At 70.1% G+C, this 56,959-nt stretch carries 52 protein-coding genes and 2 tRNA genes (2 of these 54 only partly in view); 18 read left to right on the top strand and 36 right to left on the bottom strand.

Features of this window, described 5'->3' with window-relative positions; all coding sequences use genetic code 11:
- Positions 1–2,469: the 5' portion of an aminopeptidase N gene (gene pepN, locus F6J84_RS06450; protein WP_150972330.1), read on the bottom strand. Its footprint begins 24 nt before the window's first position; 2,469 of the gene's 2,493 nt are visible here — the first part of the coding sequence; the start codon lies at positions 2,467–2,469; its stop codon lies beyond the left edge, outside the window.
- Positions 2,470–2,542: 73 nt separating this feature from the next.
- On the opposite strand from pepN, the gene F6J84_RS06445 reads away from it, so the two are divergent.
- Positions 2,543–5,044 carry a helix-turn-helix transcriptional regulator gene (locus F6J84_RS06445; protein WP_150972328.1) on the top strand — a complete coding sequence of 834 codons (2,502 nt, stop codon included), beginning with the start codon at positions 2,543–2,545 and terminating at the stop codon, positions 5,042–5,044.
- Between the two features lie 15 nt (positions 5,045–5,059).
- Here F6J84_RS06445 and F6J84_RS06440 read toward each other — a convergent pair whose 3' ends face one another.
- Entirely contained in the window at positions 5,060–5,947 is an 888-nt protein-coding gene (locus F6J84_RS06440) for an oxygenase MpaB family protein (protein WP_150972326.1), read from the bottom strand.
- Positions 5,944–6,396: a hypothetical protein gene (locus tag F6J84_RS06435; RefSeq protein ID WP_150972324.1), complete on the bottom strand. Its 453-nt coding sequence runs from the start codon at positions 6,394–6,396 to the stop codon at positions 5,944–5,946. Before F6J84_RS06435 ends, F6J84_RS06440 begins: the two co-directional genes overlap by 4 nt.
- A gap of 540 nt (positions 6,397–6,936) precedes the next feature.
- Between F6J84_RS06435 and F6J84_RS06430 the strand changes: the two genes are divergently transcribed.
- A complete protein-coding gene (locus F6J84_RS06430; protein ID WP_150972322.1) occupies positions 6,937–7,809 on the top strand; it encodes an alpha/beta hydrolase in 873 nt (290 codons plus the stop codon).
- A 127-nt stretch (positions 7,810–7,936) separates the two neighbouring features.
- Here the strand turns inward: F6J84_RS06430 and F6J84_RS06425 are convergent, their stop codons facing one another.
- Both F6J84_RS06425 and F6J84_RS06415 read right to left on the bottom strand, forming a co-directional pair.
- On the bottom strand, positions 7,937–8,224 hold the full coding sequence (locus F6J84_RS06425; protein WP_150974723.1) for a zinc-binding dehydrogenase: 288 nt from the start codon (positions 8,222–8,224) through the stop codon (positions 7,937–7,939).
- A 485-nt stretch (positions 8,225–8,709) separates the two neighbouring features.
- Positions 8,710–9,435 (bottom strand): tyrosine-protein phosphatase, encoded by a 726-nt coding sequence (locus tag F6J84_RS06415; RefSeq protein ID WP_150972320.1) that lies wholly within the window; start codon positions 9,433–9,435, stop codon positions 8,710–8,712.
- A 259-nt stretch (positions 9,436–9,694) separates the two neighbouring features.
- Between F6J84_RS06415 and F6J84_RS06410 the strand changes: the two genes are divergently transcribed.
- Positions 9,695–10,906, top strand: a complete 1,212-nt coding sequence (locus tag F6J84_RS06410) for an MFS transporter (RefSeq protein WP_150972318.1) — start codon at positions 9,695–9,697, stop codon at positions 10,904–10,906.
- 154 nt (positions 10,907–11,060) lie between these two features.
- On the opposite strand, the gene F6J84_RS06405 is transcribed toward F6J84_RS06410, so the two are convergent.
- From F6J84_RS06405 to F6J84_RS06390, 4 genes are all read right to left on the bottom strand, one after another.
- Entirely contained in the window at positions 11,061–11,708 is a 648-nt protein-coding gene (locus tag F6J84_RS06405) for a LysE family translocator (RefSeq protein ID WP_150972316.1), read from the bottom strand.
- 363 nt (positions 11,709–12,071) lie between these two features.
- The gene (locus F6J84_RS06400; RefSeq protein ID WP_150972315.1) at positions 12,072–15,437 is read right to left on the bottom strand and encodes an ATP-binding protein; all 3,366 of its coding nucleotides are present in this window, start codon (positions 15,435–15,437) and stop codon (positions 12,072–12,074) included.
- Positions 15,434–16,096: a DUF4194 domain-containing protein gene (locus tag F6J84_RS06395; protein WP_150972313.1), complete on the bottom strand. Its 663-nt coding sequence runs from the start codon at positions 16,094–16,096 to the stop codon at positions 15,434–15,436. Before F6J84_RS06395 ends, F6J84_RS06400 begins: the two co-directional genes overlap by 4 nt.
- The gene (locus F6J84_RS06390; RefSeq protein WP_150972311.1) at positions 16,089–17,552 is read right to left on the bottom strand and encodes a DUF3375 domain-containing protein; all 1,464 of its coding nucleotides are present in this window, start codon (positions 17,550–17,552) and stop codon (positions 16,089–16,091) included. Before F6J84_RS06390 ends, F6J84_RS06395 begins: the two co-directional genes overlap by 8 nt.
- A 79-nt stretch (positions 17,553–17,631) precedes the next feature.
- On the opposite strand from F6J84_RS06390, the gene F6J84_RS06385 reads away from it, so the two are divergent.
- A complete protein-coding gene (locus tag F6J84_RS06385) occupies positions 17,632–19,044 on the top strand; it encodes an HNH endonuclease signature motif containing protein (RefSeq protein WP_191905772.1) in 1,413 nt (470 codons plus the stop codon).
- 97 nt (positions 19,045–19,141) lie between these two features.
- Here the strand turns inward: F6J84_RS06385 and F6J84_RS06380 are convergent.
- From F6J84_RS06380 to F6J84_RS06350, 7 genes are all read right to left on the bottom strand, one after another.
- Positions 19,142–19,213: transfer RNA gene (locus tag F6J84_RS06380), tRNA-Gln, on the bottom strand.
- Between the two features lie 86 nt (positions 19,214–19,299).
- Positions 19,300–20,814, bottom strand: coding sequence for a glutamate--tRNA ligase (gene gltX, locus F6J84_RS06375; protein ID WP_150972309.1), 1,515 nt, complete (start codon positions 20,812–20,814; stop codon positions 19,300–19,302).
- 116 nt (positions 20,815–20,930) lie between these two features.
- Entirely contained in the window at positions 20,931–22,160 is a 1,230-nt protein-coding gene (locus tag F6J84_RS06370; RefSeq protein ID WP_150972307.1) for an MFS transporter, read from the bottom strand.
- A 20-nt stretch (positions 22,161–22,180) separates the two neighbouring features.
- Complete coding sequence (locus tag F6J84_RS06365) at positions 22,181–22,948, bottom strand: fumarylacetoacetate hydrolase family protein (protein ID WP_150972305.1); 768 nt, start codon at positions 22,946–22,948, stop codon at positions 22,181–22,183.
- A 74-nt stretch (positions 22,949–23,022) separates the two neighbouring features.
- Positions 23,023–24,129: a branched-chain amino acid aminotransferase gene (locus F6J84_RS06360; protein WP_150972303.1), complete on the bottom strand. Its 1,107-nt coding sequence runs from the start codon at positions 24,127–24,129 to the stop codon at positions 23,023–23,025.
- A 70-nt stretch (positions 24,130–24,199) separates the two neighbouring features.
- On the bottom strand, positions 24,200–25,252 hold the full coding sequence (locus F6J84_RS06355; RefSeq protein ID WP_150972301.1) for a 3-isopropylmalate dehydrogenase: 1,053 nt from the start codon (positions 25,250–25,252) through the stop codon (positions 24,200–24,202).
- A 32-nt stretch (positions 25,253–25,284) separates the two neighbouring features.
- A complete protein-coding gene (locus tag F6J84_RS06350) occupies positions 25,285–26,832 on the bottom strand; it encodes an MFS transporter (protein WP_150972299.1) in 1,548 nt (515 codons plus the stop codon).
- Positions 26,833–26,899: 67 nt separating this feature from the next.
- Here F6J84_RS06350 and F6J84_RS06345 point away from each other — a divergent pair, with 67 nt between their 5' ends.
- Positions 26,900–27,445 carry a TetR/AcrR family transcriptional regulator gene (locus F6J84_RS06345; protein ID WP_150892270.1) on the top strand — a complete coding sequence of 182 codons (546 nt, stop codon included), beginning with the start codon at positions 26,900–26,902 and terminating at the stop codon, positions 27,443–27,445.
- Between the two features lie 9 nt (positions 27,446–27,454).
- On the opposite strand, the gene serA is transcribed toward F6J84_RS06345, so the two are convergent.
- The 9 genes from serA to F6J84_RS06300 all read right to left on the bottom strand — a co-directional run bounded on the left by serA (position 27,455) and on the right by F6J84_RS06300 (position 37,678).
- Positions 27,455–29,059, bottom strand: coding sequence for a phosphoglycerate dehydrogenase (gene serA, locus F6J84_RS06340; RefSeq protein ID WP_150972297.1), 1,605 nt, complete (start codon positions 29,057–29,059; stop codon positions 27,455–27,457).
- A 152-nt stretch (positions 29,060–29,211) separates the two neighbouring features.
- Entirely contained in the window at positions 29,212–29,565 is a 354-nt protein-coding gene (locus F6J84_RS06335; RefSeq protein ID WP_191905771.1) for a bacitracin resistance protein, read from the bottom strand.
- Positions 29,562–30,122: a DNA polymerase III subunit gamma/tau gene (locus tag F6J84_RS06330; RefSeq protein WP_150972295.1), complete on the bottom strand. Its 561-nt coding sequence runs from the start codon at positions 30,120–30,122 to the stop codon at positions 29,562–29,564. Before F6J84_RS06330 ends, F6J84_RS06335 begins: the two co-directional genes overlap by 4 nt.
- Before the next feature lie 138 nt (positions 30,123–30,260).
- On the bottom strand, positions 30,261–31,286 hold the full coding sequence (gene ilvC, locus F6J84_RS06325; protein WP_150892267.1) for a ketol-acid reductoisomerase: 1,026 nt from the start codon (positions 31,284–31,286) through the stop codon (positions 30,261–30,263).
- A gap of 100 nt (positions 31,287–31,386) precedes the next feature.
- Positions 31,387–31,896 carry an acetolactate synthase small subunit gene (ilvN, locus tag F6J84_RS06320; protein ID WP_150892266.1) on the bottom strand — a complete coding sequence of 170 codons (510 nt, stop codon included), beginning with the start codon at positions 31,894–31,896 and terminating at the stop codon, positions 31,387–31,389.
- Between the two features lies 1 nt (position 31,897).
- A complete protein-coding gene (locus F6J84_RS06315; RefSeq protein ID WP_150972293.1) occupies positions 31,898–33,700 on the bottom strand; it encodes an acetolactate synthase large subunit in 1,803 nt (600 codons plus the stop codon).
- A 48-nt stretch (positions 33,701–33,748) separates the two neighbouring features.
- A complete protein-coding gene (gene ilvD / locus F6J84_RS06310; protein WP_150972291.1) occupies positions 33,749–35,455 on the bottom strand; it encodes a dihydroxy-acid dehydratase in 1,707 nt (568 codons plus the stop codon).
- Entirely contained in the window at positions 35,452–36,276 is an 825-nt protein-coding gene (otsB, locus tag F6J84_RS06305) for a trehalose-phosphatase (protein ID WP_150972289.1), read from the bottom strand. The genes ilvD and otsB overlap by 4 nt, the downstream gene beginning before the upstream one ends.
- Positions 36,277–36,280: 4 nt before the next feature.
- Positions 36,281–37,678, bottom strand: coding sequence for an alpha,alpha-trehalose-phosphate synthase (UDP-forming) (locus F6J84_RS06300; protein WP_150972287.1), 1,398 nt, complete (start codon positions 37,676–37,678; stop codon positions 36,281–36,283).
- A gap of 113 nt (positions 37,679–37,791) precedes the next feature.
- Between F6J84_RS06300 and F6J84_RS06295 the strand changes: the two genes are divergently transcribed.
- Positions 37,792–38,049: a hypothetical protein gene (locus tag F6J84_RS06295; protein ID WP_150972285.1), complete on the top strand. Its 258-nt coding sequence runs from the start codon at positions 37,792–37,794 to the stop codon at positions 38,047–38,049.
- A 29-nt stretch (positions 38,050–38,078) separates the two neighbouring features.
- On the opposite strand, the gene F6J84_RS06290 is transcribed toward F6J84_RS06295, so the two are convergent.
- From F6J84_RS06290 to F6J84_RS06280, 3 genes are read right to left on the bottom strand one after another with little or no spacing between them, the layout of a single operon-like run.
- The gene (locus F6J84_RS06290) at positions 38,079–39,263 is read right to left on the bottom strand and encodes an acetyl-CoA C-acetyltransferase (RefSeq protein WP_150972283.1); all 1,185 of its coding nucleotides are present in this window, start codon (positions 39,261–39,263) and stop codon (positions 38,079–38,081) included.
- Positions 39,260–39,913 carry a CoA transferase subunit B gene (locus F6J84_RS06285; RefSeq protein ID WP_191905770.1) on the bottom strand — a complete coding sequence of 218 codons (654 nt, stop codon included), beginning with the start codon at positions 39,911–39,913 and terminating at the stop codon, positions 39,260–39,262. Before F6J84_RS06285 ends, F6J84_RS06290 begins: the two co-directional genes overlap by 4 nt.
- 2 nt (positions 39,914–39,915) lie before the next feature.
- Positions 39,916–40,695, bottom strand: a complete 780-nt coding sequence (locus F6J84_RS06280; RefSeq protein WP_150972281.1) for a CoA transferase subunit A — start codon at positions 40,693–40,695, stop codon at positions 39,916–39,918.
- A 107-nt stretch (positions 40,696–40,802) separates the two neighbouring features.
- Here F6J84_RS06280 and F6J84_RS06275 point away from each other — a divergent pair, with 107 nt between their 5' ends.
- The 4 genes from F6J84_RS06275 to F6J84_RS06260 all read left to right on the top strand — a co-directional run bounded on the left by F6J84_RS06275 (position 40,803) and on the right by F6J84_RS06260 (position 43,392).
- Entirely contained in the window at positions 40,803–41,585 is a 783-nt protein-coding gene (locus F6J84_RS06275; protein WP_238702621.1) for an IclR family transcriptional regulator, read from the top strand.
- 195 nt (positions 41,586–41,780) lie between these two features.
- Positions 41,781–42,374, top strand: coding sequence for a sulfite oxidase-like oxidoreductase (locus tag F6J84_RS06270; protein WP_150972280.1), 594 nt, complete (start codon positions 41,781–41,783; stop codon positions 42,372–42,374).
- Positions 42,371–43,096 (top strand): FAD-binding oxidoreductase, encoded by a 726-nt coding sequence (locus tag F6J84_RS06265; protein WP_150972278.1) that lies wholly within the window; start codon positions 42,371–42,373, stop codon positions 43,094–43,096. Before F6J84_RS06270 ends, F6J84_RS06265 begins: the two co-directional genes overlap by 4 nt.
- The gene (locus F6J84_RS06260) at positions 43,093–43,392 is read left to right on the top strand and encodes a DUF6510 family protein (protein WP_150972276.1); all 300 of its coding nucleotides are present in this window, start codon (positions 43,093–43,095) and stop codon (positions 43,390–43,392) included. The genes F6J84_RS06265 and F6J84_RS06260 overlap by 4 nt, the downstream gene beginning before the upstream one ends.
- Before the next feature lie 31 nt (positions 43,393–43,423).
- Here F6J84_RS06260 and F6J84_RS06255 read toward each other — a convergent pair whose 3' ends face one another.
- Complete coding sequence (locus F6J84_RS06255) at positions 43,424–45,901, bottom strand: MMPL family transporter (protein ID WP_150972274.1); 2,478 nt, start codon at positions 45,899–45,901, stop codon at positions 43,424–43,426.
- A gap of 133 nt (positions 45,902–46,034) precedes the next feature.
- On the opposite strand from F6J84_RS06255, the gene F6J84_RS06250 reads away from it, so the two are divergent.
- Positions 46,035–46,604, top strand: coding sequence for a TetR/AcrR family transcriptional regulator (locus F6J84_RS06250; RefSeq protein WP_150972272.1), 570 nt, complete (start codon positions 46,035–46,037; stop codon positions 46,602–46,604).
- 66 nt (positions 46,605–46,670) lie between these two features.
- Here F6J84_RS06250 and F6J84_RS06245 read toward each other — a convergent pair whose 3' ends face one another.
- Positions 46,671–48,347, bottom strand: coding sequence for a CocE/NonD family hydrolase (locus F6J84_RS06245; protein WP_191905769.1), 1,677 nt, complete (start codon positions 48,345–48,347; stop codon positions 46,671–46,673).
- A 174-nt stretch (positions 48,348–48,521) separates the two neighbouring features.
- Between F6J84_RS06245 and F6J84_RS06240 the strand changes: the two genes are divergently transcribed.
- Together F6J84_RS06240 and F6J84_RS06235 are read left to right on the top strand one after the other, a co-directional pair.
- Entirely contained in the window at positions 48,522–49,385 is an 864-nt protein-coding gene (locus F6J84_RS06240) for an SDR family NAD(P)-dependent oxidoreductase (RefSeq protein ID WP_150972268.1), read from the top strand.
- A gap of 23 nt (positions 49,386–49,408) precedes the next feature.
- The gene (locus F6J84_RS06235) at positions 49,409–49,789 is read left to right on the top strand and encodes an SseB family protein (RefSeq protein WP_150972266.1); all 381 of its coding nucleotides are present in this window, start codon (positions 49,409–49,411) and stop codon (positions 49,787–49,789) included.
- Between the two features lie 10 nt (positions 49,790–49,799).
- On the opposite strand, the gene F6J84_RS15780 is transcribed toward F6J84_RS06235, so the two are convergent.
- Together F6J84_RS15780 and F6J84_RS06230 are read right to left on the bottom strand one after the other, a co-directional pair.
- Positions 49,800–49,925, bottom strand: coding sequence for a hypothetical protein (locus tag F6J84_RS15780; protein ID WP_263595991.1), 126 nt, complete (start codon positions 49,923–49,925; stop codon positions 49,800–49,802).
- 160 nt (positions 49,926–50,085) lie between these two features.
- Positions 50,086–50,158, bottom strand: a tRNA-Lys gene (locus F6J84_RS06230).
- Between the two features lie 103 nt (positions 50,159–50,261).
- Here F6J84_RS06230 and F6J84_RS06225 point away from each other — a divergent pair.
- Positions 50,262–51,104 (top strand): inositol monophosphatase family protein, encoded by an 843-nt coding sequence (locus F6J84_RS06225; RefSeq protein ID WP_150972264.1) that lies wholly within the window; start codon positions 50,262–50,264, stop codon positions 51,102–51,104.
- Complete coding sequence (locus F6J84_RS06220; RefSeq protein ID WP_150972262.1) at positions 51,101–51,673, top strand: hypothetical protein; 573 nt, start codon at positions 51,101–51,103, stop codon at positions 51,671–51,673. The genes F6J84_RS06225 and F6J84_RS06220 overlap by 4 nt, the downstream gene beginning before the upstream one ends.
- 18 nt (positions 51,674–51,691) lie before the next feature.
- On the opposite strand, the gene F6J84_RS06215 is transcribed toward F6J84_RS06220, so the two are convergent.
- Positions 51,692–51,868, bottom strand: coding sequence for a multidrug transporter (locus F6J84_RS06215; RefSeq protein WP_150892249.1), 177 nt, complete (start codon positions 51,866–51,868; stop codon positions 51,692–51,694).
- Between the two features lie 68 nt (positions 51,869–51,936).
- Entirely contained in the window at positions 51,937–52,200 is a 264-nt protein-coding gene (locus tag F6J84_RS06210; protein ID WP_150972260.1) for a hypothetical protein, read from the bottom strand.
- Between the two features lie 69 nt (positions 52,201–52,269).
- Here F6J84_RS06210 and F6J84_RS06205 point away from each other — a divergent pair, with 69 nt between their 5' ends.
- Positions 52,270–52,581 (top strand): hypothetical protein, encoded by a 312-nt coding sequence (locus tag F6J84_RS06205; protein ID WP_150972258.1) that lies wholly within the window; start codon positions 52,270–52,272, stop codon positions 52,579–52,581.
- A gap of 5 nt (positions 52,582–52,586) precedes the next feature.
- On the opposite strand, the gene F6J84_RS06200 is transcribed toward F6J84_RS06205, so the two are convergent.
- Positions 52,587–53,291, bottom strand: coding sequence for an HNH endonuclease family protein (locus F6J84_RS06200; RefSeq protein WP_238702620.1), 705 nt, complete (start codon positions 53,289–53,291; stop codon positions 52,587–52,589).
- 262 nt (positions 53,292–53,553) lie between these two features.
- On the opposite strand from F6J84_RS06200, the gene F6J84_RS06195 reads away from it, so the two are divergent.
- A complete protein-coding gene (locus tag F6J84_RS06195) occupies positions 53,554–54,990 on the top strand; it encodes an FAD-dependent monooxygenase (protein ID WP_150972254.1) in 1,437 nt (478 codons plus the stop codon).
- 20 nt (positions 54,991–55,010) lie between these two features.
- Here F6J84_RS06195 and F6J84_RS15775 read toward each other — a convergent pair whose 3' ends face one another.
- Entirely contained in the window at positions 55,011–56,273 is a 1,263-nt protein-coding gene (locus tag F6J84_RS15775) for a helix-turn-helix transcriptional regulator (RefSeq protein WP_150892245.1), read from the bottom strand.
- A gap of 139 nt (positions 56,274–56,412) precedes the next feature.
- On the opposite strand from F6J84_RS15775, the gene fdhA reads away from it, so the two are divergent.
- Positions 56,413–56,959: the 5' portion of a formaldehyde dehydrogenase, glutathione-independent gene (gene fdhA / locus F6J84_RS06185; RefSeq protein ID WP_150974718.1), read on the top strand. Its footprint extends 671 nt past the window's final position; the window shows 547 of its 1,218 coding nt (coding positions 1–547); the start codon lies at positions 56,413–56,415; its stop codon lies off the right edge, out of view.

The following is a 56,959-nucleotide window of genomic DNA, read 5'->3' as shown; positions in this document are numbered from 1 at the left end:
ACGCACACGCAGATCCCGCGCCAGGTGGTCCCGCTGTTCGCGCACGAGCCTGCGAAGGGCAGCCGGCGCGTCCGCGTGCTCCGTGAGCCAGGCGTCCACGGCATCCAGCGATTCGGCGGAGGGGAAGAGCCCGAGCACGAGCCGCCGGGCGAGCTCGATGCTCCGAGATCGCCACGCCGGTTCGATGCGCGCGAAGTACTCGGCGTCGAACCCGCAGACGAGGTCCCGCCGACCGCCGGCGCGGAAGCCGGAGATGACGGCATCCAGGTGGTCGTTGCTCAGCGCGTCGTCCTCCCAGGCGGCGCGCCAGGCTTCCTGGCGCACCCGCGCATCCGGACGCGACGCCAGGGCGCGGATGGCGGCCGTTCGTCCGCTGGCGGTGTCGTCCCGGGCGAGTTCGGCGGAGATGCCCTCCGCCGTCAGGTGACCGGTCGTCGCGAGCGCCGTGATCAGCTGCCAGCGCAGATCGGGATCGATCGGCAGCCCGGCGGGGCCGTGCCCCGCCAGCAACGCCCGCACGTCCTCCAGCCGCGCGTCGTCCACGGCCGACGCCGCTGCGAAGGAACGCGCCCACACCAGCTGGGCATCGCTCCCCGGCTCGGCGGCGGTCAGCGCCTCCCAGGTGACCTGGAGCCAGGCCGCCTGCTGCGCGGTGCGCTCACCATCCGGCAGGTAGTGCGCCATGGCGAAGGCGGCGTTCGCGGTCACGCCGGTGAGGAGCCCGATGTGGGACTCGGCCGGGCCGTGTGCGCGCACGATCGCCAGGAATCGTGCGGCGGACAGTTCGCCGTCCCGGGTCGCGTTCCACAGGGCCGACCACACCAGCCCGCGGGCGAGTGCGTCATCCAGCGAGGACAGGGACGCGGCCACCGTATCCAGCGAGCGGTCGTCGAGGCGGATCTTCGCGTACGTGAGGTCGTCATCGTTGAGCAGCACGAGATCGGCATCCGGGAGCGGGACGGGAGTCCGGGCCGTGGTGACGTCCAGCTCGAGCTGGTCACGGCGCACGAGCCGGTCCGCCTCGCGCGCGTACAGCCCGACGCGGAGCCGGTGCGGGCGGGGCTCCGTCTGCACGAGCGTCCGCGTCCCGTCCGCGTCGGTCTCCAGCCAGAGGGTCGAGACTCCGCTGGTCTCCAACCAGGCCCGGGACCAGGATCGGACGTCCCGGCCGGATGCCGCCTCCAGCTCGACGAGCAGATCATCCAGCTCCGTGTTGCCGAACGCGTGCGCGGCGAAGTAGCGACGCGCGCCCTCGAAGAACGCCTCCTCCCCGACGAACGCCACGAGTTGCTTGAGGACCGACGCTCCCTTCGCATAGGTGATGCCGTCGAAGTTGAGCTTGGCGGCCTCGAGGTCGGTGATGTCCGCGACGATCGGATGCGTGGTCGGCAACTGATCCTGCTGGTACGCCCATGCCTTCCGCCGGTTCGCGAAGGTGACCCAGGCATCGGTGAACCGGGTCGCCGCAGCCGAGGCGTGCGCCCCCATGTAGTCGGCGAACGACTCCTTCAGCCACAGGTCGTCCCACCACCGCATCGTGACGAGATCGCCGAACCACATGTGCGCCATCTCGTGCAGGATCGTGTTCGCCCGCGCGGCCCGCTGCGCATCCGTGGCCGCGCCCCGCGACAGGTAGTGCTCGGTGAAGGTCACCAGTCCCGGATTCTCCATGGCTCCGAGGTTGTACTCGGGCACGAAGATCTGGTCGTACTTTCCCCACGGGTACGGGAAGGCGAACGCGTCGGTGAAGAAATCGAGTCCCTGCCGCGTGACCTCGAGGATCTTGTCGGCCTCCAGATACGGCGCCAGTGACGCACGGCACAGCACGCCGAGGTCGATCCGTTGCCCGTCCCGAGCCCAGGAGCCGGTGACACGCGTGTAGGGTCCCGCGGCGACCGCCGTGATGTAGCTCGACAGCGGCGCGGTCGGGGCGAACTCCACGGTCTGCACGCCGTCGTGCTCGCGCACCGCGACGGCGCGCTGGTTGGACAGCACCTCCCATCCGGCCGGCGCGTGCACGACGAAGGTGTACTCCGCCTTCATATCGGGCTGCTCGAAGCACGCCATCACCCGGCGCGCGTCGGCCGGCTCGTATTGCGTGTACAGGTAGGTCTGTCCGTCGACCGGATCGACGAACCGGTGCAGCCCTTCGCCGGACCGGCTGTATGCGCCGGTGGCGTGGATCTCCGCGACGTTGGCGGGGGCGAGCGAGTCCAGCAGGACCCGCGCACCGTCGTACCGGACGGGCACCTCGCGACCGTTCAGCACGATCCGCTGGACGTCCTCGCCGATGAAGTCCACCCACGTCTGCGCCGTCGTCGCGTCGAACTCCAGCGTGGTCGTCGTGGGGAATCCGGTGCGTTCCGTGTCCGGCGCCCCGCTCAGGTCGAGTTCGACGCGGATGCGGCGTACGGAGACGGCGGCGGATCGCGCGGCCGTTTCCTCCCGGGTCAGGTTCGCAGAGGTCATGCTCCATGGTTTCACGCGGCGGAGCGGCGGACGCGCCTGCCGTAGCATCGATCTGTTCGAGGGAGTGGATGCGATGCGTGGGGCGAACTGGGCTGCTTCCGGGCGGACGGGGGAGAAGGATGCGGCGCTCGCAGCCCTCACCTCGGCGGAAAGTTCCGGCATCCTGATCACCGGTCCGCCGGGCGTGGGAAAGAGTCGCCTGGCCGACGATGTCGCGCGTGCCGCCGAGTCGGCAGGCGTGGCGGTTCTGCGCACGTCCCCGGCGACGGCCCCGTCGGCTGTCCCGGCCGGACGACGGCTGATCCTGACGGCGCGTCACGGCGCGACGCTCCCTCCCGGCATCGCCCGGGCGGTGGCGGAGGGACGCCTGTCCGTGATCGCACTGGCGCCACTGGACCGCGCACACCTCGTCAGCGCTCTGACCGCCGCACTCGGCGATCCTCCCAGCGCCCGCCTGACGGGGACCCTCTGGCGTGCCACCCGGGGGGTCTTCGCGGTGCTGGTGGCGCTCGTGGACGCGGGGCTGCAGACCGGAGCGATCATCCGCAGCGGCGGCACCTGGGACCTCCAGACCGATCTCGACCCGGTGACCCTCTCCACCCGCATCGATGCCGAGCTCGCCGCGTTCGGACCGGAGGTGCGCCTCCTGCTGGAGAGGATCGCCGCGACGGAGCCGATGCCCGCCGGCGATCTCCTCTCGGACGACGGCGGCACGCCGGCCTCCGCGACCCCGCCGGTGCAGCATCTGCTCACCCTCGGTCTCATCGCCGCCGATGAGGAGGGCTTCCTGCGAACCACGCCGCCCGCGGTGGGCGACTGCGTCCGCCGCACCACCTCCCCGGATCGGCGCGAAGCCTTCCACCGGGAGGTGTTCGGCAGGCTCGTCCGCGGAGACACGGCCGTCGCCCCGGGCGACATCCCGGCTCTGCTCTGGGCCCTGCGCACCGGCCGCGCGATCCCGGCCTCCCTCGCCCTCACCGCCGCGACGGTGGCGAACGGCGTGCACCGGTACGCGGCGGCGCTCACGATCGCGACGGCGCGCGTCGCGGCAGAGGAATCGTCGGACGCAGCGGTCCCCCTGCTCGTCCAGGCCGCGATCGCCGCCCGTCTGCTCGCCCGTCTCGAGGACGCGACGCTCCACCTCGACGTCGCCGAACGGGAGCTGCGCGCCCGCACGCCCCCGAGCGGACCGCTTCCCGCGGACGTGGAGGAACTCTGGGTCGACGTCACGGCGGCTCGAGCAGATGTCGTGCACGCGCGCACGCGCGATGTGGATGCCGCGTTCGAGGTGCTCGACCAGGCGATCGTCCTGCTCCGTGCCCGCGACGAGGACTCCCCCGGCGCCCGCGCGCTGCGGGGACACCGCGTCCTGCATGCGGCCTACGGCGGGCGCTTCGCCCAGGCGCACGATGACCACGCCCGGGTGCGACCGCTCGCTTCCCCCCTGCGGCAGCGCGTGGACGCGATCCATGCGCTCGTCCTCGTCCAGCTCGGGCGGCCGGCACAGGCGGCTGACGCGCTCCGCGCCGCCGCTCGCGAGTCGCGGCATCTGGACGGGTCCGCCTGGGTCACCGAGGAGGTCTCCGGGGCGCGTTTCCTCGCCGTGCTGCGCTCCTCCGGGGTCTCGGCGGCGGTGCGGGATGCCGCCGGCTCCCTCGCCCGCCACCATGCCGACACCGTCCGGCTCGACGACGCCATGCACCGCATCGCGGAGGCGGAGGTGGCTCTCGCCTCCGGCCACGCGGCGACCGCCCTGAATGCCGCTCGCGACGCGGTGCTGACGCTACGCACGGAAGGACCAGCGGACTTCCTCCCACGCGGACTCGCGCAGCTCGCCGAGGCGTTCGCGCTACGCGGCGATCTCGTTCAGGCGCGGGCCGCTGCGCAGGAGTACGCCGCCCACCCCCGCACCGACAACTTCGTTCTGCATCCGGACGACGAGGTCTCCCTGCTGACCGTGGAACTCGCCGGTTCCGGCGGTGCGCCCGCGTCCGCCCTCGCGCTCGCCGCGCGGCTCGAGCAGCGGTCACTGTTCGGTGCCGCCGCGCGCGCCCTGCATCTGGCCGTGCGGGCGGGAGACGCGGAGGCCGCCGCACGCCTCGCCGCCCTCTCCCCGCACCTGGACGGCGACGTGCACGCCGCGCAGGTCGGGCACGCCGAACTGTTCCTCGCCGACGACGACGCCGGCCTCCTGCAGATGAGCGGTCGGATGCACGAGCTGGGCCTGGTCGCCGTGGCGGCCGACGTGGCCGCGCAGAGCGAGACCGCCGCGCGGCGGCGGCGGCACGAGGACCTCGCGGCGGAGGCGGCGCACCGCCGGACGATGCTGCGCGCACTGCTGGGCGAACCGGCGGGCCCGGCGCAGCCGAGCGCCGTGCCGCTGACGAAGCGGGAGCGCGAGATCGCGGCGATGATCGCCGCCGGGCTGTCGAACCGCGACATCGCCGCCGCGCTCGTACTCTCGGTGCGCACGGTCGAAGGTCACCTGGGCCGGATGTACACGAAGCTGGGTGTGAGCGGCCGTTCGGCGCTCAGCGGCGCTGCCGGGACCGGGGTGGGCACCGCCGCGCGGTGACCACCCCGGTGCCCGTCATGCGGTGGGCTGCCGTCGCGCGCCGAACGCCGCGACGTCGACCTGGTGCCGGAGATCAGGGATCACCCGTTCCACCGGGGCCTTGGAGTCCATCAGGGCGAACAGCGCCTTCGTGGCACGCTCCGCCATCCGGTCCCGGCGCCGGGAGAACTGCAGCCCGAACAGGGCGCGGTGCTCGGGCAGCATGAGCCCGATCGCCGCGTCCTTCACGAACTTCTCCGCGAGACCGCCGACGCCCTTCCCGTGCGCGGTCATCATGTCCCGGAACCAGAGCGCTTCGGGGATCATCGCGAGCGACGAGCGCACCTGCACCATGTACTCCTCGAGCTCGGAGACCGTCTCCGGTGCGAGCATGGGGTCGATGCCGACGAGTTCGGCGGCGACGATCTGCTCCCGCACGTAGGCGTCGGCCTCCGCATCCGTGAGCCCGGGTCCGTAGCGCTGGAACGCACGGACCGCGGTCAGGGTGAGCGTATTGTGCACCCAGAGCAGCAGTTCCGCCACCTCGGCGTTGTACGACTCCCCCGTGTTCGGGTCGGTCGCGAGAACCGCCTGGTGCATGCGCCGCAGCCTCTCGCCCGCGCGCTTCGCCGTGGCCGTGTCGCCGTAGGTGATCGTGATGATGTACTGGAACGTCCCCTTCGCCCGCGCCTCCGGGTTCTGCCGGAAGTGCGAGGCCTGGTCGATCATCCGCATGACGCGCGGGTTGAGCATCTGCGTCGTCGCCGCGCCGCTGCCGACCAGCATCATGGCGCGCTGGGCGTGCAGGCGCCAGGTGAGGCTCGCCGGTCCGAACAGTCCGTCGTCCGTCGTGTGCGCGCCACGCTCCACCACCGACGGGCGGCCCGTCGGCGCGTACGCGGGCGAGCGGTTGCCCTCGGTCACGCTGCGACCGGCTGGGCCGTCGAGCGCCGGCGGCGCGAACCCGCGAAGTACCCGTTCGAGGCGGGGACGAACGAGCAGGCCACCGCGATCGCGTTGGCGACGACGTAGACCCAGCTGAACACCTCGCCCGGCGCGCTGAAGACGAGCGTGAGGGACAGCACCGCGATGACGGTCAGCACGATGCGTGCCCAGTTCGCGCCGTCGCGGAAGAAGACCGACAGGATCACCTGGACGACGACGGCGCCGACCGCGACCCAGCCGATGATCAAGCCGAACCCGGTCAGCAGGAAGTAGGGTTCCAGGTCCTCGGTGGCCGTCGAGGCCATCGTGGCGAGGAGGTTCACGGCCACGAGCATGTTGACGACCGAGACCATGCCGACGATGGCGGACAGCAGCCAGATCCAGAAGGCGACGCTGACGGTGGTGGGGCGTGGTGCGAGCGTGTGCACGAGAGTCCTTTCGGGTGGATGCTCCCGCCCGTTCCGGGCGGGAGGCGACCCCTCGCCGAGGGCGTGGGAGTCGGCATCCCACTGTCTCGCTCGGCGCCCACGCGTCATAGCGTGTGCACCACCCTATTCACGTGACATCCCGCTGGAGGCGGCGCATCCGCGCCGTTTCAGAACTCCACAGATCGGTGCTCGCGCTGCGCCGATCCGCTGAGCCGATGAGCGGCGGCTTCCCCTCGTTGTCCGTCTGTCTGGCTGCCGAATCGCGGGCTTTCGCGGCTTCTCTGTTCGTCGAGTGCTGCCGGATGGGTGATCGTTGGGGCCTTTCTTGCCTGCCCTCCGGGGCGAGAGTGTAGAGCTGCAATGAGCTCGTCTATGGGGACGCTATGGTGACCTTATGGTGCTTCAGTACATTCGCCTGCGCTCGGCCTGAGCCGGCGCTCCCCGCCACCCTGCCGGTGGCATCGATCGGTGTGCCCTCCCGGGTGGCCGACGACGAGTTGCCGATGAAAGAGATCTCTTTCTCAGCGACAGGAACCAACCATGAATGCACGAACCACCTCTCCCGTCGATCCGTCGACCACCTTTCTGCTGGTCCACGGGGCCGGCACGAGCTCGTCCATGTGGGCGCCACTGCAGCGGCAGCTGGCGGTCGATGGTTACCGCTCATACGCCATCGACCTGCCCGGTCATGGACTTCAGGCCCAGTATCCGGTGTCCTACCAGGCACCTCAGGATCTCGAAGCCTTCGGTTCCGAAGTCTCCACTCTGGCGACGGTCACTTTGGACGACAACGTCGACGCGGTCCTCTCCGTCGCGCGTGCCCTTGCGAAGACCGGCCCGGTGCGGCTCGTCGGTGCGAGCCTCGGCGGGATCACGATCGGCGCTGCGGCGAGCCGTGCGCCGGAACTCTTCGCACACATCGTCTACGTTTCGGCCTGGGTGTGCGTCGATCGTGCGAACCCCATCGAGTGGATGGCCGAACCCGAGTTCGCCACCAGCATGTTGACGGAGCTGGGCGGCGTGGCCGTCGGCGACCCTGCAGTGATCGGCACGGGACGGGCGAACTATCGCACTGCTGACCGGACGCAGCTCGGCTTGCTGCACGAGGCGACGATGGCGGAAGCAACCGAGGCGGAGTTCTTGGCTTTCCTGAACATCATGCAACCGGATGAGTCCGTGCTTGTGATGATGGGCGACGGATCGGTCGACCCGAACACCTGGGGAACGATTCCGAGGACGTTCGTCCGGCTCAGCCACGACCGCTCCATCCCGCCTGCTCTGCAGGACCGGATGATCGCGGACGCTGACCGGGCCGTGCCGCACAACGAGTTCGCCGTGCACACGATCGACAGTTCCCACGCCGGGTTCATCCGTCGCAGCAAGACGGTCGCGTCCATACTCACCGGGATCTGAGTGCTGTCCGAGGGCGCTGTCGGCGGTGGGCGTGATCTGCCGACAGCCCCCTCGGTGCCGTCAGTGAAGGATCGCCGCCTGCTGGTATGAGGCGATCCTTCACTGACGGCACGTCAAATCGACGTGCTCAGGTGGCAAGAGTGACGGGGATCGCACCGCGGGAGCTCGACCGTCGGCTGCACCCCATAGGGCTCACGGGCAGGGTGTCCTTGGTCGGTGGCGGTTGACGGTGAGGAGCGGGCGGCTGCGTCAGGGGATGGTGATGACGGATTTGCCGGGGGGCGCCTCCCCGGGAGAGGGACGCGAGTGCTTGCGGGGTCTGGTCGAAGGGGAATGTCGCGCCGACGACGGTGCGGATCGTGCCGGCGTCGACGAGCTCGGCGATCTGCCGCAGCTGGTCGCCGCTGGCGCGCATCAGCAGGAACTCACACGACACCCCGGCACGGCTTCGTGGACAGCGATGCGTTCGGCGAACGTGCCGATCCGGTGATCCCGCGGGCGAGCGTAGAGCTCGTCACCGGGCTGGAAGCCCTGCACGCGCGCCGGTACGGATGACGGTGCCAGCAAGGTCGTGCCCGGGGGTGAGCGGGGTCTTGTCACCGCCCACGGGTGGGTGATCAAAGCCGGGCGAAAGCGACGTCCGTCGAAGCCGACCTCCGGGACGTCTCAGATCGGGTTCTCGCTACCGCAACGAGCACCACTCTTATCGTGCGCCTCGATGGGTCGGAAAGTTGAGCGACCCGCGAAGCCGGACGGCGTGAGAAGCGAAAACGACACCCGAAGCGGATCCGGCAGCTCAGATGGCCGCCCCGCCTCACCTCTCGGGGCTGGCCGACGCCGCCGAAAACGACCGTTTCTGGCGGCCACCGGTTTTGCGCTCGATGAGAAGCTGTTGGGTGCTCAGATTCTGACCGGTGGGGCAGCGGCCCCACGCCACGTCTCGACGGCCACTCGCGTCGCAGGTTCGACATTCGATTCAGCGAACCAAAGATCAAGGTCCAAGTTCGCGTACATCTCGCGGAACGCTGACTCCGCGGTGTGCCCAGAGCGATCGAGGATCTGCTGTCGTGCTTCGACCTCAGAGGATCGTTCGTGCAGCGCGGCCATGGCGTCGGCATTCGCGAACGTGTCAAGGTAGTCGGCTACTGCGGCGTCTTCGGTGACATCAATCGCCCGCAACAGGACCGCGGCAACGAGGCCGGTACGGTCCCAGCCCGCTGAACAGTGAAAGAGAATCGCCCCTTCATCGGCGGCGGCGATCGCGCTCAGCACGAGCGCGAGTCGGTGCGGAAGCGCCTGAAGGTGGGCGAGATAGTAGAGCGGCGTACCCCACCGTCCGTCTGCTTCATACTCTGCCCAGAAATCCGTCTCGTCGCCGCCGTCGAGGTCAACGTGAACGTGCTTGATCGTGGCGGGGATCTGTCCTGTGCGCTCTTCTGGCCTACGAAGGTCGATCACCGTGCGTACTCCGTGTGCGCGGAGCGCCTCCCACCCATCGTCATCGACACGTTCCAGCCGTTCCGAGCGAACAAACACGCCTGCGGGCGAGAAGGTTCCGTCGTTGCGGTCTAGACCCCCGAGATCGCGGACGTTCGCGAGACCATCGATGTGGAGCGTGCGTCTCATGTGTACCCGTCCTGTCGAAAGGCCCTGACCCTTAGGGTTGCGGGGCACGTTAGCGGCAGCCGCTCCTGCGATACAAGCCGGATCGCACCGGAGACGATCGCTTTCGACTGGGCGATCTAGTCCGAATCGGACTTCTGTAGAGTGAGCGGGTGCTTCCTTCCAGTGATTGAGCGGTGACTGCGGCCTTCGGGCGCCGTCTGCTCACCGATCGTTTTCTCAGCGCCCTGTCAGCGCGCTGTCTGGCTTGGAGTCACCCATCATGCAGTCCACCCGGACGGCACGTTATATCGACGTGCTCAGATTGCCCGGAGTTCTTCCGACCTTCGGGGTCGCACTCATCGGCCGGGGCGCTTACGCCCTGGTCTTCCTCCCTCTGCTTTACGCCGTCACCGACGCGACCGGCTCCATCGGGCTGGCGGGTATCGCCGTCGGCTTGTACGGCGCGGGAGCCAGCTTCCTCGCCCCGCTCCGCGCCTGGTTCATCGACCGCTTCGGGGCCCGACGGATCCTTGCCCTGCTGGTCGTGATGTTCAGCACCACGGTCGCTGTCATCGGTCTCTCGGCTCTCTACGCACCGAACGGCGCGACGCTCGTCATTCTCGCGGCCGTCGCCGGCGCGTTCGCGCCACCCCTCGGGCCAACGATGCGCGTCGCATGGGGGCGGCTCACACCCACACGTGAGCTGCTGAAAAAGGGACTCAGCTTCGATGCGGTCGTCGAAGAGTTGCTCTATCTCGGCGGCCCAGCCGCCACGGGTCTCGCCCTCGCGTTCATCGCCCCCGGAACGGTGCTTCTCATCCCGGCCGGCCTGGTCCTCGTCGGTGGCCTGTTCTTCGTCGCGAGCCGAGCAGTCGGCGATATGGGGCCACGACCCCCTGCGGATGAAGAAGCACCCCGCGAACGCCCCCTGATTCTCGATGCTCGATTCGTCGCGGTCTTGATACCCGTTCTCGTTGCCGGGGCGATCTCGGGCAGTATCAGCATCAGCGTCCCGGTCATCGTTTCCGACGCAGGAGGGCCGGCGGCCGCAGGCATAGCCCTCGGGCTGTTCGCCGGAGGCAGCGCCGTCGGGGGGCTCGTCTTCGGCGCTCTCCGCGTTCCCGGCTCTCCTATCCGACAGCTACTCATCCTGACCACTGCGCTCGTCGCCATCAGCTCGACCATCGCCGTGCTGACCGGAGCCGTCGCCGTTTCCCTTGTGCTCGCCGCAGCTGGTTTGTTCTTCTCACCGGTGATGATCGTCGCGTACTTCGCTGCCCATCAAGCCGGTGGTGAGCACCGCCAGAACTCGGCGACGACCTGGGCCAACACCAGTCACAACGTGGGTGCCACACTCGGCAGTGCTCTTGCCGGCGTCATCATCCAAGCGGTGACCGTGCCCGCAGCCACGTTCGGAATCGCTGCAGGCGCTGCAGCCCTCCTCATCGCCGGCGCGCTGCTGAGTAGAGCGGGCGGGCGGGCGAAGCGATAGCCGAGTGCGGGGGCGGATGAATCGCGTCCGCCCCCATTCCAGATCACTCGGCCCCTAGGCCGGGACGATGCTTGAGGGAGCGATAAGCAGACGGACGCGTGGGCGATCGTCACGCCCCCAGACGCCTCTGGTACGCGAAGCGGTCGCTCCGATGCTACGGGGCGACTGCAGGGGCGGGAGCGTCGATCGCGAGCTTTACGCCGATCGCGCCGAGGAGTGTGCCGGTGACCCACTTCTGCCACCGCATCCACGTCGGCTTACGCTGCAGGAAGGTGGCGACGGAACCTGCGGCGACAATGATTGCACCGTTGACTGCGACGCCGACGAGGATTTGGATCGCGCCGAGCTGGAAACCTTGCGCGACGATGCTGCCGGCTGCTGGGTCGATGAACTGGGGAATGAGTGCCAGATAGAGGATCGCCACCTTCGGGTTGAGCAGGTTCGTCAGGAGTCCCATGCGGAAGAGTTCGCCGAACGAATCCCGAGGAAGGTCACTTGTCTCGAACAGCGATTTCCCTCCCGGGCGAAGCGTCTTGTAGGCGAGCCAGAGGAGGTAGATGGCACCCGCGACCTTCAGTGCGATAAACAGCCATGGGACAACTAGGAATACCGCTGCTAGCCCGAGGTTGGCCATCACCATGTACACGACGAAGCCAACTGCCGTGCCGGAAAGCGACATCATCCCGGCACGCCACCCCTGGCTGATGCTGCGCGAGACCAGGTAGATCATGTTCGGCCCGGGGGTGAGGGCGAGTCCAAGCTCGATGAGAGCAATGCCGACGGCGGCGGACAACGAGATCATGCACGCTTCTTTCATCACGGGGGTCGGAAAGAGCATCACCCTCGATGTCGAGCTGCACCCAGTCTCCCATTCCGCATAAATCATCCAACCCGAACCGATGTAGGCGCCCGCTGCCATTGTGGGGTTCATTCCGCTGTGTGTCCGAAATGAGCATCTAGGGGTGCCGTGGACGCGTCCCGCGGAGCACTCCGGAGTTGCGGTGCGGACTCTGCAACGCTGGGCAGCTCGGATGGAGACGGGGCAGCTCCGCTGTCGCGCCCACCACAAACGCGGTCCCTATCAGAACACGTTTCGGGAGAAGCGGTTTCGGTCCTTAGATGCTCTCGCGATGATGCCTGGATCGACGTTCAAGCGATCCGATCGTCATTCCCCGCCCACCTCATCCGGAAGCCCCACTTTGGGCTTCGCCCACGAGCGGCCCCGGGTGTCCTTGAGGATGGTGTACTCGACGTCCACATGCGGCTCGATCGCGCTGTACTTGTCGTTCGGGGCGCCGATGACCAGCTGGAACCCCAGCCCGCGCCAGGCCCCGATCGCGCGCTTGGTGAAGTGCGCGTCCGCCTTGATCAGCGCCTCGTCCATGAACACCGGGGCATAGCGGGGGCGCGCCGCCCCGGCATCGCCGAGCTGGTAGCGCAGCGCCGCACCGACGATGAAGGCGACGAGCTCCTGCGACTCACCACCGGACTTCTCACCGATGTGGTCGTAGAGGGCGACGTGCTCCCCCGATGCCGCGTCGATCCGCTCGGCACTCACGCGCACATGGTTGCGCACGTCGATGAGCTCGGCGTATTCCGGTGCGGTACGCCGCATCCGTCCGATGAGGCGACTCATCCGGCGGTAGACGTGCTCGCGCTGAGCATCCGTGGATGCGGCATCGATCAGTCCGCGGACCTCGCGGAGCTCCCGGCGGAACCGCCTGCGCGCCTCGGACTGGTTCTCGCGCGGTGTGATCTGCAGGCGATGATCGTCGTCGTAGAACGGCAGCGCCGCCATGATCCGGTTGATCGGCTCGATCCGGTCCTTGATCTCCCGCAGCGAGCGACTGAGGGTGGAATCCAGGCTCGTGAGGTCGTTTCCGGAGAGCTTGAGCAGGCTGTCCCGCCACTCGATCTCCAGTTCGTGCAGGCCGTTGGTCTGCAGCGCCTCGAGGATGCTCTCGAACTCCGCGACCGATTCGTCGGGATCGGGCAGGATCGTGAGGCTGTCCCAGCGCTCGAGGAATCCGGTCATGAGACGGCGCATGGCCTCCCGCTGCTCCGCATGGGACTCGGCCGCCGCACGTCGATCCTCGAGGAGACGCTGCGCGGCGGTCCGCAGCGCAGTCTCCAGATGCACGAGACGCTCTGCGGCGGTGAGCGTGTCACCGGTCTCGGTGTGCAGGAAGTGCCGGTCCAGGAAGGACGCGTGCCCGTCGCCCAGCACGAGCTCCTGCGCATCGGCGGCGTCGATGACGCTCTGGCAGGCGTCGACGTCGTCCGTCACCTGTGCCCAGCGATCCTGCGTCTGCGTCAGCTCGTTCTCCAGCCGCGCCTGATCGTCACGCAGCCGCCCCGCCCGGACCCTCACCTCCTCGGCCTGACTGGTGAGTCGGGCGATCTCGGGATTGGCCGTCGTGACCTCGTCCGCCACGGCGAGCCAACGATCGCGCTCGGCGGACACCGCCGCGACATCGATCTGCTCCCACGTGAGGTCCTCGATCCGGGCGTACGCCTTCGCGTGCGCCCCGATCAGATCGAGCGCTCCCTCCGCGTCCCGCGCAGCCGAGGCGAGTTCGTCGCAGCGGTCGGTGAGCTGCTGCAGCTGCTCGTCGAGCTCACGCAACCGCCGGTCGTTGGTGAACCCGAGCATGTCGACCCGGCCCTGCCCGCCGTGCGCGCCGCGGTTCCCGTGGGACATCTGGCCGGTGATCGTGAGCGCCCTCGCGTGGTCGTCCAGCTGCGCGGACCTGTCCACGCAGACAAAGCCGAAGCGCTCCTGCAGCCGCTGCTGCAGCCAACCGGTGAAGGCCGTCGACCGGAAGTCCAGACGGCCCGGGAGGGTTGCTGTGTCGGCGATCCGGAGTTCGGGGAGTCCGGTGATCGCGCCCTCGTAGGCGAGCCTCTCCGGCGTGCGGACGGAGTCGATGGCGGCACGGAAGGGAGCCAGCCGGGCGGCATCGATCAGGAGCGTCCGGGCGAATCCGCCGAGCGCGAGGTTGAACGCCTCCCGCCAGGGCTCGAACTCGGTGCGCACCTCGACGAGCTCGCCGACGAACGGGAGGTCCGCCGGATCGAGACCGGCGGCCCGGGCCAGCAGGGCACGCGACTCGTCGAGATGCGCGGGGATGCTGCCGCGTGTCGTGGCGGTGTGCTCGCGTTCCTCGCGCAGGCGGCGCAAGCGGGTCTCGGCTTCCCGGCGTGCCGACTCCGCGTCCGCGAACGCCGCACGGGCGGCGCGGACGTCGGTCTGGGACGAGGAGCCTCGCGCACCCGAGACGATCTCCTCGAACTGCGCGGCGGAGGTCACCTCCATCCCGAGTTCCCGGACGACCGCATCGAACCTCGCCCGCTCTCGGGTGACCTCCTCCAGCCGGCGCTCCGCAGCCCGGAGCTCCCGCTGCGCGGTCTCCAGGCGGTCACCGCCGGACTGCCGCAGCACATCGAGCAGGCCTTCGCGCTCGATGTCGGCGGCGTCGATGAGCGCGCGCTTCTCGCGTACGGCGAGCTGCAGCGCACGGGCCCGCTCACCGAGCTCGGCCTCCACCTCCCGGAGGAGGTCCAGCCGCCGGTGCGCGCTCCACAGGGCGGCGAGCGAGGACGGGTCGGTGAACACCCCCACCTCGTCGATCACGCGCACCCGCTCGGCGGCCGACGCGATCCGCTCCTTGATGCCGTGGATGGGTTCCAGCGCGCTCACCTGCTGCTTGGCGGTCAGCATCCGGGTCCGTGTGCTCTCGAGCTCGTCGAAGTGCGCGACGACGGCATCGGCGGTCGCCATGGTCTCGGGCTCTTCGAGGACGAGCTTCTTGTAGAGGTCGTCCACGGTGGTGATCTGCTGGCCCGCCTGGATCCGGGCGAGGAGACTGACCGCCTTCGCCCCGGATCCGGCCGCCCCGATCCCCAGCACGGCGTGCAGCCGCGCCGAGAACTCCCGGTCGGTGGCGAGGGTCTCCAGGCCGGCAGCCCGCACCGCGGCGTCGGAGAGGCGCTGTGCGGCGGCCGGTTCCAGGCGCCCCAGGTCGAAGGCGTCGTCGACCGTGGCCCGGACTCGGGTCGTGTCCTCGAGGGTCCGGGCGTCCGCGGGGATGTACCAGGCCCGCACCGCCGTGAAGCGCGAGCCGTCGTGATCGAGCCATGTCATCGCGATGGCGCTCCAGGTGTCCTCGCCGTCGCCGCGCAGGACCCTGAGTTTCGTGCCGTCGGCGGTGCGGGACTCATCGATCTTCCCGCGCCCGTACGACAGGATGTTGCGTTGCTCGTTACCCCGGGGCCGACCGGTCACCCCGCCGTTCGAGGCCCCGTTGAACGGGGTGGTGTGCGGCATCATCAACGCGATGTACGCATCCATCAGCGTGGATTTGCCGGAGCCCGAGCCGCCGCACAGCAGCGTCGCGTCGGGTGAGAAACGGACGCGGTGCGGACCGGAGTCGTATCCGCCCCAGTTGATGAGCTGCAGGTCCTCCGCGACCCACTGCTGTCCCCGTGAGCCCGCCGGGATGAGCCCGAACAGGGTGTCGACCATCGTCATCGTTCCACCGCCTCCTGCGCACGCAGCCAATCGCGGAGCTCTCGCAGCGTCTCCGCGCTGAGGACGATCTCGACGAGCGCGCTGATCCGGTAGCGCCCGCTGGTCTCCTCGCTGATGATGCCCTCGCGGTCGAGGCGGTCCATCGCGTGCCGGATGGCCTTCTGCTGTTTGGCGGTGCTGCCGTCGACGTCGGTGAAGTAGCTCAGGACCGTCTGCTCGACGTCCTCGATGTCGATGCGGACGGATGCCTCACCGGTGGCCGATTCGCGTTGGTAGACGGTGCGGAGGTGCACGAGCACCAGGGTCTCGGCCCGCGAGTACGGCGCGTCCTTGAGCAGGACCGGCATGTCGATCTCGTCGGAGCGCAGCTGCTGCTTGTAGGCGAAGCCCCGACCGTGATCGACCACGAGGCGGAGGTACAGATCGTTCAGGCGGGACTCGATCACCTGCTGGTGGTCGAGGAGGAGGGTCCACTCTCGGCGGTTCCGCTCTGCGGCGATGAAGCGACGCTGCAGGATGTGCACCAGCACGCGACGTACCTCCGGGTCGAGCGTCCCCCGGTCGCCCGGGAAGTGCTCCTCGATGTCGGCCTCCATGGCCACCGGCGCGATGAATGGATCGTCGGTCGGCGCCTCGGTCGCGAGGTCCACGTCAGTCATGTGCTTCTTCCTTCGTCGTGCGCGCGGTGACGGCGCGGAACGCGAAACGTCGTGTGGTGCCGTCGGGGCGCAGGGCTTCGACCACCGACACCTCGGAGCCCTCCGTCATGCCGTTCCGGTGGGCGATCTCGAGCAACCCGACCAGGTCGACCGGGCGGCGGGTGTCGTCCTCGGCATCCGTGAACGCCTGCGCGAGATCGAACTCCTGACCGAGACCGGCGACATACGCCTCGAGCTCCGCGTACCGCGGTCCGCCCCACGCGCGCGTGTCGACGTCGAGGAACTCGACATCCCCGGCATCCGCCAGGGGCGCGGGAGCAGCCGGCGGGCGGATGTCGCTCACCGCCTGCCGCAGGTGACCCACATCGACGAGCGGCATACTGCGCACCGGGTCGGCGACGGTGCCCGTCCCGCCCCAGGCGTGCAGCCCGGCCATGACGTCGCGCAGCAGATCGTCTATCTGCCGGTCCCGCAGTGGATCGTGCGTCTTCACCTGCCCGGTGATGACGTGCGAGGCCCGGCGCTGGGCGGCCAGCACCTCTTCGACACCGAGCTCCACGCGGCGGCCGATGGCATCGAGTTCGGTGCGCTGGCTGCTGTCCAGCATCCGCGCGAACGGCTGCCGGAGCAGTCCCTGCAGCTGCTCGGTGAGCGCGTCGATGCGGTCCGGGTCGCCGATGAGGCGGAGCGCACCGGCGAACGCCCGCCCTTCCGAGGTGGACTGCATGACGTCCTGCGCCCGTTGCAGGTACTCGCGGAGCACCTCACCCGTCGGCCGCTCGTCACGGCGCAGGTGGGCGACGACGTCTCGCTGCATGAGCTTCAACGACTCCGCGACGCGCGTGAAGTCCGCGGGCAGCTCCCGCGCCAGGTGGAGGACGTTCTCCGCCTCTTCGAGGAGCTCCTCATCGTCGAGCGGATCGGCCCGACCGGACTCCTCGATCCGGTCGATCTCCGCATCCAGTGCGGCACGTTCCTCGCGAAGACGTGCAAGCCGGCGGACGGGGTCGGCCTCAGCGCTGTCCGACAGATGCTCCACCGCCTCGAGCAGCGTGCGCACCCGCGAGTTGGAAACGCGCGTCCGGCCCCCACCGGTGCGACCGGCGATCTCGAGCGCTTCCACGGCGTGTGCGGACAGACGGTACACCTCGACGTCGTCATCGATCTGCTGCACCAGCCAGCCCAGGCGCACCCAGTGCCGGCAGACGTCGCGCCCGCTTCCGGCGGGGACGCGGCGGTCGGCGTCCTCCTCGTCCGCACGCCGCAGCTCGTCGAGGATCTCGGACAGCTCGGCGTGTGCGTCGGCGATCGGTACCGCCGCGCGGTCGGCGGAGAACAGGATCGAGAGGGAGGCGACGACGAAGGGCGCGAATCTGCCGTGCAGCAGATCGAGGGTCGGCGTGCTGAACGCGGCGACCGCGCGCGAGTACGCCGCTTCGGCCCGGGATCCCGTCACTCCTTCGAGGATAGTCGGGCTCGCACGGACGATCCGACGTCCCGGCGGCGATGTCGGAGGCCCCGAGCAGAATGTGGGTATGCAAGGACGCGACGAGGTCGGGATGGTGGCGGCTCACCGTGCCGTGCTCGCCGGGATCGTCGCCGAGGTGCAGGCTGCGCGCGCGGCTCAGAACGCGGCGTTCGTTGCGGAGACTCGCGCGCTCGCGCAGGCCGGGGAGCTCGCCCGGGCACAGACCCTCGGCAGCCCGCAGCGGGTGCGGGATCACGATATGGCGTTGCGGTCGATCGCGGCGGAACTGGCCGGGGTGATGCACCTGTCGGACCGGTCCGTACAACGGCGGATCGGCGACGCGGTCGAACTCGCCACCGATTACCCCGCCACGCTGGATGCGTGTGCGCGGGGTGCGATCACCCCGGGGCATGTGCGGGTGATCGTCGAGACCGGCGTCATCCTCCCCCCGGAGGCGCGGGGCGAGTTCGAAGCCGCCGCGCTGGAACGATGCGCACGGGAGACACCGGGACGCGTGCGAGCCGGTCTGGCGATCCTCGCCGAGCGGATGCATCCCCGATCGATGGGCGAGCGTCACCGGGAGGCGCGGGAGACGCGCGGGGTGCGCGTCGCGCCACTGCCGGACGGCATGTCTGACCTGATCGTGACCGGGCCCACCCTCGTCATCGACGCGATCTACGACCGGCTCACCCAGCAGGCCCGCTGCATCACCGATGTACGGGCGGATGCGGCGAAGGCGCCGCGAGCCGCTGCAGCCACCACTCTGCCGGGCGGAACGGGGAACGGAACCTCGCCGACCGACGACGCCACTGTCCGTACCGACGATGACGACGCGCGGGCGATCATCGCGTCCGATACCCGGACGATGGACCAGCTCCGCGCGGACCTGATCTGCGACATGCTGCTCACCGCCGCGCCCGGCGCCGACCCCACCCGCACCGACGACGGGCCTGGGCTGCTCGGTGCGATCCGCGGCAAGGTGCAGGTCGTCGTGCCGGCGCTCACGCTCCTCGACACGGATGATGGGCCCGCCGATCTGGTCGGCCGCTCCCCCATCGACCCCGGCACCGCCCGCGAGCTCGCCGGAGTCATCCCGTCCCCGTGGGAACGGATCCTCACTCACCCCGTCACCGGCACCGTCCTGCACGTGGACACCTACCAACGCCCCGCGGCCATGGACCGGTACCTCCGCGGACGGGACCGGCGCTGCCGGTTCCCCGGATGCGGTATGCCCGCCATCCGCTCCGAGCTCGACCACACCCAGGATTTCGCGCTCGGGGGCCGCACGGAGACCGGCAACCTCGCCCATCTCTGCCAGCGCCACCACAGCATGAAGCAGTTCACCCCGTGGACCGTCATCCAGAAACCCGGTGGGGTGCTGGAATGGACCTCGCCACTCGGGAAGACCTACATCGACGATCCACCCGTCCCGATCGTGCGCTTCGTCCCGACCGCCGACGGCGATCCGCCACCGTTCTGATGCCGGCGTTCTGTCAGCCGTTGCGGGCGCAGGATCCTCGCGGAGAAATGCAAGAAGCCCGGTTCATCCTTGCGGATTTCCCGGGCTTTCTGTCTTGCTGGGGTACCTGGACTCGAACCAAGAACAACGGAACCAGAAACCGCCGTGTTGCCAATTACACCATACCCCACCGACTCGCTCGCAAGCGGTGCCAAGAGACAAGCTTAGACGACCTCGGCACGCTCGCCAAACCCGGCGAGCCCCGGGCGCGCCGGGTCACCCGATGCGCTGCACCAGGTCACCCAGGCGACGGATGCTCTCCGCCTTGCCGAGGAGCTCGAGGGACTCGAACAGCGGCGGCGAGATGCGGCGCCCGCTCACGGCGACGCGCAGCGGACCATAAGCCACCCGCGGCTTGAGGTTGAGCTCGTCGATCAGCGCGATCTGCAGCGCCTCCTGGATGGCTGCGGCGGTGAACTCCGGCTCGGGGACCACTTCGAGAGCCCCGACCGACGCGACGAGCACCTCACCGGCATTGGCCGGCAGGCTCTTCAGGGCGTCCTCGTCGTAGACGACCTCATCTCGGAACAGGAACCCGACGAGACCCGGGACCTCGCCGAGCAGCTGCACGCGCTCCTGCACGAGGGGGGCGGATGCGGCGATCATCGCGCGCTCCTGCTCGGTGGGCTCCGGCTGCACGAGGCCCGCGGCGACGAGGTACGGCACGATGCGTGCGGCGAAGTCCTCGGGCGTCAGCATCCGGATGTGGTCACCGTTGATCGACTCGGCCTTCTTCTGGTCGAACCGGGCCGGGTTCGGGTTGACATCGGCGATGTCGAACGCGGCGACCATCTCCTCGAGCGAGAAGACGTCGCGGTCCGGTGCCAGGGACCACCCGAGCAGCGAGAGGTAGTTCAGCAGGCCCTCGTGGATGAAGCCCTTCTCCCGCTGGAGGAACAGGTCCGCCTTCGGGTCCCGCTTGGACAGCTTCTTGTTGCCCACCTCGCCCAGCACGAGGGGCATGTGCCCGAATCGCGGCACGAAGTCCGTGACCCCGGCGTCGACGAGGGCCCGGTACAGCGCCAGCTGACGCGCCGTCGAGGGCATCAGGTCCTCGCCGCGGATGACGTGGGTGATCCCCATCAGGGCGTCGTCCACCGGGTTCACGAAGGTGTACAGGGGCACGCCACCGGCACGTACGAGCACGAAGTCCGGGAAGGACCCGGCCGGGAACGTGACCTCGCCGCGGATCAGGTCGACGTAGGTGAGGTCCTCGTCGGGAACCCGCAGCCGCCACGCCGGCTCGCGCCCTTCGGCGCGGAATGCGGCCTTCTGCTCATCGGTCAGGTCGCGGTCGTAGTTGTCGTAGCCGAGCTGCTTCGCCCGCCCATTGGCCGCATTGCGGGCATCGATCTCCTCGGCCGTGGAGTAGCTCTCGTACACGGCACCGCTGGCCTTGAGCTTCTCCAGCACCTCGCGGTACAGGTCGTGCCGCTGCGACTGGCGGTACGGCGCGTGCGGGCCGCCTACCTCGACACCCTCGTCCCAGTCGATCTCGAGCCAGCGCAGCGCGTCGAGCAGCTGCTGATAGCTCTCCTCGCTGTCGCGCGCGGCGTCGGTGTCCTCGATCCGGAAGATCAGCTTGCCGCCGTTGTGCCGGGCGTACGCCCAGTTGAACAGCGCCGTGCGGATGAGGCCGACGTGCGGCAGTCCGGTCGGGGACGGGCAGAATCGCACGCGGATGTCCGCGCCGGTGGCAGTGGTGGTACGGGAATCTGGTGCGGAAGCCATAAGGACTCCAGCCTACTCTCGCGCGCTGGGCGCCCCTGCTCGCTGAGGGGTGGTACCTGGACGGGTCGACCCCGCCGATCTGGAGCGCGCTGCGTCCGCCCCGCGCCGCAGAGCCGTCATGAGCGCTGCGGGATCCGGCCGAACGGTGACAGCACGATGACCGCGACCACGGCCGCCATCACGAGGAGGGCAAGACCGCCGTATCCGATCCAGGCCAGCACGAGTCCCGCCCCCGCCGCGCCGGCTGCGCCGACGAGACTCATGGTGAAGTCGCTCAGTCCCTGCCTCCGTGTGCGACGGTCCTCGGCGGACGCCTCGGTGAGCAGGGCAGAACCGGCCACCGTCGAGGCGCTCCAGCCGAGGCCGAGGAGGACGAGCCCCAGGGTGACGGCGGTCGTCGAGTCCTGCCCGAATGAAGCGGTCAGCAGGCCGGCGATCAGCAGCGCCTGGCCGAGCAGGATGGTCGGCACCCGGCCGACGCGGTCCGACAGGATGCCGAAGACCGGCGAGAGCGCGAACATCCCGGCGATGTGCAGGCTGATCGTGACACCGACGATGGAGAGGTCCGCACCGTGGTGCAGGAGATGCACGGGCGTCATGGCCATGACCGAGACCATCACCCCGTGCGCTGCGGCGACGGAGCCGATCGCGTAGCGCGCCACGACCGGCCGGTCCGGCTTGGCGATGGGCGCGGTGCCGGCACCGCTCCGGCGCTCGGCCACGATCCGTTGGGCCAGCAGCAGGGGATCCGGGCGGAGGACCAGGAGATACAGCAGGACGCCCAGGACCTGCCCCGCGATGGTGAACAGGTACGGACCGGTGAGGGGCGGCATGCCCGCGAGCGCACCGAGGGCCTCGCCGGGACCGGTGAGGTTCGGTCCGAGCACGGCGCCGATGGTCGTCGCCCAGACGACGATCGACAGATCGCGCCCGCGGGATGCGTCGGTGGCGAGGTCTGCGGCGGCGAAACGCGATTGCAGGTTCGCCGCCTGCCCTCCTCCGACGAGGAGGAACGCCACGATGAGCAGCGGGAGCGACGCGACGCTCACGGCGACGACAACGAAGGCGACACCGACGAGCGCGATGAGCATCCCGCCCGCCAACGAGATCCTGCGGCCGAACCGGCGGGCCACCCCCGCCAGCGGGATCGCCAGCAGCGCGGTGCCGAGCGTCACCGCTGCGGCGGCGAGTCCGGCGAAGGCCTCGCTGCCGGCGACCTCGGAGGCCAGCACGGCGCCGAGCGAGACCGTGGCACCGAACGCGATCCCGCCGAGGATCTGGCCGACGGAGAGCACCCAGAGGGTGCGCCGCTGCGCGCCGGCCGCATCCGCGACGGTGAGAGTCACGGATGCCGCCCGCTGCGCGTTCACGCGTCGCGGACGGTGTTGCGGAGGATCCCGAGGCCGGTGATCTCGACCTCGACCACGTCGCCCGCACGGATCTCGCCGACCCCGGCGGGAGTGCCCGTGAGGATCACGTCCCCGGGCAGGAGGGTGAACGCCGCGGAGGCATACGCGATGATCTCCGGGACCGAGAAGACCATGTCGGTCAGCGGTGCGTCCTGGCGGACCTCGCCGTTGACCCTCGTGGTGAGCCGCGCCGCTCCGGCAGGATCGAAGTCCGTCTCGATGGCGGGCCCGAGCGGGCAGAACGAGTCGAAGCCCTTCGCGCGCGACCATTGACCGTCCGCGCGCTGCAGGTCGCGCGCGGTGACGTCGTTGCCGATCGTGTAGCCGAGCACGTACTCGTGCGCCTTCTCGGCGGGGACGTTCTTCGCGATCCGCCCGATGACGACCGCGAGCTCACCCTCGAACTCGGTGCGCTGCGACTGCGGGGGACGCACGATGGCGTCGCCGGGGCCGATGACCGAGGTGTTCGGCTTGAGGAACAGCAGCGGCTCGGCCGGGACATCGTTGCCGAACTCCGCCGCGTGGTCCCGGTAGTTCCGTCCGACCGCCACGACCTTCGATCGCGGGATGACCGGGGCCAGCAGCGCTACGTCGGCGACGGGGACCCGGTCGCCCGTCGTCTCGTATCCGGCGAACATCGGATCGCCGGCGAGGACGACCAGCTCACCTCCGTCGACGATGCCGTAGGTGATGGCGTCCTGATGGCTGAAGCGCGCGATTCTCACCCGCACAGCCTACCCAGCGAGATCGCCCGGCGGCCGAGGCCACCGGGCGATCCGGAACGCGTACCGTGGTCGGCTCAGCCGTCGAGGCGGACCAGCCAGCCGTGCCGGTCTTCGCGGCGACCGTACTGGATGTCGGTCAGCTCCTCACGGAGCGACAGCGCGAGCGGGCCGGACGGCTGGACGTCGAAGAAGTCCTTGCCCTTCAGCACGCCGATCGGGGTCACGACGGCGGCGGTCCCGCAGGCGAAGACCTCGACGATGTCCCCGGATGCGACGCCCTCGCGCCACTGCGCCAGGGAGATCGCCCGGCCTTCGACCTTGTGCCCGCGGTCCACGGCGAGCTGCAGGATCGAGTCGCGCGTGATGCCCTCGAGGATCGACTCCGACTGGGGGGTCACGAGCGTGCCGTCCTTCATGACGAAGACGATGTTCATCCCGCCGAGCTCTTCCACGTTGCCCTCCGGGTCGAGGAAGACGACCTGGTCGCACTCGTTCTCGTAGGCCTCGGACTGCGGAAGGAGGCTCGCCGCATAGTTCCCGCCGGTCTTCGCCGAGCCGGTGCCGCCCTTCGCGGCGCGCGCGTAGTCCTCGCTCAGCCAAATGGAGACGGGCTGGACGCCGCCCTTGAAGTACGCCCCCGCCGGGCTCGCGATCAGGTAGTAGGCGACCTTGTGCGCCGGACGCACCCCGAGGAACGCCTCCTTGGCGAACATGAACGGGCGCAGGTACAGGCTCTGGTCGTCTCCGTTCGGCACCCACGCGCCGTCCACCGCGACGAGCTCGCGGATCGACTGCAGGAAGTACGAGACGGGCAGCTCCGGCAGGGCGAGGCGGCGCGCCGAGCGCTGCAGCCGACGGCCGTTCTGGTCCGGACGGAACGTGTGGATCGAGCCGTCCGCGTGCCGGTAGGCCTTGATGCCCTCGAAGATCTCCTGGCCGTAGTGCAGCACCGCGGCTGCGGGATCGAGGGAGATGGGCCCGTAGGGCTGGACCCGCGGGCGGTGCCAGCCTCCGCCGACCGACCAGCAGATGTCGACCATGTGATCGGTGAAGTGGGTACCGAACCCCGGGTTCTGCAGGACCTGGTCACGCTCGGACGCACTCTTCGCGGCGAGGTTCTTGGTGACCGTGAACTGCAGCGGCGCGAGGCCGGCGTCCGGATCGGTGTCGAGGAGTGTCATGGGAAATCTCGCTTCATCTGCGCACGACGTGCGCGGTATTCGGATCGGCGACGGATGCTGCGCGTCCAGATTACGCCTGCAGGCGCCCGACGATGGCGTCGCCGATCTGAGCGGTGGGGCGGCCGGAGTCGCCGCGTGCGGCGATGTCGTCTTCCACGGCGCGGGTGACGCGGGCGGATTCGTCGCTCAGCCCGAGGTGGTCGAGCAGCAGTGCGACGGAGAGGATCGCGGCGGTGGGGTCGGCCTTTTGCTGACCCGCGATGTCCGGCGCCGAACCGTGCACGGGCTCGAACATCGAGGGGAACGCGCCGTCCGGGTTGATGTTGCCGGATGCGGCGAGGCCGATGCCACCGGTGACGGCGCCGGCCAGGTCGGTCAGGATGTCGCCGAAGAGGTTGTCGGTGACGATCACGTCGAAGCGGCCCGGGTTCGTGACCAGGAAGATCGTTGCCGCGTCGACGTGCAGGTAGTCTACGGCCACGTCGGGGTGCTCTGCCGCGACCTCATCGACGATGCGCTTCCAGATGCCGCCTGCGTGGACGAGGACGTTGGTCTTGTGCACGAGGGTGAGCTTCTTGCGACGACGCGCGGCCTGGTCGAACGCGAAGCGGACGACCCGCTCGACGCCGTAGGCGGTGTTGACCGAGGTCTCGTTGGCGACCTCGTGGGGCGTGCCCACCCGGATGGCGCCGCCGTTGCCGACGTACGGCCCCTCGGTGCCCTCGCGGACGACGACGAAGTCGATCTCACCGGGCTCCGCCAGCGGACCGGGGGCGCCCGGGTACAGCTTGGAGGGACGCAGGTTGACGTAGTGGTCGAGCGCGAAGCGCAGCTTCAGCAGCAGGCCGCGCTCGATGTTCGCATCCTTCAGCCGCGGGTCCCCCGGCACGCCGCCCACGGCGCCGAGGAGGATCGCGTCGTGCGCGGAGATGGCGGCGAGGTCCTCGTCGGAGAGCGTGTCCCCGGTCTCCAGGTAGCGCGCCGCGCCCAGGGAGAAACGGGTCTTCTCGAACGTCACGTCGGAGTCCGCGGTGACCGCATCCAGGACCTTCTCGGCCTCGGCGACGACCTCGGGACCGATGCCGTCACCGGGGATGAGGGCAAGCTTGACGACGCGCGACATGACACTCCTAGCTGACGTCGCCGCGCGTGTGGTCAGCGTCGCGGCGTGGTGGTGCGGTTCGATCCCAGCGTACTGGCCGCGATGACGCCGGCGATGACGACCAGTCCTGCGCCGATCAGCGACGTGACCCCCACACCGGCGTCGAAGGCGTGCGCGGCCGCGGCACGGAGCGCATCGCCCGTCCCGGCGGGGAGCTCACCGGAGGCGGCGACGGCACCGGCGAGCGTCTCGCGTGCGGCTGCGGCGGCATCCGCCGGCACACCGTCCGGGATGACGAGATTCGAGCGGTAGAAGGCCGTCAACAGACCACCCAGCAGCGAGGTGCCGAGCACCGCACCGATCTCGTACGCCGTCTCCGAGACGGCGCTGGCCGATCCGGCCTTCTCCGGCGGGGCGCTGGAGAGGATCAGCTCGTTGGAGATGGTCTCGGCCATGCCGATGCCGATGCCGAGGGAGATGAACGCCGCGACGAGCACGCCGACCGCGCCCGGATCGGTGGACAGCGCCACGGTCGCGTAGCCGGCGACCGAGAACGCGAGCGCAGCGGGCACCAGGATGTGCGGGCTGATGCGCATCGACAACGGGACGACCAGGAGACCCGCGATGATCATCGCGGCGAGGCCGGGCACGAGCGCGAGTCCCGCCTGGAGGGGCGAGAGTCCGACGATCAGCTGCAGGTGCTGTGCGACGAAATAGAGGAAACCGACGAGGGCCAGCACGCTGAGCAGGTTCACCAGGAGGGCGCCACTGAACGTGGCCCGGCGGAACAGCCGCATGTCGAGCATGGGAGTCGCAGAACGCAGCTGGCGGCGGACGAACAGGAAACCGAACAGGACGCCGGCCAGGAAGAGCCCGCCGATCGGGAGGGTGGGCCCGTGGACGGCGACCTCCTTGATGGCGTACACGATGGGCACCATGGTGGCCATCGACAGGAGGATGCTCACCGGGTCGATGCGCCCGGGCTTCGGGTCCCGGCTCTCCGGCACCAGCAGCGGCGCCAGGACGAGAAGCGGGATGAGGACGGGGACCGCCATCAGGAACACCGATCCCCAGGAGAAGTGCTCGAGGAGGATGCCGCCCACGATCGGCCCCAGCGCGGCGCCGGCGGAGAACATCGCCGCCCACACGGCGATGGCGAAGCGGCGCTGTGCGCGGTCGGTGAAGATGCTGCGCAGCAGCGAGAGGGTGGAAGGCATGAGCATCGCCCCGAAGACCGCCATGAGCGCCCGCCCGGCGATCAGGAGCTCGGCGCTGGGCGCGAAGGCCGAGAGCGCCGACACGGCGGCGAACCCGCTTGCGCCGAGCAGCAGCATCCGACGCCGGCCGAACCTGTCGCCCAGCGTCCCCATCGTCACCAGGAGCCCCGCCAAGACGAGCGGATAGGCGTCGATGATCCAGAGCTGCTGCGCGCTGGTGGGCTGGAGATCCAGCGCGATCGCCGGCAGCGCGAAGCTCAGCACGGTGTTGTCGACCGAGACGAGCAGCACCGGCAGCATCAGCACGACCAGCGCCGCCCAGCCGCGCCAACCCACCCGGCGTCCCCGGGCGTCGGCGATCTCGATCTCCTGCGTGAGTGTCATCATGTTTCTATACCGTCCAGCTGGTATAGTAACAGACCTCCCGTCCCCCCTGGATACGATCGAGCGCATGAGCCGTCCCCCCCGAGCCCGAGAACTCGTCCTCGACGCGTTCGAGACGCTACTCATCGACGAGGGTGAGCGGGCCGCGACCCTGGACGCCACCGCACGCGCAGCCGGGGTCTCCAAAGGGGGCCTGCTCTACCACTTCGGCACGAAGGAGGCTCTCGAGGCAGGACTGATCGAACGCCTCGACGCGCTGGCGGATGCAGACCTCGCCGCCATGGAGAACTCCCCCGACGGGCCCATCGCCTACTTCGTGCGGACGTCCGCGATGAACGACGACCCGCTCGACCGCGTGCTCATCGCCGTGTCGCGGCTCGCGCAGGGCGGGCACGCCGCGGCGGGCACCGCCCTGCGCGCCGTCCGGGAACGATGGGCGGACGCCCTCCGGCCGCACGCGGCCGACCGCGCAGCGCTGGATCTGATCATGCTGGTCAGCGACGGGCTGTACTTCAACAACGCCCTGGGCGGGGACGGCGTCGCCGGTCCCGTGCCCACCGGCGAGGCGATGGCGTCGCTCATCGCCCTCGTCGAACGCGCGACGAGGGCGTGAGCGCGAGCCTCAGGACTCGGTGATCTCGATCTGACGGAACAGGTCCGCCTGGATCGCCGATCCGACCTCGGTCAGCAGCTCATCCGAGACCGGCGAGTCCACCGTCAGGATGGAGAGCGCCTGTCCGCCGGCGCTCCGGCGCGCGATCTGCATGCCGGCGATGTTGATGCCCGCCTCGCCGAACTTCTGGCCGTACACGGCGACGATGCCGGGCCGGTCGGTGTACAGCATCACGAGGTGGAACTTCTCGATCGGCATCTCCACGGCGTAGCCGTTGATCCCGACGATCTTCTCGATCTGCTTCGTACCGGTGAGGGTTCCGGAGACGGAGATCTGCGAACCGTCCGAGAGCGCTCCGGCGATCGTGATGACGTTGCGGTACTCCTCGCTCACGCCGTCGACGATCAGCCGCACCTCGATGCCGCGCTGTTCCGCCAGCAGGGGCGCGTTGACGTAGGACACCGACTCGCTGACGACGTTGGTGAACACGCCCTTCAGAGCGGCGAGCTTGAGCACCTTGACGTCGTACTCCTGCAGCTCTCCGTGCACCTCGACGTCGATGCTCGTGACGGGTGAGACCGCCAGCGCGGAGAAGATCTGGCCGAGCTTCTCCACGAGCGGGATGCCCGGGCGGACGTACGGGTCGATCACGCCGCCGGCGACGTTGACCGCATCCGGGACCAGTTCGCCCGAGAGCGCGAGTCGCACCGACTTGGCGACGGCGACGCCGGCCTTCTCCTGCGCCTCGTCGGTCGAGGCGCCCAGGTGCGGGGTCACCACGACGTTCGGGAGGTCGAGCAGACGCGCGGCCGAGCCGCCTTCCTGCGGCGGTTCGCTCGTGAAGACATCGAGGCCGGCACCGGCGATCTCACCGGTGGTCAGCGCCTTGTAGAGGTCGTCCTCGTCGATCAGGCCGCCGCGTGCGACGTTCACGACGAAGGCGCTCCGCTTCATGCGGCGCATCTGGTCGATGCCGATCATGCCGGTCGTCTCGGGCGTCTTCGGCATGTGGATGCTGATGAAGTCGCTCTGCTCGAGCAGCTCGTCGAGCGACAGCAGCTCGACACCGAGCTGCTGAGCGCGCGCGCTCGTGACGTACGGGTCGTAGGCGACCACGCGCATGTCGAACGCCTGCAGCCGGGACGCGATGAGCGCACCGATTCGTCCGAGGCCGATGATGCCGACGGTCTTCTCGAACAGCTCCGTGCCGGTGTAGGAGCTGCGCTTCCAGGCACCGGATGCCAGCGACGCGTGCGCGGCCGGGATCCGGCGGGCGAGACTCAGGATGTGACCGATCGTGAGCTCCGCGGCCGACACGATGTTGGACGTGGGGGCGTTGACGACCATGACACCGGCCGTGGTCGCGGACTTGATGTCGACGTTGTCGAGCCCGACGCCGGCGCGGGCGATGACCTGCAGCGAGGGCGCGGCGGCGATGGCCTCCGCGTCCATCTTGGTGGCCGACCGGATCAGGACGGCGTGGGCGTCGGCGAGGGCCGGCAGCAGCGCCGCGCGGTCCGCGCCATCCACGTGGCGGATCTCGAAATCGGGGCCGAGAGCATCGATCGTGGCGGGTGAGAGCTCTTCAGCGATGAGGACGACGGGCTTGGTCACGACGGTGTCCTTAGGCATGCGGGACGACGTGCAGGGCACGACGGCGAGGGGTGGGAAGCTGCCGCCGCACGCCACGGGAGGCCTCGGCGGAACGAGGCCAGCCTACCGCGTGGCGCCGCCGCCTCCTGACCGTGTGACGCCCCGCGGACGGCTCAGGAGCCGTAGAGGGAGGCCGTGACCGACGCGTAGGCGAGGACGTTCAGCCAGAAGACCGCGACCAGCGCGAGGCCGCTCAGCATCACGAGCGAGAACGGGATCGCGCGGCGGCGCCAGCCGAGGGCGAACGCTCCGCCGTAGGCGATCAGCGGGAACACGACCGGCAGGAGCAGGACGAACCAGCCGAAGCCGGTGAGCCCCTCCACACCGTTCGCCTGCTGCAGGAGGAAGGCCAGGGCCGTCCACACCGCGTAGGCGTAGAACAGGCCGAACCCGCCGGCGATCGTGACGATGAGCGCCACCGGGAGGGTCGTCCCCTGGCGCGTCTCGGCCCGGTTGCCACGGGTCATCGGATCCCCACCCCCACCATCAGGAACGGCCACGGCAGCAGCGCGATCGCCCCCGCCACCAGCAGCACCATGCGTAGCCAGGTGCGACGTCCACGGGTGGTCACCAACACGGTGACGAACACGATCGCGGGGGCGAGCACCGCGATCAACCAGGTCACGAGGTACCCGACGGGATCCAGGAACAGCTGCGCGATGACCTGCAGCCGGGATCCGCCGATGAACCACCCGATCGCGAGGAGGAGATAGATCCCGCCCAGCACGCCGAGGGAGACGAGGGTCACGTTGTCCATGGGTGCCGGTGCCGACGCCGTCGCCGGCACGGGAGCCGTCGCGGGAGCGGACGCGGCGGGCACGGGACGGCGCGGCGGCGGGGACCCCGCCGGCGGCTTCGTGATGGGAGGGGTGCCCTCCGGCGTCCGGGGGACGGATCGCTCGGTGACGCCCGTTTCCTCGCGCGCGGGGTTCGGGTCGTCCCCCGCCGGCGAGGCGGTGCCCGTGTCGAGGGTGGGGTCGTCGTCCCCGTCCCAGCTGAGGGCGTCGTCGTCGCGTCCGGCCATACCCTCCAGCGTACTGTCCACCCCGCGCGTCCTCCGCCCTCCGGCCGGACGAAAAGGGCCCGCCCGCCCGCGTCCAGGATGTGGACGCCGACGGGCGGGCGGGAGCACGGCCGGTTGGGCCGGCTGGTCTTGCGGAGATCAGCGCGCGGCGGAACCCTCGGTGTAGTCGGCGTCCTGCTGCTTCCAGGCGAACAGCGAGCGCAGCTCGCGGCCGACGGCCTCGATCGAGTGGGCCGCACCCTTCTCGCGCAGCTCCATGAACTCGACCGCACCGTTGTCCTGGTCGTCGATGAAGCGCTTGGCGAAGGCACCGGACTGGATGTCCGCCAGGACGCTCTTCATGTTCTCCTTGACGCTCTCGTCGATGACGCGCGGACCGGAGACGTAGTCGCCGTACTCGGCCGTGTCGGAGACCGACCAGCGCTGCTTGGCGATGCCGCCCTCCCACATGAGGTCGACGATGAGCTTCAGCTCGTGCAGCACCTCGAAGTAGGCGATCTGCGGCTGGTAACCGGCCTCGGTGAGGGTCTCGAACCCGTACTGCACGAGCTGGGACACGCCACCGCAGAGGACGGCCTGCTCACCGAACAGGTCGGTCTCGGTCTCCTCGGTGAAGGTCGTCTTGATGACGCCGGCGCGGGTGCCGCCGATGGCCTTCGCGTACGAGAGCGCCAGCGGCCAGGCCTGCCCGGTCGCGTCGTTCTCGACGGCGATGATGTCCGGGATGCCACGGCCGGCGACGAACTCGCGGCGCACGGTGTGCCCGGGGGCCTTCGGCGCGACGAGGATGACGTCGACGTCCTTGGGCGCGTCGATGTAGCCGAAGCGGATGTTGAAGCCGTGCGCGAACGCGAGCGTCTTGCCTGCGGTCAGCTTGTCCTTGATCTGGTCGTTGTAGATCGAGCGCTGGTGCTGGTCCGGCGCGAGGATCATGATGACGTCGGCCCATTCGGCGGCGTCGGCGACGGAGAGGACGCGGAAGCCCTCCTCCTCCGCCTTGGCGGCCGACTTGGAGCCGTCCTTCAGCGCGATGACGACCTCGACGCCGGAGTCGCGGAGGTTCTGGGCGTGGGCGTGGCCCTGCGAGCCGTAGCCGACGATCGCGACCTTCTTGCTCTGGATGATCGACAGGTCGGCGTCGTGGTCGTAGAAGATCTCAGCCATGTTCGTCTTTCTCTTTCCTTGTTCTGAGTGTGTTGGGTGTCCGTGACGCGGGGGATCCCGTCCGGCGGTCGGGTGATCCGTGTACCGGACCGGCGAGGGCTCAGCCGCGCAGCACCCGTTCGGTGATGCTCTTGCTGCCGCGACCGATCGCGAGCAGCCCGGACTGGGCGAGTTCCTTGATCCCGAAGGGCTCCAGCGCGCGCAGCAGCGCGTCGACCTTGCCCTTGTCCCCGGTCGCCTCGACGACCACGGCGTCGGGTGCGTAGTCCACGACCGAGGCGCGGAAGAGGTTGACGACCTCCAGCACGCTGGAGCGGGACGAATTGTCCGCCTTCACCTTCACGAGGACGTGCTCGCGCTGCACGGAGGAGGCGGGGTCGAGCTCCACGATCTTGATGACGTTGATCAGCTTGTTGAGCTGCTTCGTCACCTGCTCGAGGGGCAGCTCGTCGACGTCCACGACGACGGTGATCCGGGACAGTCCCGGGACCTCCGTGACGCCGACGGCGAGGGACTCGATGTTGAAGCCGCGGCGGGCGAACAGCCCTGCCACGCGGGTCAGCAGACCCGGTTTGTCCTCCACCAGGAGGCTCAGCACGTGACTGGTCATCTCACGCCTCCTCGTCGAAAGCCGGCGCATGGTCGCGCGCGTACTGGATATAGCTGTTGCTGACGCCCTGCTGGACCATCGGCCACACCATCGAATCCGCCGAGACGACGAAGTCGATCACGACCGGGCGGTCGTTGGTCTCGAGCGCGGTGCGGATGGCCGCATCCACGTCCTCCTCCTTCTCCACGCGGATCGCGAGGCAGCCGTACGCCTCCGCGAGCTTGACGAAGTCGGGGATGCGGATGGTGTCGTGGCCCGTGTTCAGGTCGGTGTTCGAGTACCGGCCGTTGTAGACCAGCGTCTGCCACTGTCGCACCATCCCGAGCGACGAGTTGTTGATGATCGCGACCTTGATCGGGATGTTGTTGATCGCGCAGGTGGCGAGCTCCTGATTGGTCATCTGGAAGCAGCCGTCGCCGTCGATCGCCCATACCACGCGGTCGGGTTCGGCGACCTTCGCGCCCATCGCCGCCGGCACCGCGTATCCCATCGTCCCGGCACCGCCGGAGTTGAGCCACGCGTTCGGGCGCTCGTACTTGATGAACTGCGCAGCCCACATCTGGTGCTGACCGACGCCCGCCGTGTAGATCCCCTCGGGGCCGGTCAGCTCGCCGATCCGCTGGATGACGTACTGCGGCGCGAGCAGCCCGTCCGTGGTCGGCGCGTAGCCGAGCGGGAACTCGTCGCGCAGACCGTCGAGGTACGCCCACCACTCCGAGATGTCGGGGGCCTCCCCCGCCACCTGCGTGCGGTACGCGCCCTCGAGATCGATCAGCACCTCGCGCACGTCGCCCACGATGGGGACGTCCGCCGTGCGGATCTTCGAGATCTCGGCCGGGTCGATGTCGACGTGCACGACCTTGGCGTGCGGGGCGAACAGCGCAGCCTTGCCCGTCACCCGGTCGTCGAAACGTGCACCGAGAGCGATCAGCAGATCGGCCTCCTGCAGGGCCAGCACGGCCGGGACCGTGCCGTGCATCCCGGGCATGCCGAGGTGCTGCTCGTGCGAGTCCGGGAATGCGCCGCGTGCCATCAGGGTGGTGACGACGGGTGCGTGGGTGGTCTCGGCGAGGGTCAGCAGCTCGGCCGAGGCCTTCGAGCGGATGACGCCGCCGCCGACGTACAGCACGGGCTTCTTCGCCTCGGCCAGCAGCTGGGCCGCGGCCTGGATCTGCTTTCCGTGCGCCTTCGTGACCGGCCGGTAGCCGGGCAGCTCGATCTTCGGCGGCCACACGAACGGCACCTGGTCCTGCTGCGCGTCCTTCGTGATGTCCACCAGCACGGGGCCCGGGCGGCCGGTGCCGGCGATCTCGAAGGCCGCCGCGATGGCGCCGGGGACGTCCTGCGCCCGCTTCACCAGGAAGGAGTGCTTGGTGATCGGCATCGTGATGCCGACGATGTCGGCCTCCTGGAAGGCGTCCGTACCCATCAGGGTCGAGAACACCTGACCGGTGATGCACACGAGCGGAACCGAGTCCATGTAGGCATCGGCGATCGCGGTGACGAGGTTCGTGGCACCCGGACCGGAGGTCGCGATCGCGACCCCGATCTTGCCGGATGCCGACGCGTAACCCTGCGCGGCGTGACCGGCACCCTGCTCGTGACGGACCAGGATGTGCCGGAGCGCCTCGGTGTCCATGAGCGAGTCGTACACGGGAAGGATGGCGCCGCCGGGCAGACCGAAGACGTCGGTGACGCCCAGGAGTTCGAGCGAACGGATGACGGCCTCGGCGCCCGTGAGCACGGGTGCGGATGGGGTGCGGGCGGGCGGCCGGGGCACGGCCGCGGAAATGTCGGATGACATGATGATCGACCTCGAGAAGAAGCGGAGTTGGATGTCGAGTGCCAGGGATTACCCCGTGACCGCGCCCTCCGCAGCGGAGCGCACGAGCTTGGAGTACTTGGCCAGGACGCCACGGGTATAGCGCGGGGGAAGGGGTTCCCAGCCGGAACGGCGGGAACTCAGCTCTGCGTCGTCGACGAGTAGGTCGAGAGTGCGAGCGGCGATATCGACCCGTATCAGATCACCATCGCGCACGAAGGCGATGGGACCTGCGTCCACCGCTTCGGGTGCTATGTGGCCGATGCACAGGCCGGTTGTGCCGCCCGAGAATCGTCCGTCCGTCAACAGTAGTACATCTTTTCCGAGCCCGGCGCCCTTGATGGCGGCGGTGATCGCCAGCATCTCGCGCATGCCGGGACCGCCCTTCGGACCCTCGTACCGGATGACGATCACGTCTCCGGCGTTGATCGCGCCGGCCTCCAGCGCGTCCATCGCCGAACGCTCGCGCTCGAAGACGCGCGCAGGTCCTTCGAACACGTTGGCATCGAAGCCCGCCGACTTGACGACGGCTCCTTCGGGGGCCAGCGTTCCATGCAGCACGGTCAGCCCGCCCGTGACGTGGATGGGGTCGTCGAAGCGGTGGATGACGTTGCCGTCCACGGGGTCCGGGTCGAGTTCCCGGAGGTTCTCGGCCATCGTCTTGCCCGTGACGGTCAGTGCATCGCCGTGGATCAGACCCTCGTCGAGCATGGCCTTGAGGATGACCGGGATGCCTCCGTGGCGGTCGACGTCGTTCATCACGTACTGACCGAAAGGCTTCATGTCGGCCACGTGCGGAACCTTGTCGCCGATGCGGTTGAAGTCATGCAGGCTCAGCTCGACCTCTGCCTCGTTGGCGATCGCGAGCAGGTGCAGAACGACGTTCGTGGAACCGCCGAGAGCCATCGCCAGCGCGATCGCGTTCTCGAACGCCTCCTTGGTCAGGATGTCGCGGGTCGTGATGCCCTGCCTGAGCAGGTTGACGACGGCCTCGCCGGAGCGGTGGGCGAAGTAGTCGCGACGGCGGTCGGCGGCGGGCGGGGCCGCGGAGCCCGGGAGCGACAGCCCCAGCGCCTCGGCGACCGAAGCCATGGTGTTCGCGGTGTACATCCCGCCGCACGCACCCTCCCCCGGGGCGATCGCGCACTCGATGCGCTTGAGGTCCGCCTCGCTCATCTTGCCCGCCATGCAGGCGCCCACGGCCTCGAACGAGTCGATGATGGTGACATCCTTCTCGGTGCCGTCGCTGAGCTTGACCCAGCCGGGAGCGATCGATCCGGCGTACAGGAAGACGCTGGACAGGTCCAGGCGCGCCGAGGCCATCAGCATCCCCGGGATGGACTTGTCGCAGCCGGCCAGCAGCACGCTGCCGTCCAGACGCTCCGCCATCATGACCGTCTCGACCGAGTCGGCGATGACCTCGCGGGAGACCAGCGAGAAGTGCATCCCCTCATGGCCCATCGAGATGCCGTCGGAGACGGAGATCGTGCCGAACTGCAGCGGGTATCCCCCGCCGGCGTGGACGCCCTCCTTGGCGCCCTGAGCCAGGCGGTCGAGGCTCAGGTTGCAGGGGGTGATCTCGTTCCAGCTGGACGCGATACCGATCTGGGGCTTGTCCCAGTCCTCGTCGCCCATTCCCACGGCGCGCAGCATGCCGCGGGACGTGGTCGCCTCGATGCCGTCGGTGACGGCTCGGCTGCGGGGTTTGATGTCGATGGCTTCGTCGGGGTGGCTCACGGATGCAGTCTATTCCCGCCCGGGGCACCCTCCGGCGCCGCCGGGGCGCGCACGCCGAGCGCGTCGGCTCGCCGCCGGGCGAGTTCGAGCAGGAGGGTCGCGAGGGCGTCGGCGTCGGGCACGCGGATTCTCGCCGCCGTCTCGCCCTCCCCCACGCGGACGCCGAGATCGCCGGGTGCGAGGCTGGCCAGCGCATCCTCGTCGGTGACGTCGTCACCGGCGAACAGGACGGCGGTCGCCCGGACGCGTTCCCGGAGCGCCGCGACGGCGCTGTCCTTGCCCTCATGCCGGTAGGCGTACTCGACGATGTTCCGGCCGCTCCGCCGGCGCCAGTGCGGCGCCCGCTCGGCGAGGAGCGCGTCGACACGCTCCTCCGCGACGCGGGAGTCCGCATCCGACGCCAGCCGCGTGTGCAGTCCGAGCCCGAACGTCTTCGGCTCGATCCAGGCGCCCTCGAGACCGGCCACGGCGTCCTCGGCTGCGGCCTGCAGGTCGTCCCGCAGCGCACGGGCCTCGGCGTCGTCGGCGGTCGCTTGCGCACCGCTGCCGGGATGCCAGAACTCGGCCCCGTGGGAGCCGGAGAGCAGGAACACCGAGTCGTCGCCGTGCTCGCTGATCACCCGCAGATCACCCAGGGTCCGCCCCGACACGAGAGCGACGGTCGTGTCGGGCAGAGCGGCCAGGGCGTTCAGCGCCTCGCGGGCCGCAGGAAGCATCCGCGCGGCCATCGGTTCGTCCTGCAGCGGGGAGAGGGTCCCGTCGAAATCCAGCGCGATCAGGAGCCGCGCGGTGGACGCGATCGGTGCGAGGTCGTCGGACACGTCGTCACTCCCCCTTCTTGGCTGCCAGGGCGCCGAGGAATTCGCGCGACCAGTCCTCCACGTCGTGGTCCCGCACACGGCGGCGCAGCGACCGCATCCTGCGGCCCTGCTCTGCCGGGGGCATCTCGATCGCGCGCATGATGGCGTCCTTGAGCCCCTCGATGTCGTGCGGGTTGACCCGCAGCGCGCTGGAGAGCTCATCCGCCGCGCCGGCGAACTCGCTCAGCACGAGCACCCCGCGGTTGTCGATCCGGCTGGCCACGTACTCCTTCGCCACGAGGTTCATGCCGTCGCGGAGCGCGGTGACCAGCATGACGTCGGCGGCGAGGTACAGCGCGACCATCTCCTCGCGCGGATAGGAATGGTGCAGGTACCTGATCGCCGAGTGACTGGTGGTGTCGAATCCTCCGTTGATGCGGCCGACGGTCAGCTCGATCTCGTCACGCAGCTGCATGTAGGCCTCGACGCGCTCCCGGCTGGGGCTGGCCACCTGCACCAGGGTGACGTCCTCCACCGACAGCTTCCCGTCCTCGAGGAGCTCGCCGAAGGCCTTCAGACGATGCCGGATGCCCTTGGTGTAATCGAGGCGGTCGACTCCCAGCAGCACGCGGGCCGGGTTTCCCAGCTCCGCGCGGATCTCCTTCGCGCGCGCCTGGATCTCCGGCCGCTGCGCGAGCTGCACGTAGGACTCGGCGTCGATCGAGATGGGGAAGGCCTTCGCGAGGGCGACGCGGCTCGTGCCGTCCGCCAGCGGGACCCGGATGCCGGATGCCTTGGTCTCGTACCGCAGCTGCCGGCGCACGGCACGCGCGAAGTTGCCCGCGTCGGCGACGCGCTGGAATCCGATGACGTCGGCGCCCAGCAACCCCTCGAGCACCTGGCGGCGCCACGGGAGTTGCGAGAACAGCCCGTACGCGGGGAACGGGATGTGGTGGAAGTAGCCGATCGTCAGGTCCGGGCGCGCCTCGCGCAGGAATTTCGGCACGAGCTGCAGCTGATAGTCCTGCACCCAGACGGTGCCGCCCGGGGCCGCGGCCTCGGCGGCCGCGTCCGCGAAGCGGCGGTTGACCGTGACGTAGGCGTTCCACCACTCGCGCTTGTACCGGGGTGCCGAGATGACGTCGTGGTACAGCGGCCAGATCGTGTCGTTGGAGAAGCCCTCGTAGTAGAGCTCGACGTCCTCCGCGGAGAGGGTCACCGGCACGAGCTGCGTGCCCTCGAACTCGAAGGGTTCGACGACGAGGTCGGCCTTGCCCGGCCACCCGACCCAGGCTCCCTCGCTCTTGCGCATCACCGGCTCGAGAGCGGTGACGAGGCCTCCGGGGGACCTGCGCCATCCTCCCTCCGCGTCACGATCGACGGGCAGACGGTTGGCGACGACGACGAATTCAGCCTGGGACACGCGGCGACTCCTTGTGTTCGCGGGGTTCCCTCAGGCTACAGGGGGTGTCGCACGGCCACGCCGACGCCGTCAAGCGGACTATCCTCCGGCTTTCCGACCGCTAACGTGGCTGCATGCGCAAGTACCTCTTCGGCTCAGGACTGTTCAGCGCGATCGTGGCCGGCACCACGCTGCTGCGCAGCCTCCGGGACCGCGACGAGACGTTCACCTGGCGTACGGCGCTCGCGTGGCTGAACTGGGGCATCACCCTGGCCCTGGCCATCGGGGCGATCACCGACACCTTCCGCGCGGGACGCGGGCACACCGTGGCGGGGGACTCCCCCGTCTCGGGCGACGAGCAGAAGCTCCTGAAGAAGCACCTGCGCCGCTGACGCGCCCGCGCCCACGCGCCGGAACGTGATCAGCGCATCAGGATGAGGGCGTCGCCCTGTCCCCCGCCGCCGCAGAGCGCGACCGCGGCCGTGCCGGTGCCGCGACGGAGCAGTTCGTGGACCGCGTGCACGACGAGCCGGTTGCCCGACGCCCCGATCGGGTGACCGATGGCGATGCCGCCGCCGTGGATGTTGACCACGTCGTCGTCGAGGCCGAGTTCGCGCTGCGAGCGGACCACCACGGCGGCGAACGCCTCGTTGATCTCGACCACATCCAGGTCGGATGCGGTGATCCCCTGCTTCTCGATGGCCTTCGCGATCGCCCGTGCCGGCTGGGCGTGCAACGAGTTGTCCGGCCCCGCGACCTGACCGCTCGCGCCGAGCACGGCCAGGACCGGCCAGCCCCGCTCATCAGCGTGGGTGCGCGTGGTCAGGACCACGGCGGAGGCCCCGTCGGAGATCTGCGAGGAGTTGCCGGCGGTGATGGTCCCCCCTTCGGCGAACGCGGGGCGGAGCTTCGCCAGCGTCTCCACGGTCGTATCGGGACGGATGCCCTCATCGGCGGTCAGGACGAGCGGCTCGCCCTTGCGCTGCGGCACCTCGACGGGGATGATCTCCGCGGCGAACACGCCCGCCTCCGCTGCCGCGGCAGCGCGCAGGTGGGATCGCGCGGCGACCGCATCCTGTTCCGCGCGGGTGACCTCGTACACCGGGTTCAGGCGTTCGGTGGACGCGCCCATGCTCTCCCGGTCGAAGGCGTCGGTGAGCCCGTCGTACGCCATGTGGTCGAGCACCTCGACGGTGCCGTAGGACCAGCCCTCGCGGGACCCCATCAGCATGTGCGGAGCCCGGGTCATGGACTCCATCCCGGCGGCGACGACCACGGTCGCGTCGCCGGTGCGCAGCATCCGCGCTCCATCGATGATGGCCGTCAGGCCGGACAGGCAGACCTTGTTGACCGAGGCGGCGTGCACGTCCCAGCCGATGCCGGCCGCGATCGCGGCCTGGCGGGCCGGGTTCTGCCCGGATCCCGCCGGCAGCACCTGCCCGACGAGCACGGCGTCCACCGCCTCGGCGGGGATGCCGCCGCGGGTCAGCGCCCCGCGGATGGCGAGTGCCCCCAGCTCGGGGGCGGAGAACGAGGAGAGCTGCCCCTTCAGGCGCCCCTGGGGCGTGCGTGCGGCGGCAACGATGACGACGTCGTCGGTGTTCATGACTCAACCCTAAGCATGTCGGAGACGGTCAGCGGCGGTTCGGTGGCGGCGACGACCTCGTCCACGGTGACGCCCGGGGCGGTCTCGACGAGGACGAGGCCCCGGGGGGTCACGTCGATCACCGCGAGGTCGGTGATGATCCGGTCGACGACGCCCCGCCCGGTGAGGGGCAGGCTGCACGCGTCGACGATCTTGGGCGTGCCGTCCTTCGCGACGTGCTCCATGAGCACGATCACCCGTCCGGCACCGTGCACGAGGTCCATGGCGCCCCCCGGGCCCTTCACCATCTTCCCGGGGATCATCCAGTTGGCGAGGTCACCGGTCGCGGAGACCTGCATGGCCCCCAGGATGGCGGCGTCGATCTTCCCTCCCCTGATCATCCCGAAGCTCGTCGCCGAGTCGAAGTACGCCGCCCCCGGCAGGATCGTGACGGTCTCCTTGCCGGCGTTGATGAGGTCGGGGTCCACATCCGCCTCGACCGGGTAGGGCCCGACCCCGAGGATGCCGTTCTCGGACTGCAGGACCACCGTCACGCCTTCCGGAACGTGGTTCGGCACGAGCGTGGGCAGTCCGATGCCGAGGTTCACGTAGGAGCCGTCGGCGAGCTCGCGGGCCGCGCGGGCGGCCATCTCGTCGCGGGTGAGTGCCATGGTCACTGTCCTTCCGCTGCGGCGCGCACGGTGCGCCGTTCGATGCGCTTCTCGATGTCGGGGCCGACCTCGAGGATCCGGTGCACGAAGACGCCGGGCAGGTGCACCGCATCCGCCTCGATCTCCCCCGGCTCCACCAGGTGCTCCACCTGGGCGATGCACACGCGCCCGGCCATCGCCGCGAGCGGGTTGAAGTTGCGGGCGGCCTTGCGGAAGACCAGGTTCCCGTGGCGGTCGCCCTTCCAGGCGTGCACGAGCGAGAAGTCGGTGACGATGGACTCCTCCAGGACGTACTGGCCTTCGCGGTCGCCGAGCGCGAAGGTGCGCACCTCCTTCACGGGGGACGCCACCGCGATCCCGCCGCTGCCGTCGTAGCGGCGCGGCAGACCGCCCTCGGCGACCTGGGTGCCCACGCCGGTCTGTGTGAAGAAGGCGGCGATGCCGGATCCGCCCGCGCGGAGCTTCTCCGCGAGCGTCCCCTGCGGGGTCAGCTCGAGCTCGAGCTCACCGGAGAGGAACTGGCGCTCGAACTCCTTGTTCTCTCCCACGTACGAGGAGGTCATCTTGCGGATGCGGTGGGCGTTCAGGAGGATCCCGAGCCCCCAGTCGTCGACGCCGCAGTTGTTGGAGACGATCGAGAGGCCCCCGGTCCCCTGCGCATGGAGGGCCTCGATGAGGGCCATGGGATTGCCGGAGAGGCCGAACCCGCCGACGGCCAGGCTCGCTCCGTCGGGGATGTCGCGCACGGCATCGGCCGCGCTCCCCACTTCCTTGTCGATCATGGACGGCTCCTTCGTCTCGGTGGTCCGCCTCCAGCCTCGCGCCGCGCGCGGCGGCTCGCCGCATCCGTGTTTGCGATGTGGATGCGGACGCACCTAGTGTCCATATCGTGGACAACGATGCGATCCCGGGTACCCAGAGCGTGGCCCGCGCAGCCCGGCTGCTCCGGCTCGTGAGCGCGGCGGGCACCGAGGGGCGGCACGTCGTGGAGCTCGCCGGCGATGCGCACCTCACGCGCCCCACCGCGCACCGACTCCTCGCGGCGCTCCGCCGGGAAGGGCTCGTCGACCAGGACGAGCGGACCGGGCGCTGGGTCACCGGACCGGAGCTCTACCTGATGGGCACCGTCGCCGCAGCACGGTACGACATCACCGACATCGCCCGCGACATCGTCCGCTCGCTGGCCGTGCGGACGGAGGAGAGCGCGTTCCTCTCGGTTCGACGCGGCGACGAGACCGTCTGCCTCCTGCGCGAGGAGGGGAGCTTCCCCATCCGCTCCTTCGTCCTGTCCGAGGGTGTCCGGTTCCCCCTGGGCGTGGCATCGGCGGGGCTCGCGATCCTCGCCTTCCTCGAGCCCCACGATGTGGACGCGTACTTCGACCGGCATCCCGAGCTGGCCGACCGGTACGGCGCGGCACACGGCGAGAAGCGGCTGCGCGCCCGGCTGCGGGAGACCGCGGAGCGGGGCTATGCGGTCAACCCCGGACTCATCGTCGAGGGCAGCTACGGCCTGGGTGCTGCGGTCTTCACCCGGGAAGGGCATCCGCAGTGGGCGCTGAGCCTGACCGGTGTGGAGTTCCGCTTCGCAGCCGAACGGCGGGCGGAGCTCGGCCGGATCCTGCTCGCCCACGCCCACCAGCTCTCCACCCGGATCGCCGCCGGCGGACGCTGACCCCCTCTCCCCTCCCCCCTCTCCTCCCTCTCCCCCCTCTCCCCGCGAGACTGCATGCTACGCACGAGACAGCGCGTGGCACGGTCGGTTTCGTGCGGGGGATGCAGTCTCGCGGAGGAGGGGGGCTACGGGGGTATCGCGCGGACGGGCTCGCCTCTAGGGTGGGCGTGTCGGCGGGCGGCGGAAGGAACGGTCATGGCCGGGTTCTCACGGGGTTTCGGAGCGAGACGACGCGAACCGGTGCCCGACCTTCCCCCCGGGCAATACCTCACCGAGGACTTCCCGGTGCTCTCGGCCGGGCCCACGCCGCGCATCGCCCGCGAGGACTGGAGCTTCCGCATCCTCACCGAGCGGGGCATCTCGGCGACCTGGACGTGGGACCAGCTGATGGCGCTGCCGATCGAGGAGGTCCACACCGACATCCACTGCGTGACCCGATGGTCCAAGCTCGGCACAACCTGGCGCGGCGTCTCGCTCGACACCCTCTTCGCCGACGTCGAGACCGACGACGACTACGCGATGGCGCACTCCTACGGCGGGTACACGACCAACATCCCCCTGGAAGACCTCCTCGACGGCAAGGCGTGGGTCGCGTTCGAGTTCGACGGCGAGCCGCTCGAGCCCGAGCACGGCGGTCCCGCACGCCTGCTCGTGCCGCACCTGTACTTCTGGAAGAGCGCCAAGTGGGTCAACGGCATCACCCTGCAGGACCGTGACGACCCGGGGTTCTGGGAACAGAACGGCTACAACCTCCACGGCGACCCCTGGAAGGAGGAGCGCTACTGGTGATCGTCGGCGGCTGGCTGCCCGCCCGGGTGGCCGAGATCCTCCCCAGCACCGAGCACGCCCGCATCCTCCGGCTCGCGGTCCCGGACTGGCCCGGCAACCGCCCGGGTCAGCATCTCGACATCCGCCTGACCGCGGAGGACGGCTATCAGGCGGAGCGCTCCTACTCCATCGCGAGCTCCGGCGCGGGGACGACCGTGGAGCTCGGCGTCGACCTGGTGCCGGACGGGGAGGTCTCGCCCTATCTCACCCAGGACATGCGGGTCGGCGACACCCTCGAGGTGAAGGGGCCGCTCGGCGGCTACTTCGTCTGGGATGCGGACGACCCGGCACCCGTGCAACTGGTGGCGGGAGGCTCCGGCATCGTGCCGCTGATCGCGATCGCCCGGGCACGTGCGGCGCTGCTCTCCGGCGCCCCGATGCGCCTGCTCTACTCGGTGCGCTCCCCCGCCGACGCGATGTTCCGGGACGAGGTGGACCGGCTCGGCATGGGCGTGCTCGGTGTGACGTGGGCCTACACGAGATCCGCGCCCCCGGGGTGGGCGGGCCACGTGGGACGCCTGACCCCCGACTCCGTCGCCCAGGCGGTCTGGCCGCCGGAGTCGGACGCGCTCGCCTTCGTGTGCGGCCCGACCGGCTTCGTCGAGAACGCCGCCGACCTGCTCGTGCGCAGCGGCTACGATCCGGCGCGCGTGCGCACCGAGCGATTCGGAGGACTGTCGTGAACGCATCCCACCCCGGTGCCCCGGACGAACGCGTCCGTCACGTGGACGGCAACGCGCTCGCCGGGCTCCTGACCGAGGTGTTCGTGAGCGACGCGTCCATGCTCGTCCTCACCTGCCGGCAGTGCGGAACCGCCGGCCCCCTCGGCGGGACCGACGTGGAGGACGACGGCGTCGGGGCGATCGTCCGGTGCCGGCACTGCAGCCGGACCCTGCTGACCGTGCTGCGCACCGGATCGGGCGTCACGCTCTCGGTCGCTGCGCTGGCCCAGCTCGACGTCCCCCGCCCGGAGGCGTGAGGACGCTCGGCGCGCGCAGCGACCGCCCGGATCAGCGCACGCCCGAGCCGAGAACCGGTTCGCTGTGCGGGACGGGATGCGCGCGCTCCAGCGCGGCCCCCTCCACATCCACGTCCGGGATGATGCGGTCCAGCCAGCGCGGCAGCCACCAGGCCTTGTCACCGAAGAGGTGCATCAGCGCGGGCACGATGACCATCCGCACGACAAACGCGTCGAAGAGCACGCCGATGGCGAGGCCGAAGCCGAGGGGTCGCACCATGCCGAGGTGGCTGAAGACGAACCCGCCGAAGACGGCGGCCATGATGATCGCCGCCGCGGTCACCACCGCACGCCCGTTGCGCAGGCCCGCGACGACGGACCGGCGGGCGGACATCCCGTGCACGTACGCCTCCCGCATCCCGGACACCAGGAACAGCTGGTAGTCCATGGCGAGGCCGAACAGTACGCCCATGATGATGATCGGCGCGAAGCTCAGCACGGGTCCCGGGTCGTGGACGCCGAAGACGTCGGCCAGCCAACCCCACTGGTAGATCGCGGTGACCGCACCCAGCGCTGCGAACAACGAGAGCACGTAACCGGCGGTCGCGATGACGGGGACGAGGAGGGACCGGAACACGACGATCATGATGATCAGTGAGAGACCGACCACGACGACGAGGTAGATCGGCAGGGCGTCCGCCAGCTTCTCCGAGACATCGATGTTCCCGGACGCCTGCCCTGCGACGCCGAGCTCGATCCCCCCGTCGATCGGGGACAGCGCCCGCAGCTCGTGGACCAGCGCTTCCGTACCCGCGCTGGAGGGACCGTCCTCGGGGAGCACCTGGAAGGCGAAGACCGCGCCGTCCTCCGAGACGGCTGCGGGCGCGACCGCCGTGACGCCGTCCTGCGCCATGAGCTGTTCGACCACGTCCACCTGCGTCGCCACGCGCTCGTCCTCGGCGACGGGCTGCGGCATCTCGGCGACGACCAGGATCGGACCGTTCTGACCGGGCCCGAACTCCTCGGTCACGGTCTTGTACGCCTGGTACTGCGTCGTGTCGGTGGCCTCGGAGGACCCGTCCGGAAGGCCGAGCCGCATGGACAGTGCGGGGATGGCGATCACCAGCAGGGCGATGATGGCGAGCGCCGCAGCACCCAGGGTGCGCCCCGTGCGCATCGGGTGGATCTCGGCGGGCGCGTGGTCCGGGTGTCCGATGCGGTCCCGCAGCCCGCGGCGCAGCACGCGCACCTTCATCAGGCCCAGCAGGGCGGGGGTGACGGTGATCGAGACGAGTACGGCGATCAGCACGCACGCGGCGCCCACGATGCCCATCACCCCGAGGAACGGGATACCGGTCACCAGGAGCGCGACGAGGGCAACGATGACCGTGGACCCGGCGAAGACGACCGCGTTGCCGGCCGTTCCGTTGGCGAGCCCGATGGACTCCTGCAGATCCATTCCGGCCAGCACCTGCTTGCGGTGCCGGTTGAGGATGAACAGCGAATAGTCGATGCCCACCGCGAGCCCCAGCATCACGCCCAGCACCGGCGTCACCGAGGCCATGTCGACGACATCGGAGAACGCCAGGGAACCGGCCACGCCCACCCCGACCCCGATGACCGAGCTGATGAGGGGGGTGACGGCGGGAAGGAACGCCCGCATCATCAGCAGCAGCACGAGAGCGGCGATCAGCACGCCGACGATCTCGCCCGGGCCGATGAGCCCGTCGACCGTCGAGGTGATCGTCGAGGAGTAGTCGAGCGTCACGCCGGGGATGCCGGCGTCATCCAGGAGAGCGGCGACCTCGCTCTTCACCTCGGGGGCGAGGGTGAACATGTCGTCGTCGAACATGATCGTGCCGATGGCGGTGCCCCCGTCGGCGGAGACGGTGCGGATCTCCGCTGCCGCGTCGAGGAGTGCCGTGCCGTCGGAGAGTGCGGCGGACTGCTCCTCCAGGGTCGCGCGGTTCTGCGCGATCTCTGCCCGGCCCGCGTCCAGCTGCGCCTGCTGTGCCGCGAACTGCGCGGCCGCCTGCTGGGCGACGCCCGCCGCCTGAGCCTGCGCGATCGCTGCGTCGAGCTGCGCCTGACCGGCGTCCAGCTGTGCCTGCGCCGCCTCCAGCTGCTCCCGGCCGGCGTCGAGCTGGGCGCGTCCCGCATCCAGCTGCGCTGCCTGGTCGGCGCGCTGGGTCTCGGCGGAGAACGGGTCCACCACCCCGGCGACGCCCTCCACCTCCGCTACCTCGTCCATGACCTCGGCGATGCGCGCTTCCTGCCCCGCATCGAAGGATCCGTCCTCCGCGGAGAACACCACCGACGCCGTGGCGCCGGTGAGGTCGGGCAGCGCGTCGGCGAGCCGGTCGTTGACCCGCTCCGTCTCGGTGCCGGGGATGCTGAAGCTCTGGGCCAGGGTGCCGCCGAAGGCGAGGAACGCGCCGCCCGCCAGGGCGAGGACGAGGATCCATCCGCTCAGGACGAGCCAGGCGCGACGGGCCGCGAAGCGACCGATCCGATAGAGGAGCTGTGCCACGAGATGCCTTCCGGGGGACGGGCGAGGACGGCGCACCGTCGGGCCGGGACCACGTTATCCAACAGATGTCGGACAAACGAGGGCACCGAGCGGACTCTCAGCGGATTCCTGGCCGTGCTGGCACAATCGGCGCATGGATCCCCGCGCGACCCGCACCCGCGAGCGGCTGCAGTCCGCCCTGCTCGACCTGGCCCGCGAGAACGATCTGGACGGCATCACCGTCGCCGACATCGTGGAGCGGGCCGAGGTCAACCGGAGCAGCTTCTACCAGCACTACTCCGGTAAGGAGATGCTCCTCGCTGAGGCCCTCGAGGACGCCCTCGCCTCCGTCTCGGACAGTCTGTTGGCCTCCCTCCCGTCCGGGGACGACGGTCCCCCTGCCGAGCTGTTCCTGTATCTCGCCCATATCGCGGACAACGCGGCGGTGTACCGGCGCGTGCTGGGCGATCACGGTTCGGCGCTCGTGGCGGCGAGACTGCGCGAACAGATCCAGCACATCGTGCGCGATGCCGTCGCCGCCGCCAACCCGGGGGCCTTCGCGGGCCTTCCCCTGGACGTCGTGGCCGCCGGCATCGCGGGCACCGCCCTCGGGGTCCTCACCGCATGGCTGTCACGCGATCCCCTCCCCCCGGTGGAGACCGGAGTCGACTGGATGTGGCGGGTGCTGATCGGGCCGGAGCACCTGGTTCGCGACCAGGCCTGAACCACCCGCCCGGAAGGCGCTCAGACGCGCCGGAACGGGGCGCTCAGACGCGCCGGAACGGGGCGCTCAGCCGGGCCGGACGGGCAGCCCGATCCGTGTGCCGCGCTCGCCACCGTGCGCCAGCACCTGCTCGGCGACCACGGTGCGCGCGGCGGTCGCGGCGGCGATCCCGGTGCCTGGATTGCGCGCGTACCGGGGGTGCGCCCCGGAGCTCAACTGCACGCCGATCCGGTGGCCGCGCCGGAAGCGGTGGAAGGTCGGCCAGAGGGTGACCTCCACCTCACGGAAACCCTCCCCGTCCGGTTCTGGATCCGACGCGCGGGTGGCGACGGATCCGACGCGACGTATGCCGTCGCAGACGGTCATGACCCTCCCATCCGGGTGCACGTCGGTGATGCGGACGAACACGTCGAAGCTCTGGGCGGAGGAGCGGATCCGCACGCGCGCCGTAGGCTCGCCGGCGATGTCGATCGGCGCGTCCAACTCCTCGGACCGGAAGGCCACCACATCCCCCCGACGCTCGTGGGCGGCGTTGTCGGCGGGCGCCGTGTCCGGGCCGAGACTCGGCCCCCCGATCGCGGGCGTGGGGTGGTCCGGGTCGTAGACGTACTCCGTGACCCCGGCGGCCGCCGCCTGCTCGGAGACCCGGCCGTCGGCGTGCAGGAACCATTCGGCCATCGCCGTGCCCGCGGGCGGCCACGAGGGGAGGTCGTGCCAGTCCTCGCTGCCCGTCCGGTAGGCGCGCACGGGCGCCGACCGGGACGACGGCTCGTCGGCGAAGGTGCGCTTGAGGAACGCGACCGTGTCCTGGTGCGCCGGCGCGGCCTTCTCCGGGGTCATGTGCCCCCAGGGCCCCACCGTCAGCAGGGGCGAGTTCCCCGCCGCCACCATCGCGGCGTGGTTCCGCAGCTGCCAGGGCAGGAAGATGTCGTACCACCCGGTGATCATCAGCGCCGGCGCGGTCACCTCGCCGACCGAGTCCGTGTACGACTGCTGCGTCCAGTACGGATGCGTGAGGTCCTCGTGGGAGACCCAGTCCTGGTACCACGGGATCGGACGCCCTGCGGCGGCGGTGTCGCCCGTACTCAGCGGGAGGACGTCGAATGCACGCCCCAGGCGCGGGTCGGGAAGCAGCATCGCCAGCCTGGCCGCGGGGCCTCGCGACATCCGGTCCATCATCCGGCTCCAGCCCAAGGCGTTCTGCAGCGCGAACGCGCCGTTGTCCCACGTGACGACACCGAAGTCCGGCATGGTGATCTGCAGCACGTAGGCCTCGGGCGCATGATCGGGGTCGTTGCGCTGCATCTCCGCCGCGACGGCCCACTGGGTGTAGCCCATGTAGCTCTCACCGAAAGTGGCGAGCCTCCCGGTGAACCACGGTTGCCTGCGCACCCACCGGTGGGTAGCGATCCCGTCCTGCTGCTCGTCGAGCTGCGGGCGGAAGACGCCCTCCGAACCACCCGTCCCCCGGCAGCTCTGGAAGAGCACGGGGAACCCCTCGTAGGCGAGCATCCGGGCGACGCGCCCAAGGGTCCCGCGCCGTCCGTACGGCCCCCGGATGACGATGGTGGGGAGCGCGCCGTCGGCACCGACGGGACGATGCAGATCCGCCAGGAGGTGCACCCCGTCGGGCATCGGGACGCGGAGGTCCCGCACGACCTCGACCTCGTGGGGCCCGAGGACGACGCCGGTGCGCGCACGCTCGTCCAGCCATCGCACGACCCGTCCCCGCACGGATGTCATCCCGCCCCCTCGCGATCCGCCGGCCACCGCCGGCGCGTCGCGCCCACGATACACAGCTGCGGCGCCGCCCGGCCGACCCCGCGGCCGCTGCCATTCCGGCGACGGGGGCGGGCGCGGGTGATGATGGTACGGACGGCGCCGCACGACGGCACCCATCGACCGGAGGAGAACGACATGACCACTGGACCGGACGCCGGATCGCCCGTGCGGGGTGCGATCGTCCTCATCACCGGCGCAGCGCGCGGGATGGGCGAGCTCTACGCCCGCCGCGCGGTCGCCGCGGGCGCGGCCGCCGTCGCCCTGTGGGACATCGACGCGGAGGCCGGGACCGCGCTGGCCGAGGATCTGTCCCGCTCCGGATGCGACGTGCGTGCCTACCGCGTCGACGTGTCGCGCCTGGAGGAGATCCAGCGGGGCGTCGCCGCCGTGCGCACAGATCTCGGGGCACCGGACGTCCTCATCAACAATGCGGGCATCGTCCGTGGCGCGCCGTTCTGGGAGCACGACCCGGAGCGCGACATCGAGGCCATCATGCGCATCAACACGCTGGCCGCGATGTGGCTGACCCGCGAGGTGCTGCCGGACATGCTCGCCGACCGATCCCGACCCAAGCGCATCCTCAACATCGCCTCCGCGGCGGGTACGCTCGCGAACCCGAACATGAGCGTCTACGCCGCCTCGAAGTGGGCGATGATCGGCTGGAGCGACTCGCTGCGACTGGAACTGTCGAAGAACGGGCATCGTCACATCGCAGTGACCACCTTCTGCCCGAGTTACGTGTCCACGGGCATGTTCGAGGGCGCGCGTGGACCGCTGCTCACGCCGATCATGACGCCGCGGCAGGCGACTCGGGCCGCCTGGAACGGGATGCTCCGCGGCACCCCGGTCGTGACCCGCCCCTGGACGGTGAAGCTGGCCATGGCGCTGCGCGGAGTCCTGCCCACCCGGGTCTGGGACGTCGTCGCCGACCGCGTCTTCGGCGTCTACTCCTCGATGGACCACTTCACGGGCCGCGCCGGAGCACGGACGAGCTCCTGACGGGATGAGAGGATCGAGGCATCATGACGGATGCCGAACAGACCCCCGACGACCTCGCGATCCTGGCTGCGCGCGCCGAAGCGGGTGAGATCACCCACATCGAACTGATCGACGCTTTCCTCGAGGCGACGATCTACGTGCCCTCCATCAGCGATCCCGAGGCGGGACCGATCGACCCCGTCATCTCGCGGATCGACGAGGTGGACTACCTCGTGATCGCCTCGACCGTGGACGCGCTCGAGGAGACGATCGACGTCGCCCGCTTCGCGGTTCCCATGGACGGACGCGTCCTCGTCGAAGGGATGAACCCCGAACTCGCCGTGCTCGTGAACCTCGGTGGCGGAGCGTTCGCGATCCCGAAGGCCATGCTCGACGACCTGCGCGCCGGCACGCCGCTCGGCTGACCCGCCGCGCTCAGTCGAGCGGGATCGTCGGCTCGACGGGATTCGGCGCGAGCGGCTCGTCCGGAGTGGGCGGGGCAGGCTCACCGGGGTTCGGCGCGAGCGGTTCGGGCGGATTCGTGTCGGGAAGACTCATCATGTCCTCAGTACACGCCCCGCCACCCGACGGCGTCGAGGGGTTGACGTGCGGCGACGCAGCGCCGCGCTGATCCCGCGTCGCGACGAGCCGTTCCACACCCTCCGCCGAGGAAAGAGAAAAGCCCCGCAGGCGCTGGCGAGAGCTCTGCAGGGCTGATCCGTGCACCCCCAGGGACTTGAACCCTGAACCCACTGATTAAGAGTCAGTTGCTCTGCCGATTGAGCTAGAGGTGCGTGATTCGGGCGCTTTTTCCGCTTTCCGAACCGAGGTAAAACGTTACCATCACTGCCGCGACTTACGCCAATCGGCCCATCCGGCGCCGGGTATCCTGGGCTCATGACCCCCGATCCCCCCGCCGGTCCACCCGAGCGTGCGAAGGGGTCCTTCCCGGACGATCTCGCCCTCGCGCTGCGTCTCGCCGACGCCGCCGACGCCGTCTCGATGTCGCGCTTCGACGCGGCCGATCTGGACATCCGCACGAAGGCCGACGCGACGCACGTCACCGAGGCCGACCTCGCGACCGAACGCGCCATCCGGGACATCCTCGCCGCGGAGCGTCCCGCGGACGCGGTCTTCGGCGAGGAGTTCGGATCGGAGGGCGACAGCTCCCGGCAGTGGATCATCGATCCGATCGACGGGACGGCGAACTACCTGCGCGGCGTCCCGATGTGGGCGACCCTCATCGCGCTCGCCGTCGACGGCGTGCCCCGCGTGGGCGTCGTCAGCCAGCCCGCCATCGGCCGGCGCTGGTGGGCGGCGGAGGGTCACGGCGCCTGGACGGCGACGCAGGGCGCTCCGCGACGCATCCGGGTGTCCGACGTCTCGACCCTCGACGACGCCAGCGTGAGCTTCCAGAGCATCGCGCAGTGGGACGAGGTGGGTCGTACCGACGATCTCCTGCGGCTGTCCCGCCGGGTGTGGCGCGACCGCGGGTACGGGGACGCCTGGCCGTACATGCTGCTGGCGGAAGGTCGCATCGAGATGGTCGCGGAGTTCGGCGTGAAGGTCTACGACATCGCCGCGCATCACCCCATCGTCACCGAGGCCGGCGGGCGGCTCACCGCCTTCGACGGCTCGGAATCCCTCTCCACCCTGTCCGTGCTCGCCACCAACGGCACCCTGCACGGCCCGTTCCTCGATTTCTTCGAGCAGACCCCCGCAACGGAGTCCCCCGCATGACGACCGCACCCGCTCGCTCCGCCCGAGTGGCCGCCCTGCTCGCCGCCTCCGCCGTCCTGCTCTCCGGATGCGCCGGCCAGAACGAGCCTGAGAACACGCCGACGGAGGCTCCTCCCGCGGCGAGCCGTCCGACCGACGCCCCCGCGGCGAGCACGACGCCCACGCCGGACGCGCCCGCCCCCACCTGCGAGACCCTCATCCCGGAATCCCTCGTCGAGGAGTTCGAGTCCCACAACTGGTCCTACAAGCAGGACGCCCTGCGCGTGGGCAGCATGACACTGCGCGAAGGCCTCCAGTGCGTCTGGGGCGACTACTCGATCGCCAGCGACAACGTCCAGATCTTCGGGTGGGCGCCCATCTCGCCCTCCGAGGCCCAGGACGCGCGCGTCGAGCTGCTGGGCTCGGGCTGGCAGCTCGTGGAGGGCGAGGACGACTACATCACCGAGAACCCCGAGACGGCCGTGGCCACGCACGACGGGTACGGGATGACCTACCAGTTCGGCGACGGCTGGGTGATGCTCGCGGACACGAAGCAGGGTCTCGTGCTGATCCAGCGCCCCCAGGCCTGACCGGCCGCGCGAGCCGCTTCAGTCGCGAGGATCGCTCGGGCGGACCGGAGCGTCTTCGGCGATGTCGATGCGCGTGTTCCCGTCATGCTCACTGACGACGATGCGGGGCCTCGCGTCCTCCTCCGTCGCGTCCGGTGCGCTCGTCAACTGATCGTGACGCTTCTCGGCGTCGCTCATCCCATCGGTGGAGTCCATGCGCCCACCCTAGGTTCCCCGGCTGCCGCGGATACCGGGGCTTGACGGCGCACTCCCCTCCCCCTCACTCAGGTGTAGCTGCGGTGGACGTGCCACTGCGCAGCGCCCCGGTACACGTCGAACACGACGCTGCTCCCCCGGTCATCGGTGGCCTGGAAGCGCCAGCCGTAGAGCCCCGGTCCGTGCTCCTCGAGCGCGGCACTCCACACACTCTCCCGCAGGCGCGTGGGCCGGTCCGTGACGCGCCAGCGCCGACCCGCGTAGTACATCCGGGCCGGGACCTCGTCCACCATCCAGATGGTGAGGTCTTGTTCGATCTCTTGGCTCGCCATGAGTCCTTAGATTAGAACACTTCTTCGAGTCTTGCTAGGCTGGTCCCCGGCCGGAGAGAGGGATCGGTCGTGGGAGCGAGCAAGCGATATGCCGAGCATTACGACGCCGTGGGAGAAGAACGGCTCGTCGCCCGGGCGGCTGCGGCGGGTCCGCTGCGCACCCTGACGCGTGCCGAGCTCGAACTGGACGTCCTCCCGGTCACGACGAATCCCCGCCCCGAACGCGTGCGCGCCTGGGTGCGGTTCGGCGACGAGCCGTTGCGGGTACGGGCGGAGGCGGTGATGTGGACGGCGACGGCGGTCGCCATCCGGTTCCATGCCTCCGGAACCGAGTACCGATGCTGGGTCTGGTCGTCGGCCGTGACCGGGCGGCAGACCTGAACCGTTCAGCCGCGCTCGACGACGAGGGGCGCGCCGGCACCGGTGACGGCGGGCTCGTCCGGGCACCGCGCCAGGACCCGGGCGATCGCGTCGCGCTCGGCGGGGGTCACCCAGAGCCCGTAGGCCGCCTTGACCGACACCTGACGCGCGACGTAGGCGCAGCGGACGGACTTCTCCTTCGGCAGCCAGGTGGCCGCGTCGCCGTCGCTCTTCTGCGCGTTGGCGGGCCCCCACACCGCCAGCACGTTGAGCGGATCGTTCGCGAACGCGCGACGCCGGTCCGGATCGAGCTGCTGCGCCCCCTTCTGCCATGCGTCCGAAAGCGGCACGACGTGATCGATCTGGACCAGGGCGGAGGTGTCCTGACCGCGCAGGAAGTCGACGCGCTCGCCCGTGTAGGGGTCGTGCAGGGTCCCGGTCACGACGGTGCACGGTCCGGATCTGACCACATCGCGCAGATCACGCGCGAGCGTGTCGTTGCGGGTGTCGCAGCCGTTCCGGTCGGTGTCGAGCCACCCGCTGCCGAACTCGTCGCGTGCGTACCCCGTCTTGGGCGCGCGCTCCTTCACCTCGAGGGAGGCCAGGAGCTCCGCGGCGGTCCCGGGCGCCGCGTCGGCGACCGACGGGTCCGGGTCGAGCGGCCAGAGCGATGCGCCGGCTCCGCCCGCCACGACGAGAGCGAGGAAGACGGCGACGAGTGCAGCGGTCACCCGTGGACGCCGCCGCCGCCGCTCGGCACGGACCTTCATGCGGCGGGCAGGAGCGAGGACGACATCACTCCCACGGTATCGGAGCGGCGCGCGGCAACCGGCGGGACACGACCGGAGACGACGAAGGCAGGGATATCCTCCCTGCCCCTTCCATGGTAGCGCCGCGCCCGGGGCTTGCCACAAGGCCCCCTGTGCCCAGCAGAATGGGCGGCCGCAGCGGCCCGGCACCGACGGGACCGCACGAGGATCGAGGAGGGCTCTCATGATCGACGTGCTCATCGTCGGGGCCGGCCCCACGGGCATCATGCTGGCCGGCGAACTCCGGCTCCGTGGACTCGCACCGCTCGTACTCGACCGGGATGCGGAGCCCAGCCCGGTCGTCCGCGCGCTCGGGCTCCATGCGCGCAGCGTCGAGATCCTCGACCAGCGCGGCCTCGCCGCAGCGTTCCTGGAGCGGGGACGACGCCATCCCCTCGACGGATTCTTCGCGGGGATCCCGGCGCCCCGGCCCGCACGGATCGACACGACCTTCCCCTTCGTCCTCGGCATACCGCAGCCCGAGACGGAACGCCTGCTCACCGAGCACGCGACCCGTCTCGGCGTCGAGATCCGCCGCGGCGCCCAGGTCACCGGGGTGAGCCAGGACGAACGCGCGGTCACGGTCGTCCTCGCCGACGGCACGCGGATCCGTGCGGGGTACGTCGTCGGGGCCGACGGGGGCCGGAGCACCGTGCGAAAGCTCCTCGGCATCGGATTCCCCGGGGAACCCGCCCAGCACGAGACGCTGATCGCGGAGGTGAAGCTGACCGCGGATCCGGGCCTCATCGCCTCGGTCGCCGCCGACGTCCGCCGGACCCACAAGAACTTCGGGGCCGGTCCCATCGGCGGCGGCTACTTCCGGGTGATCGCACCCGCGGAGGGCGTGAGCGAGGACCGGTCCGCTGCTCCCACCGTGTCGGAGCTCTCCCGGCAGCTGCGTCGTTTCGCGGGGACCGATCTCGGCGTGCACTCCCCCCGCTGGATCTCGCGGTTCACCGACGCCACCCGCCTCGCCGACAGGTACCGCGCCGGACGAGTCCTCCTGGCCGGCGACGCCGCGCACGTGCACCCGCCCGTGGGCGGCCAGGGGCTCAACCTCGGGCTGCAGGACGCGTTCAACCTGGGCTGGAAACTCGCCGCCACCGTGGCGGGGTGGGCTCCGCCCGACCTTCTGGAGACCTACGAGACCGAGCGACGCGCGGTCGCCGCCGCCGTCCTGCAGACGACACGTACCCTGACCGAACTGATGGCGCCCGAGCCGGGCGCGCAGGCCGTACGCTCGCTTCTGTCGGAGCTGATCGGCATCGACGGCGTGAACGAACGGCTCACCGAGAAGATCACCTCCACCGCGATCCGCTACGACCTCGGCGACGACGAGGACCTCGTGGGCCGCCGGATGCCGGACGTCCCGCTCTTGTGCGGACGCCTGTACGAGCGGATGCATGCCGGACGCGGCATCCTGCTCGACCGGGAGGGCGCGCTCTCGCCGTCCGGCTGGCAGGACCGCGTGGATCACGTCGTCGACATCGGGGTGGATCCCGGCGCCCCGGGGGTATTGCTCCGCCCGGACGGACACGTCGCCTGGGCCGGTGCGACGCAGGAGGGTCTCGAGCGGCGTCTGACCCGCTGGTTCGGACGGCCGAGCCCGGCGGGGACGTGAAGCGAGCCCGGGCGCCCGCCTCAGGGACGCCGCGGCGAGAGCAGCATGGAGACCGCTTCGGCGCGGGACGCGGCACCGAGCTTGCGGAGGATGCGGGAGACGTGGAACTTCACGGTGTTCTCGCTGATGCCGAGTTCCTGCGCGATGGCACGGTTGGAGCGACCGACGGTCAGGAGCTCGATGACCTCCCGTTCCCTGGGCCGTAGCCCCGCGGCGGTCATGGGGGCGGAGACCGCGTGCGGCGGGTCGAGCGGGATGACGATCGCCATCTCGGTGCCCCAGCCCGGGGTGGCCGCGACCGACATCCGTCCGTCGAGCGCGTGGATGCGCTGTCGTACCAGCTGGAGCAGGGTGTTGGCCTCCGACAGGTCCCCCGGTCCGTCGTCGCGCACGTTGATGAGCAGGTTCGTCCCGTCGCAGTCCCACTGCACGCGCACCCGCGAGACGTCCGCGACGTCGACGAGCGCCAGGACCGCGCCGCGCACCACGGCCCGCGCTCCGTGCGCGACCTCGCCGGGCAGTGGTCGCCCGTCCGCCGGAGGCTCGACGAACTGCACCTGCAGATCGCGGTAGGTGACCAGGGGATGCAGGTCGTCACGCAGCCGCGCGAACGCGGTGGTCACCGGCTCCTCTGTGTAGGTGCGGACGCGATCGCTCGCCGTGCGGAGATGGACGAGACCGTCCGCAGCGGTCACCGTCGCGCGGCGCCGGGCGGAGGAGTCGTCGAGCACCCCGGAGCGGAGGGTGGCCAGCACGGACTCCAGGGTCGTCGAGTACTCGTCGGCCAGTTCGGTGAGGGCGTCCATCCGGACGCCCGAGGTCGCGCGGGCGAGGTGCAGGTAGTCGGGCGGGGCAGCATCCGCCACCTTCTGCAGGTGCGAGGCGACGACGTTCCACAGATGCAGCGCGAACTCGTCCGTGGCCGGCTCGCCGACCGGGTCCGCGAGCACGAGGAGCGCTCCGTTGCGGGCGAGGACCTGGAGCGTGGGCCGGGCGACGCCCGCCACCGGAAGGGCGTCCCGTCCGACGCTGCCCGGACGCAGGACGATGCGGCGCAGGTGATCCAGCTGCAGGGCGGAGACGGCGTCCACGAACGCTGCATCGCCCGTGCCGTGCCGCTCCCCTCCCCCGGCGTCGGCCGTCACGACCACGAGTGCCGTGTGCGGGGCGATCGGTGCGAGCAGCGCGGACAGTTCCCGGGTCACCGCCGACCTCGGGGCGTCCAGCACGGTGGACAGGCGTCGCAGGAGGGCGATCTGCTCCGCCGGGTGCGCGCTGCTCACGCGCCCACTGTAGGCCGCTCGCCGGCTACCCGAAAGGAGTGGTCGACCCGCACGATGCGGTCATTGAGCCATCCTCCTGCACAGGCGAGGCTGGGCAGGGAGGTGTGACCGCACCCGGAATTCCGGCGAGAGGACGATGATGTCTGGGAATCGAGCAGTGGCGTACAAGGGGGCGGGCGTGGTGGAGGTCATCGACACCCCCTATCCGGAGTTCGTCCTGAAGGACGGCCCCGGGGTGAACCCCGCCAACGTCGGCCGGCGCGTGCCGCACGGGGCGATCCTGCGCACGGTCAGCACGAACATCTGCGGATCCGACCAGCACATGGTCCGTGGGCGCACCACCGCGCCCGAGGGTCTCGTGCTCGGACACGAGATCACCGGCGAGGTCGTCGAGGTCGGCCCCGACGTGGAGTTCGTGAAGGTCGGCGACATCGTCTCCGTCCCGTTCAACATCGCCTGCGGACGCTGTCGCAATTGCAAGGAGGGCAAGACCGGGATCTGCCTGAACGTGAACCCCGACCGCCCGGGCAGTGCCTACGGCTACGTGGACATGGGCGGATGGGTCGGCGGGCAGGCCGAGTACGTGCTGGTCCCCTATGCCGACTGGAACCTCCTGGTGTTCCCCGACCGTGACCAGGCGCTCGAGAAGATCCTCGATCTGACGATGCTCTCGGACATCTTCCCGA

Origin of the sequence: Microbacterium caowuchunii (genome assembly GCF_008727755.1) — a bacterium.
Taxonomy (GTDB): Bacteria; Actinomycetota; Actinomycetes; order Actinomycetales; family Microbacteriaceae; genus Microbacterium; species Microbacterium caowuchunii.
The sequence above is the reverse complement of the archived record's forward strand: the minus strand, read 5'-3'. Positions and strand labels throughout refer to the sequence as shown.

Bases quoted from the DNA above. Each gene is read 5' to 3' on its own strand.
- F6J84_RS06445 (WP_150972328.1), top strand. From the start codon at position 2,543: ATGCGTGGGGCGAACTGGGCTGCTTCCGGGCGGACGGGGGAGAAGGAT.
- F6J84_RS06430 (WP_150972322.1), top strand. From the start codon at position 6,937: ATGAATGCACGAACCACCTCTCCCGTCGATCCGTCGACCACCTTTCTG.
- F6J84_RS06425 (WP_150974723.1), bottom strand. From the start codon at position 8,224: ATGCGCGCCAGCGGCGACCAGCTGCGGCAGATCGCCGAGCTCGTCGAC.
- F6J84_RS06415 (WP_150972320.1), bottom strand. From the start codon at position 9,435: ATGAGACGCACGCTCCACATCGATGGTCTCGCGAACGTCCGCGATCTC.
- F6J84_RS06410 (WP_150972318.1), top strand. From the start codon at position 9,695: ATGCAGTCCACCCGGACGGCACGTTATATCGACGTGCTCAGATTGCCC.
- F6J84_RS06405 (WP_150972316.1), bottom strand. From the start codon at position 11,708: ATGATCTCGTTGTCCGCCGCCGTCGGCATTGCTCTCATCGAGCTTGGA.
- F6J84_RS06400 (WP_150972315.1), bottom strand. From the start codon at position 15,437: ATGACGATGGTCGACACCCTGTTCGGGCTCATCCCGGCGGGCTCACGG.
- F6J84_RS06395 (WP_150972313.1), bottom strand. From the start codon at position 16,096: ATGACTGACGTGGACCTCGCGACCGAGGCGCCGACCGACGATCCATTC.
- F6J84_RS06385 (WP_191905772.1), top strand. From the start codon at position 17,632: ATGCAAGGACGCGACGAGGTCGGGATGGTGGCGGCTCACCGTGCCGTG.
- gltX (WP_150972309.1), bottom strand. From the start codon at position 20,814: ATGGCTTCCGCACCAGATTCCCGTACCACCACTGCCACCGGCGCGGAC.
- F6J84_RS06360 (WP_150972303.1), bottom strand. From the start codon at position 24,129: ATGACACTCCTCGACACCGATCCGGACGCCGGCCTCGCGCCGCTGCAG.
- F6J84_RS06355 (WP_150972301.1), bottom strand. From the start codon at position 25,252: ATGTCGCGCGTCGTCAAGCTTGCCCTCATCCCCGGTGACGGCATCGGT.
- F6J84_RS06350 (WP_150972299.1), bottom strand. From the start codon at position 26,832: ATGACACTCACGCAGGAGATCGAGATCGCCGACGCCCGGGGACGCCGG.
- F6J84_RS06345 (WP_150892270.1), top strand. From the start codon at position 26,900: ATGAGCCGTCCCCCCCGAGCCCGAGAACTCGTCCTCGACGCGTTCGAG.
- F6J84_RS06335 (WP_191905771.1), bottom strand. From the start codon at position 29,565: ATGACCCGTGGCAACCGGGCCGAGACGCGCCAGGGGACGACCCTCCCG.
- F6J84_RS06330 (WP_150972295.1), bottom strand. From the start codon at position 30,122: ATGGCCGGACGCGACGACGACGCCCTCAGCTGGGACGGGGACGACGAC.
- ilvC (WP_150892267.1), bottom strand. From the start codon at position 31,286: ATGGCTGAGATCTTCTACGACCACGACGCCGACCTGTCGATCATCCAG.
- ilvN (WP_150892266.1), bottom strand. From the start codon at position 31,896: ATGACCAGTCACGTGCTGAGCCTCCTGGTGGAGGACAAACCGGGTCTG.
- F6J84_RS06315 (WP_150972293.1), bottom strand. From the start codon at position 33,700: ATGTCATCCGACATTTCCGCGGCCGTGCCCCGGCCGCCCGCCCGCACC.
- F6J84_RS06295 (WP_150972285.1), top strand. From the start codon at position 37,792: ATGCGCAAGTACCTCTTCGGCTCAGGACTGTTCAGCGCGATCGTGGCC.
- F6J84_RS06290 (WP_150972283.1), bottom strand. From the start codon at position 39,263: ATGAACACCGACGACGTCGTCATCGTTGCCGCCGCACGCACGCCCCAG.
- F6J84_RS06285 (WP_191905770.1), bottom strand. From the start codon at position 39,913: ATGGCACTCACCCGCGACGAGATGGCCGCCCGCGCGGCCCGCGAGCTC.
- F6J84_RS06280 (WP_150972281.1), bottom strand. From the start codon at position 40,695: ATGATCGACAAGGAAGTGGGGAGCGCGGCCGATGCCGTGCGCGACATC.
- F6J84_RS06270 (WP_150972280.1), top strand. From the start codon at position 41,781: ATGGCCGGGTTCTCACGGGGTTTCGGAGCGAGACGACGCGAACCGGTG.
- F6J84_RS06250 (WP_150972272.1), top strand. From the start codon at position 46,035: ATGGATCCCCGCGCGACCCGCACCCGCGAGCGGCTGCAGTCCGCCCTG.
- F6J84_RS06245 (WP_191905769.1), bottom strand. From the start codon at position 48,347: ATGACATCCGTGCGGGGACGGGTCGTGCGATGGCTGGACGAGCGTGCG.
- F6J84_RS06240 (WP_150972268.1), top strand. From the start codon at position 48,522: ATGACCACTGGACCGGACGCCGGATCGCCCGTGCGGGGTGCGATCGTC.
- F6J84_RS06235 (WP_150972266.1), top strand. From the start codon at position 49,409: ATGACGGATGCCGAACAGACCCCCGACGACCTCGCGATCCTGGCTGCG.
- F6J84_RS15780 (WP_263595991.1), bottom strand. From the start codon at position 49,925: ATGATGAGTCTTCCCGACACGAATCCGCCCGAACCGCTCGCGCCGAAC.
- F6J84_RS06225 (WP_150972264.1), top strand. From the start codon at position 50,262: ATGACCCCCGATCCCCCCGCCGGTCCACCCGAGCGTGCGAAGGGGTCC.
- F6J84_RS06220 (WP_150972262.1), top strand. From the start codon at position 51,101: ATGACGACCGCACCCGCTCGCTCCGCCCGAGTGGCCGCCCTGCTCGCC.
- F6J84_RS06215 (WP_150892249.1), bottom strand. From the start codon at position 51,868: ATGGACTCCACCGATGGGATGAGCGACGCCGAGAAGCGTCACGATCAG.
- F6J84_RS06210 (WP_150972260.1), bottom strand. From the start codon at position 52,200: ATGGCGAGCCAAGAGATCGAACAAGACCTCACCATCTGGATGGTGGAC.
- F6J84_RS06195 (WP_150972254.1), top strand. From the start codon at position 53,554: ATGATCGACGTGCTCATCGTCGGGGCCGGCCCCACGGGCATCATGCTG.